Origin of the sequence: Methylophilus sp., assembly GCF_035460085.1 — a bacterium.
Classification (GTDB): domain Bacteria; phylum Pseudomonadota; class Gammaproteobacteria; order Burkholderiales; family Methylophilaceae; genus Methylophilus.
This window is the reverse complement of record NZ_DATHWZ010000012.1, coordinates 1-57,162: the sequence shown is the minus strand read 5'-3', so window position 1 is coordinate 57,162 and position 57,162 is coordinate 1. Positions and strand designations below refer to the sequence as shown.

Below are 57,162 nucleotides of genomic sequence, written 5' to 3'. Positions count from 1 at the left end.
CGAAGATGGTGAAATTATCGACTTGCGTGAAGTGTTGGATCTGAACATTATCCAATGCCTCAAACCTGAGCAGTTACCAACTATCCTGCAAAAAATGATGCGGCAGAAACAGCGTACCAGCTACTTCCTGGACAAAGTCACCAGCGTTTAGGTGAAAACCATTGCTTAAGTGCAAACCAGCGCTTGAGTGAAATATGAAAATGCCTCCTGTGAATACAAGAGGCATTGTTCATTATCCAGGCTACCCTTTGAGTAAGTCAGCCTCCTGGTTCTTGAGCAATCAATGATGCATATGCATGTGCGCATCTGAGTCAGACTCTGGAGGCGCCGTTGCGATAGCTTTGATTGATACTGTTGCCTTGTTGCCGCTTTCATCCTGCGTAACTAAACTGATAGCCACTGTTTCACCTTCTTTGATCTGGTGTTTTAACGCCATCAACATAATGTGATATCCACCAGGCTTTAACTCCACCGGCTTTCCGGCTTTAAGCGCTAAACGATCTACTCTTTTCATCCTCATGATATTGTCCGTCATTGACATCGAATGCAGCTCGGTTTTGCCTGCCACGGGTGAAGATAACGCCACGATTTCAACGTTTTTATCAGCCGTTAATTTCATATAGGCAGCGCCCACTGGCTGCCCGGGCACGGTCGGTTTCACCCATGCATCCGCTACCTTTAACTCTGCATGCGTTGCGATGGAGAAACAGGCCAGGCTAATAGCTACACTAAGATTTATGATCCAAGACTTCATTGTTGTTCCTTTGCGATGAAAAACTGCCACACGGTGTCGAAAATGAGCGCCAATACTATGGATACACCAAGTAAGGGGAATATAACACCCAGGGCCAAGGTGATGATGGCGACATTACGCGTTATTTTTCCTTCTTGCCGCCTGGGTGGCGGTGCAACAAGTTTGCCGGAGGGACGACGCTTGCACCACATCGTCACCGACGAAATGATCAGCAGTACCAGTGCAACACAGCCCACCAACATCATCAGCTGGCTGATCATGCCATATTGCTTGCCTTGATGCACTGAGGTTCCCCATTCTGTCACCCTGGCAACAGCGCCATATTCTGCATAACCGGTATCGATCAGCGTCTTTCCTGAATATTGATCAATATGAATCACCCTCTCCTGCGTCGCATCGGCGGGAAATTGTAAAGCGGTATATACGCCAGAAGGCCCCATCGGAAGGCGAATGGAATATCCCGGTTTTAACTTCGCCGATTCAAACATATGCTGTGCGGCATCCAAGCTGATAGGTGCAATAACACTATCCGATTTTTCATGGCTGGAGGTAGGCAACGTGGTTTTCTCCAGCGTCCAAGGCACATCGCCTTGCGAATCCAGGGGTATACTGGATTGCGGAATGGCTGCCCAGAGATAAGTCGGAAAACCCAATCCATAGGCAGTGCTAATTTTGCCCAGCTGCTGCCCCCAGAATGCAGACCATGGCATACCCGTCAGTGCCAGGAACAGGATAATACTACCGCCCATCAAGCCAGTCAGCGCATGTACATCTCGCCACCAGACCCGTTTTTTCGGTGATTCCCGCACGCTCATGATATTTGCAGTGTTGCCACGCGGCCACCAAAGATAGAGCCCTGTGATAACCAGCACCATCGCCCAACCCGCCACAACCTCCACCAGCCAGTTTGCCCAAGTACCGACCAAGGTCAGGGAATGCAGCTTTTTGACGATCAGCTCCCATTGCTGGCTTTCGGCGTGCGCACCCAGGATTTGACCGGTAAAAGGATTCAGCAGCACTTGCACGGTTTCACCATGTGGCTGTTTGATGAATACGCTGAGGCTGCGATCAATGGTTGCTGGCGTTTGCACCATTTTTACTTCGCCGGGATACTCGAGTAAAGCCTGTTGCGTCAGGCGTTGCAGTGATATGGCTGGTTGCGGGACAGGCATTACAAATCGTTCATTGTGATACACCCAGTCATTAATCTCGCCTCGAAAAAGGTAAAGACTTCCGGTAATCGCCAGGTTTAACAATATTGGCAGGCATAATAATCCGGCAAAAAAATGCCAACGCCACACCCTGGCATACAGCGCGGATTTGGTTTTTGATGCAGAGATAGGATTGGTCAGTTTAGATTGCATAGCATCACCACTTTTTTTATTTAAGAAAGCCCGGCGCATTCACCGGGCGATTTACTTAATAATTCCAGGTTACGCCAAGGTAAGCGGTACGGCCATCGCCTGGCAAAAACAATGCGCCATCTGCGCCACTCTGGTTTCTGGCGACGCCAGTGGTAGCCGCATATTTCTGGTTTGCGAGATTACGGCCTTCCACAAACCACGACCAGTGCTGATTGATTTTCTGACCGGCCTTCACGCCCCAGATAAAATAATTGTCGGCATACAAGGTTTCTGCAAAATCTACGTTGTAGCGTTGTGGTGACCACTCAATAGTCGGGCCGATGTAGAAATTCTCGAGGATATCACTACCACGGTAAACCAGTTCAGCGCGTAGTAATGAACGCTGAATACCTGGTAGGCGGTTGCTGCCATAGACAGGTTCATTATCCAGTTTGAAATCATTGATCAATAGGCTGGAACGCCATTGCAGACTGTAGGGTAGCCGTGCCGTCAGGCCAAACTCCAGTCCACGATGGATGGTTTTGCCGGCGTTGATCGTTTGGCTAGCGAAAGGCGAGCCAGCTGCGCTCACCTGAAGCAACTCATCTTGCAAGCGCGCCTGATAAAGCGCAATATCCCAGTCAACAAACTCACTGTTACCTCGTGATCCAATCTCAAACGTGGTTCCCTTTTGTGCACGCAAGCTGCTCACTACCAGGCTGTTCAACTCACCAAAACTTGGTGGTTCAAAACTGCGCGAGGCATTGGCAAACAATTGCACTTCCGGCTGCAATTGATACAGCACACCCAGTTTAGGGCTGGTCTGGCTGTAAGTTTTATCGACGCTCTGGTTACCGCTGGCGGTGATCAGTTGATCCTCAGAGTCGCGTTTGGATTTGGCATATTGCAACCCGGCAATCACTGTCCATTGTTCGTCAAGGCTTAACCTGTCTTCCAGGTAAGCTTCAAAGTTGGTTGCTTTCTGGTCAAAGTTATTCAACAAAGCCCCACGTTTGGCATTCACATTCAGGAAGTTTTTTGCATCTGTACGGCCACGGGTGGGTGAAAGCCCGGCTACGAATTCATTCTTAAGCCCGAATAATTCACCCATCTGTGACCAGCGCGCCGTCAGGCCTATATCGTTGGATGACTGGTCAATCACACCAGTGGTATCCCCAAAATTGCCTATCGGGTGATACAAGCTCTTGTGCGAGTAAAACGCGCCCAGTTCCAGTTTGCTCCCATCAAACAGGATAGTGGTTTTATTCGCCAGCCTGGTCACGTTGATATCGCGTTGATTGATGCCCTGCCCGGGAATCACACTGGCCTGCCTGGGGTCATCTTTCAATTGCGCTTTGGTCAGACTGCTGGAAAGCTGGGAATCGTTATTGACATAGCCAAAGTAAAAGCGGGTTTCAACCTGGTCATTGATTTTGATACCTACATTACCAGTCAGGCGATCAGCACTCTGCTGCGCATTATCACGGAAGCTGTCCGTGTGGTACTTGCTGGCGGTGACGAAATAGTCCACGTCACCTTTCACACCACCGGTACTGATTCCAAGGCGGGAGTAACCATAACTACCGCCTTCAGAGCGGATTTCCAACGGGGATGCCGTGTAGCCAGTACGGGAAATAAAGTTGATGCTGCCACCCAGATTGCTTGAGCCATATTGCAAGGCATTGGCGCCACGGTAGACTTCAATATAATCAGTAGCCATCGGATCGATGCCCGGAAAATCAAAGCCGCCATCAGCGAGGTTAATGGCGATGCCATCTTGCATTAATTTCAAACCCCGCCCGTGAAACGTGCGTTGCAAGCCGGAACCGCGTATCGATAGGCGGGTTTCTTCAGCACCAAAACGCGACTGGGCCAACACGCCGGTTGCCATGCCCAATGTATCCTGCATATTGCTGGTACGCCCTTCACGTACAGTCGCCATATCAACCACAGTAGTACCGCCTGCCGTTTTTGCCAGTTCCTTTTTTGCGGCTTCAATGTCTGGCTGTGTGAGTGATGTTTTCTGTTTCTCTGATACCACATTGACGGTATCCAGATGCTGGGTGCCCTCATGTTCAGCGTGAGCGAGATAAGGTAAAGCTGACAAAATAGCCAGACATATGTTTTTATGTTTCATTGCGAATTCTCCCTACATTTTTATATGCATCCACTTCGCTGACCAGCGAAGTGCGTTATTCAGGCGGCAAATACCTGCCTGGTAGATTCATCAGGTTGCCAGCGAATCAATGCGCCAATATCACAATGAAAATAAGTACAAAGCTTGTCCAGATGCTCGGTACACGCGTTATAAACAGGATTTTTAACCATGCGGTGCAAGGTCATGCGGCTGATGCCGGTAGATTCGGCAATTTCTTTGAGGGTGACGTGGCGTTTCCACTCCACCTGTTTGGCAAATATCATTGCCTGTAGGTTGATGACGATCATGAGATGACTCCTCTATGCCTGCAAAGCAGGCATGACTCAGAATCCGGCCGACATGCGGACGGTACTAGATTGAGTGTGGAGTCAGAGGTGGTGCGCGTGAGGGGTGCGCAGTGGGGTAAAAACTTGAAACAACAGGCGGTTGATAATTGCTTAGCGCAATCTGGGCCTGAGCTTGCTGAAACAGGAGGTAAGCTGGACTATGCGACGGTAAGGTCACCTCATCTAATGCCATATGACAGAACGGGCAATGATCAAGATGATGGCTGATGGAAACCGGTTTTTGTGAAGGCTTGAAATCTATCAGGGTTGAAAGCTGTTTTCCCTGAGTAGTCATCACCTGCACCAATAACTTGCTGCCCTGGGTTGAGCAGATTTGCCCGATGAAACTGTTGCCCTGCTGCATGGGGAAAGCGAGGCTCAAGGTAGGCACAAGGCTGACCAGCAGCATGGCCATAATGGCCAATCGTGCTATCCAGCGTTGAGTTTCCGAATTCTGCATCCTGCCATTCTAGCGGGATTCACGTAGAATAAGCAATCTTTGTAATTGACCAGGAATGTTTCATGGCCGCTTCCAGTTTGCTTGCCCTATTAGATGACATCACCACCATGCTGGATGACGTTTCGGTGATGAGCCAGGTGGCGGCTAAAAAAACCGCTGGCGTGCTGGGTGACGACCTGGCACTGAATGCGCAGCAGGTGACAGGGATTGCGGCCAAAAGAGAATTGCCGGTGGTGTGGGCAGTTGCGCGTGGGTCTTTTATTAACAAGCTGGTCCTGGTCCCTGCCGCCCTGCTGATCAGTGCTTTTATTCCTTGGCTGATCCTTCCGCTGTTAATGCTCGGTGGCGCGTTCTTATGTTACGAAGGGTTTGAAAAAATCTGGCATAAACTGCATAGCAAACAGGATACATTAGATAAAGCACCTGTGCATCAAGCCATGCAACAGTCAGAAACCGACCTGGTCGCACTGGAAAAAGAAAAGATAAAAGGGGCTGTGCGCACCGACTTTATCCTGTCGGCAGAGATCATTGTTATTTCCCTGGGCGTAGTGGCTGAAGCCGCATTGAGCCAACGCATTATGGTACTTTCCCTGATTGCCGTACTAATGACCATAGGTGTGTATGGCCTGGTAGCGCTGATCGTCAAGATGGATGATATCGGACTATGGCTGATGCAGCGTGAAGGGCAAAGCCTATTACCGCAAGCGACGCGTAAATTCGGCTGGGGTCTGGTCTGGGTGGTGCCCTATTTAATGCGGCTGCTGAGTATATTAGGCACAGCAGCGATGTTCCTGGTCGGTGGCGGTATTATTGCGCATGGCATTCATCCTCTGCACGCCTGGCTGGAGCAATTTCCGCAATGGTCTTTACTGCTGAATGCAGTCATCGGCATGGCGGTCGGCGCATTATGTTACGCCATCATTCACCCGTTGCTGTCATTTTTCAGGAAACACTAGTTTTTTTCTAACCCCTTGTTAGAATGCATAAACAAGGGGGCTGCATGATACTTTCGCGAAAAGTGTTAGTTGTTGCTGTATCGGTGTTAATCATCTGCATGGTGACTGCCATAAATGCACCGCCGGAAACAGCCTTGTGGCTGAACAATGTCCATTGGCTGCTAACCAATACCACCTGCCTGATATTGGCTGCTTTGGGTTATTTGCGCGCCAATCCAGCATACCGTCCCTGCAAACGCTGGTTTGTGATTGGTGCCCTCGCCTATTTTACCGGCGGATTATTATGGGTATTTGAAGTTCTCACCCGTCAACCCGACTTTCCCGCACAGTCAGACATTTTCTACCCTTTGATGGGTCCCTGCCTGATTATCGCTTTCATCCTTGCACTGCGCAGCCAGCTTTCACATTCCAAAAGCTGGGCTTTTATCATTGATGCCTTGTCATTCAGCGTTGCCATCCTTGGCTATATCCTGATCTCCTATTTGCCTAAATCGGCAGATGTGAATCCGTTGCAGCTGGCAGTGCTCACGGCTTATCCGGTCAGCATGCTAAGCGCAGCCTTAGTATCCTTTTTACTTATCCCCTATCTCAGGCCAGTGTGCATGCTCCCCTGGCTGCTGCTGAGTGCGGGGCTGACGCTGGACGGCGCCTGCTGGATGCAATGGAACCTGAATGCACTCAACCACAGCCCGCAAACCGATTTGTGGGTTAATTACGGTTTTTCTGTGGCCGACTTGCTGATAGGTACTGGCCTTTACGGTTGGCAAGTGCGCATTTCAAGGAATAGCAATTATCATCGGCACTGCCGCCGCCTGCGCAGCCTTGTGCCGGTCATTGCCGTGATATTCAGTATCAGCACCCTGATATTGATCTGGTGGCAAAGCGGCCCGCATCCTTATGCCTACCATATTGCTACCGGTTCGGTGATGTCTATTCTGGTGTTCTCTGCCGTCAGGCAAAGTATCCTGTTGCGTGAAAGTGAACGCTTGTTACGCGCAGAAAAGCGCCTCGCGGCAAAAGAGCTGGAATACCTCCAACTGTCGCGCAACGACCCGCTCACAAAACTACCTAACCGGCTAACTATGCTAAACCTGCTCGAGCATGCAGTGATCAGTGCTGCCAGTGAAAGTGGCATGGTGGCATTGCTGTTAATAGATTTAAAACATTTCCAGAGTATCAATGACAGTTTTGGCCACCGCACCGGCGATCTTTTTCTGCTGGAAGTGTCACGACGCTTACAGCTCATCACCCATGAACACGGAGAACTGGGCCGCGTGCATGGAGACAAATTTGCCCTGATCACCACACGCTACAAAACCGATACCGAACTGATGCACCTGGCACGTAACCTATGCAAAATCGTGCATAAACCGGTATTGATTGAAAACCATGAACTGATACTGGATGCATGTATTGGTATCAGCCTGTATCCGCGGGATGCCAGCAATGCCGACGAATTGGTGCGCAATGCCAATACCGCGCTCGCGCATGCCAAGCGCTCTACCCAGCACCAATTCTTATTTTATAGTGAAGACCAGACAAAACTTGCTCAAAACCGCTTCCGGCTTGATGTACAGTTACGCAAGGCAATCAAAAAAAAGGAATTCTTCTTGCAATTCCAGCCTATTTTCAAGCTGGATGACAACGCTCAGCTACACGTGGCAAATATTGAAGCCTTGATCCGCTGGCGTAGCCCCAATGGCCAGATTATCTCCCCGATTGAATTCATTCCCTACGCAGAACAATCCGGCCTGATCCTGCCATTGGGGGAATGGGTGATCGCCGAGGCATTCAGTCATTTGTCCGTACTCATGCAAAAGAATGGTCAGCCTGTCGGGCTATCAATCAACATTTCCCCACGCCAGTTCCGCGATCATCATTTGCCTACGCGCATTGCCAAGCACCTGAAGCAATACGCGATCCCGCCTGGACAGATCACGCTGGAGATCACTGAGAGTGCAGTGTTTGAACATGAAGAACAGGCGCTGGCGATACTGAATCAATTAAAGGCATTGGGCGTGCGGGTTTCACTCGATGACTTTGGGGTAGGTAATTCATCGCTGTTTAAACTCAAGCAACTACCGATAGATGAACTAAAGATAGACCGTGCCTTTATGGTCGATGTGCCTGAGAACAGTGCTGATAGCGAGATTGTCAGTACCATTATCAAGACCGCAGAAATTTTGGGCATTGCGGTGGTAGTTGAAGGCATAGAAACCCAAGCGCAGCTTGATTTTTTACGCCAGCTAGACTGCGATTACTTGCAAGGTTTTCTGCTTGGCAAACCCATGTCCATCGAAGATATTGACGCTTTATTGGCTGTCAGTCCAAACGGTTTCACCAGGCTAAAACAGAATATTTAGCATAACGGTAATCTCGCTGCCCACGACTACTTGCAGCTGTTTGCGGATATCAGCTTTCAGGAACAGCGCAAAACGCTTATCGTCAAAAGCAGGAAAGATGGATGTTTCCCATTGCGGGTGGTGCTCTTCTACAGCTGCCTGTGCAGTGTTTTTTGCAGTCACTTTTACTCTGACAGCACCCCAGCCACGGCGTCTGGTTTGATGATATTGCCTGAGCGTGTGAACTTCATCAGAGATGGTCGCGGGCAGGCTAACGTAATACCAGGTGCTTTTACTGCCCTGCCAGCGTTTGATCACATCGGTAAATGTATACGCCAAACCATCCATGCACACTCACTTTGCCCATTAAAAACACTAACCGGCTGGGTTTTTAAAACTATCCAGCACCAGCAAGCCAACGCCAACACAAATCGCACTGTCTGCAACGTTAAAAGCCGGCCATGCCCATTGCTCATAGTAAAAGAGCAGAAAATCCACCACATAACCCAATGTCAGGCGATCATATAAATTGCCCAACGCCCCACCTAACACTAGAGCGATACCAAAACAGAATAATGTTCTATGTGGATGCTTGACCAGCAGATACACCATCACTACCGAAGCCAGGGTAGACACGGCAGTGAAAAAGCCATGCTGCCAGCCGCCTGCATCCGCCAGGAAACTGAATGCCGCACCTGTGTTGTGATACCGCACCAGGTCAAAAAACCCTGTGATGGGCAGATGCTCACCATAGATAAAAGCCTGTTGCACTAGGTGCTTGGTATACAAATCGAGCGCGATTATTACTGCGCTCAATATCAACCAGGGGAATGCCGAGCGAATGTTAGGCATATTTGCGCGCTTCACCGTTGCCGAACAAGTTACTGACACAGCGCCCGCAAATACTTGGATGCGCCGCATCACTGCCTACATCGGCACGGTAATGCCAACAACGGTCGCATTTCTGGTAGCTACTAGGTTTCACCAGGATTTTCTGCGCACTCATATCGGCCACCTTGTAAGTCTTTGCCGCAGAAGTAATGGTGACAAAGCGTAAGTCATCTTGCAGACTGCTTAGCGCATCAAATGCCTCACCCGCCACATGGAACTCAAGCTCTGCCTGCAGCGATGACCCCACCTTGCCTTCACCACGGAGGATTTCGATCTCCTTGGCGGCCTGACCGCGTAAATCGATCATTGTTTGCCAGTGTGTTAACTGTGTTTCACTCAAACCATGTGCAGGTAATGCATACCACTCTTCCTCAAACACAGTGGCCTGAGTATCCATGCCTAATGTCTGCCAGATTTCATCCGCAGTAAAACTCAGAATCGGCGTCATCAAACGCATCAAGGCATGTGTGATGTGATACAACGCGCTTTGCGCAGCGCGACGCGCTGGCGAAGTTTCACCGCTGGTATACAGACGGTCTTTGAGAATATCCAGGTAGAATCCACCCAAGTCTTCTGAGCAGAAACCAACGAATTTCTGCACCGCCAGGTGGAATTCATATTTATCGTAATCCGCCAGAATACCTGTTTGCAGCTCTTGCGTTAAATGCAAGGCATAACGGTCTATTTCCAGCCATTCGTCCACCGGCAATAAATCTTTTTTCGCATCAAAATCTGCCAGGTTAGAAAGCAGGAAGCGCAAGGTGTTACGGATACGGCGATAGCCATCAGCCACGCGTTTGAGGATTTCATCACTGATGGTCAGTTCACCGGAATAATCAGTCGAAGCTACCCATAAGCGCAGAATGTCCGCACCGTAAGTGTCCATCACTTTTTGCGGTGCCACTACGTTGCCTTTGGATTTACTCATTTTATGCCCGGCACCATCCACCACAAAACCGTGTGTCAGCAAGGCGTTATATGGTGCATGCCCGTCAATCGCACAGCCGGTCAATAAACTGGACTGGAACCAGCCACGGTGCTGGTCAGAGCCTTCCAGATACAAATCTGCCACTGGTTTTCCTGCTGCTGCTCGCGTCTGTGCCTCTACCGCCAATGACGGATGTTGGGTAGAGCGGATGACTGCATAATGCGTCGCACCAGAGTCAAACCAGACATCCAGGGTATCGGTCACTTTTTTGTATTGCTCTGCGTTGGCTGGCGCATTCTGACTCAGGAAAGCTGCGCCATCCAGGCTAAACCAGGCTTCAACCCCCTGCTGTTCCACCTGTTTGCAGACAATTTCAAGCAGGTTCAACGTATCAGGATGCGGCGCGCCAGTTTCCTTATGCACAAAAAATGGCATAGGCACGCCCCAGTTACGTTGGCGCGATACACACCAGTCCGGGCGATTTTTAATCATTGCTTCCAGTCGGGCGCGTCCCCAGCTAGGGAAAAACGCTGTCGCATCCACTGCAGTGTTCGCTTGCTCACGCAAAGCTTTGCCGTCAGGGCCGACAGAGTTCATGCCGATAAACCACTGGTGCGTCGCCAGTTGCATCAATGGCGTTTTATGGCGCCAGCAATGCGGAAAGCTATGATTCAAACGCGCGGAGGCGAACAGCACGCCGTTTTCCTGCAGTTTTGCCAGTATGATTTTATTTGCTTCCTGACGGCTTAAGCCACGGATGTCAGCCAATTCCACCAACTCGCTGTTGAAGAATTTGCCATCTCCGCCAATCAATATCAGTGGCTTTTCATTAGGGAAGTTGGCGCGCATCACCAGCCAGTCATCATTACCGTGTGCAGCCGCGGTATGCACCAGCCCGGTACCAGCTTCGGTCGTGACGTGGTCGCCGGTTATCACCGGCACCTGGCGGTTATCAAATGGATGTTGCAGTAGCAAGCCACGTAAAGCCTCGCCTTTACAACTTGCCAACACAGAAGTATTTTCTTCGGTATATCTGGCCAGGGTTTTTTCTGCCAGCTCACGTGCCAGAATCAACAAACCTTTGCTGGTTTGGATCAGGTCATAATCCAGCTCGGCATTCACACTCACCGCCTGGTTAGCAGGCAGCGTCCATGGCGTAGTGGTCCAGATGACAGCATACGTATCACCATTTACCGTGGTGCCAAATGCCAGGCTCAATGCCGAGTTATCCACGACTTTAAAGCCAACATCAATTGCTGGTGAATTCACATCTTCGTATTCAACTTCAGCTTCAGCCAGTGCTGAGCCACAATCCACACACCAGTGGACCGGCTTGCTGCCTTGATACAGGTAACCGTTTTTGTAGATATCGCCCAACGCACGCATGATGTCAGCTTCGGTATCGAAAGCCATGGTCAGGTAGGGATGATCCCAATCACCAAATACGCCCAGGCGGATAAAGTCTTTCTTCTGCTTTTCAACCTGCTCGGCAGCATAGGCACGGCACAGTTCGCGGAACTTGGCTGGCGCTATATTTTTGCCGTGTGCTTTTTCAACGACCAGTTCAATTGGCAGGCCGTGGCAATCCCAGCCTGGCACATAGGGTGCATCAAAACCACTCATGGTTTTGGCCTTGATGATGATGTCTTTGAGGATTTTATTCACTGCGTGACCGATATGAATGTCACCGTTGGCATACGGCGGACCATCATGCAAAATGAATTTTTTGGCCCCCTGACGTTTGGTGCGGATGCGGTCATACACTTTGCGCTGCTGCCAGCTTGCTAGCCAGGCCGGTTCGCGCTTGGACAAATCGCCACGCATGGGGAAGCTGGTCTCAGGCAAATTCAGTTTGTATTTAGAATCTTTATTTTGGTCAGTCATTTAAAAATCTCAACATTGCATGCCCTGCATTTTCATAAGGCAGAGCACAATATTTCTTGTTAATTACTTCACGGCACCAGACTGGAAGTATTGTTTAGCGTGTAAGACGTCGGCTGCAATCTGTGCTGTCAATGCATCCAAGCCAGCAAATTTCATCTCATCCCGCAATTTGTGCAGAAATTCGACATGTACATGCTGGTCATATAAATCACCATTAAAATCAAACACATGTACTTCCAACTTGAGCTTGGGGATGCCTTCCAGGGTGGGCCGTACGCCCAAATTGGCAACTGCCGGTAAATTATTCAATTTTACCGCATAAACCCCGGTGAGTGCAGGCCGTTCGTGGCGCATATGCACGTTGGCGGTGGGGAAGCCAAGCTGCCTGCCTAACTTCGCTCCATGCACCACTTTGCCGCTGATACTGTAAGTGCGCCCTAGCAAAGTATGCGCTTTTGCAAAGTCGCCTGCCGCTAATGCGTTACGCAACAGGGTACTGGACACCCGTTCACCGTCAAACTGCACTTCCGGCAACGGAATGACGTTGAATCCATGTTCAATCAAAGTTTGTACAGTGCCCGCCCGTTTGGCACCAAAACAGAAATCTTCACCTACCATGACAACATTGGCATTGAGTCGCTGCTGCAATGTCTGCATGAACGTGGCCGGTGTCTGGGCAGCAAAAGCATGGCTAAAGCGTTGCACATAGACACGCTGCACACCAAATTCCGCAAAATACTCCAGTTTTTCGCGCATGGAAGCCAGCCTTGCAGGCGCATTTTGCGGCACAAAAAATTCACGTGGATGAGGCTCAAATGTCATCACCGCCGGCACAATTTTGTAGGTGTGGGCATAGGCAATTAACTGTCGCAGCAAGGCCTGATGGCCTAAATGGATGCCATCGAAATTGCCTATGGCAATGGCTTGTGGCGAAGAAGAAAACGGAATATGGCGGAAAATCTGCATTATTTGGCCACCCGCTTCATAAAGTCTCTGGGACGGAAACCCAACAATCCCAACATAGCAAAGTAAATCAGCATGCCCATCACCACCACACCAGCCAGATGAACCAATCTATCCAGGGGTGGCATTGCAAGCCAGTCGCCAGAGACGGTGGCTACCAGATGTAAAGCCACGGCCATGATCGTCACGGCCAGTAATAATTTAGCTAGAAACAAACCCCAGCCTTTATTCGGCACGAAAGCACCCGACTTTTGCAAACTCACCCAGAGTAAAGTTGCGTTTAAACAGGCGCCGAGCCCTACAGCCAATGCCAATCCGGCATGCCGCAATGGTGTGAAATACAGAAACAGGACATTCAATATCTGTGTCATTATCAATGTAAAAATAGCGATTTTCACTGGTGTTTTAACATTCTGTCGCGCGTAAAAACCGGGCGCCAACACTTTCACCATGATCAACCCCAACAAACTCAAGCTGTAGGCAATCAAAGCACGCTCGGTTTGTGCAACATCAATTGCGGTAAATTTACCGTAATAGAACAAGCTGGCGACCAGCGGCTTCGATAGCACCGCCATGGCCACTGCCGCGGGAATCGCCAGCATAAACGTCAAGCGCAGCCCCCAATCCAGTAACTGCGAAAATTCATATGCTGATTTATCCACGTGGGCTTTGGATAAGCTGGGCAATAGAATAGTACCTAGTGCAACGCCCAGCACGCCAGTGGGAAACTCCATCAAGCGATCAGCATAATAGAGCCACGAGACACTGCCGGTGGGCATAAATGAAGCGAATATGTTATTCAGCACAATCGAAATTTGCGCTACAGACACTCCAAAAATGGCTGGTCCCATCAATTTGAGAATACGTCGCACGCCTTCATCCTGCGTGTTCAGCGCATAGCGCGGCAACATGCCGATTTTCTGTAAGGAAGGTAATTGGTATAGCAACTGAATGATTCCGCCAGCAAACACTGCCCAGGCCAGCACGTAGACTGAATTATTAAAATGTGGCGCCACAAACAAAGCCGCCGTAATAAAGCTCAGGTTCAGCCACACCGGCGTAAAGGCAGGCACCTGGAATTTGCTGTGTGCATTGAGCACACCACCAGCCATTGACACTAGCGAGATAAACAAAATATAAGGGAAAGTAATACGCAGTAAATCGGTGGTCAGCACAAACTTGGCCGGGTCGCCGACAAAACCGGGCGAAGTCAGCCTTACAATCAACGGTGCTGCCAGCATACCTATAATAGTGATGCCGACCAGAAACAGTCCCAGCAAACTGGAGACATGGTTGATCAGAGCCTTGGTCGCTTCCGGCGTGCGCTGTTTGCGGTATTCGGAAAGAATAGGCACGAATGCCTGGCTGAATGCACCTTCGCCAGAAATGCGGCGTAAAAGATTGGGAATTTTAAACGCGACAAAAAAAGCATCGGTCGCCATACCTGCGCCAAAAATACGGGCAATCAGCGTATCACGCACGAACCCCAGCAGGCGCGAGATAAACGTCATGCCACCCACGGTGGCCAGGGCTTTGAGCAAGTTCATATGGGGTTCAGGGCTTCCGGCAGTTCGCTAAAAACACGTCAGGCGATAATATGTGCTTTATCTTTCCGCCCTCAGCTTTCCAACTTGTAAAACAATTCTTTTTAACTTCCAGAATAATTGTTTTAAAGTCGGGCGATTTTAACACGCGGCTATTTAGAAACAGTATCAGAATCAGCAGAAAAACGTTTTTCGCCTTGCAAAAACAAAGCAAAAACAGTATTATGCACGGTTTCGTATTACACCCCTTTGAAAGCTACAGGATAACCGAACATGGCAAATACCGCACAAGCACGCAAACGCGCGCGCCAGTCCGTAAAAGTAAATGCACACAACGCTGCGTTGCGTTCAACTTTGCGTACTGCGATTAAAAAAGTAATCAAGGCAATTCAAACTGGTGACAAAGCTGCTGCAGTTGCGTCATACCAGGAAAATGTGAGCGTGATCGACCGTATCGCTGACAAAAAAATCATTCACAAAAACAAAGCTGCTCGTCATAAGAGCCGTTTGACAGCTGCGATCAAAGCATTGTCAGGCGACGCACCTGCTACTTTGGCTTCTGTGAAAAAAGCTGTTGCTCCTAAAGCAGCTCCGAAAAAAGCTGCTGCTAAAGCCGAAGCCGCGCCAGCCAAAAAAGCTGCTGCCAAGCCTCGCGCGAAAAAAGCTGCTGAATAATTTCAGTAGGGGTGCTTACTAAAAAGGCCGGACGGATGTCCGGCTTTTTTTATGGCTTGTGCTTTTTATAGCTTTAAGTGCAAAACCTACAACGGCTTGATTTTGCACAATTCAGCCTAGCTGATACCATCCTTCCAGTGTTTTAGTTTCTCTCACTTAGAGACCCCCTTAACAAACGCATTCCTTTTGCCAGGGAGAATTCTTTGAGCTTTATCGATAAAAATTTGCTTTCCAATGAAGTTGTAATTTATCGCGCCAACTTACATTGGGCCATCTTCATCAATGCCTTCGTGTATTTGTTCTTAAGCGTTCTCACATGCGCATTTAATGTTTGGATTACTGAACCTAATCAGATTCTATGGACAATCAGCCTACTCGCGCTGGTGTTCGCACTCATTTCAGGAATCAGTAGCTATATCAGATTGAAAACTTCTGAATTCGCCATCACCAATAAACGTGTCCTGATCAAGGTTGGTTTTATCAGACGCCACTCTTTAGAGGTGCTGCTACATAAGGTCGAAGGCATAGGCGTGAATCAGAGCATTCTTGGCAGGATATTCGGTTTTGGCACAATTATTGTGACCGGCACAGGAGGCACCAAAGAAACATTTGACCAGATTGACTCGCCTCTGGAGTTCAGGAAACAAGTCCAAGCCCACTTGTCCTGAAAAGGAAACTGACCAGGTTTCAATAAAAATGCCCGGATTACACCCGGGCATTTTTTATACTGAATAAGGCGTTACTCGCCTATATGCAACTCACTGCGCGCTACCTTGGCAGCATTTAATACTGCCTGCGCATCTTCACCAATCACGGTGAAATGACCCATCTTGCGGCCTTTACGCGGCTCATGCTTGCCGTATAAATGCATCTTGAGGTTACCGTGTGCAAATGCTTTATTCCAAGCGGGTTCTTGCTGCTGTCCACTATAAAGCCAGCTATCGCCCAGAATATTCACCATTACGGCATTGCTGTGCAGGTTAGGATTACCCAATGTCTGGCCGGTAATCACGCGCACCTGTTGTTCAAACTGGTTGGTGATGCAGGCATCCAGGGTGTAATGGCCGGAGTTATGCGGCCGTGGCGCAATTTCGTTAATCAGCAACTGGTTGCCGACCACAAAAAATTCCACACCTAACACACCGACATAATTGAGCTTGGTTGCCAGTTTTTTGGCCAGCTCTTGCGCATTGGCTTTAATCACCTCAGAACACCGGGCCGGAGCGATGCTCACATCCAGGATGCCATTCAAATGGCTGTTTTCAGCAGTTGGGAACGCAGCAATATTGCCATGCACATCGCGCGCCAGCACGACAGAGACTTCCAGGTCGAGTGCGAGCATTTTTTCCAGCACACAGACTTCCTGCTTGAAACCCTGGAAGGCTGCCTTGGCTTCCGCCTGGTTGGCCACTCTTGCCTGGCCTTTGCCATCGTAGCCAAAACGCGCCACTTTAAGTACCGCAGGATACATGTCGCCATCTTCCGGCAGATCGCTTTCATGAGTGACTGCGACAAATGGGCCGATAGGCAAACCAGCTTCCTTGAAAAAAGTTTTTTCCTTAATTCTGTGCTGGGCAATCGCTACGGCGTCGGCGCTTGGATGGACAATGGTCGATTTAGCCAGCGTCGCCAATGTTTCGGCAGGCACGTTTTCAAATTCGGTCGAAATCGCCGCGCAGGTTTCTGCCATGGTTTTCAGCGCCGCTTCATCATCATAAGCTGCACATAAGTGCACATCCGCAATCATGCCTGCCGGGCTATTTTTGTCCGGGTCGAGCACGGTGACTTTGTAGCCCATTTCGTGCGCTGCAATCACAAAAAAACGACCAAGCTGGCCGCCGCCTAGCATGCCCAACATGGCGGCTGGCTGAATCACGCTGAATTCATTTGCATTATGTAAACTTTGATTTTGCATATCTGGTTGCGAAGTCATCAACAATCCCCATCACGCCCTGACAGAATTACCTTGTGCGGTTATTCTATTTTTTTGTAATTCTAAGCCAGGGTATGTTCTTGAATAAAAATTTAAGGCTGCTCAGGCAAGTCCATGGCATGCACTTTTTCAGCTTGTTTCTGGCGGAAATCTGCCAGTTTTTGCGCCAAAGCTGCATCGTGGTTGGCCAATACCGAAACTGCAAACAGACCGGCATTCGCCGCGCCTGCATCGCCAATCGCGAATGTAGCCACCGGGATACCTTTAGGCATCTGTACGATAGATAACAGCGAATCCTGACCTTGCAGGTGTTTGGATGGAACAGGCACACCCAGTACCGGCACTGTGGTTTTCGCTGCCACCATGCCCGGCAAATGCGCAGCCCCGCCGGCACCGGCGATGATCACCTGAAAACCATTTGTCGCGGCTGACTCGGCAAACTGGAACATCAGGTCCGGCGTCCGGTGTGCGGATACCACGCGCGCTTCATAAGCCACGCCAAAATCTGCCAGCATTTGCGCAGCATTTCTCATCACCGGCCAATCGCTGTCAGATCCCATAATAATGGCTACCAGAGGTTTACTCATATCACACAACCTTTTTAGTTAACTTTATTCAGTGCAAATCCAGTTTGATAATACTTAATTAAATCTTCATGCAAACGCATGAGTGACTTTTTTTATAACACCACCAGGTTATCCCTGTGGATCAATTCTTTTTCTTCTACATAGCCAAGTATGTTTTTAATCTCGCTACTCGGCTTGCGCATGATGCGGCGCACTTCGCTGGCATGGTAATTCACGATGCCGCGTGCCCATTCTTTGCCTTCGGCATCGACACAGGCCACTACATCGCCACGCTCAAACTGGCCGATCACCTCGACTACGCCTATCGGCAGCAGGCTTTTTCCATCTTTGCATAATACATTCACCGCGCCAGTATCGAGCACCAGCTTTCCACCCAGGCGTAAATGATCTGCCAGCCATTGTTTCTTGGCGATAATTTTCATTTTTCCGGCTTGCAGGTGGGTCCCGATCGCTTCGCCCTGACTTAAACGAACCAGCACTTGTGGCTCACGGCCAGATGCAATCACAGTATGCGCGCCACTATTGGCGGCACGTTTGGCAGCCAATATTTTGGTCAGCATACCACCGGTGCCGACTGCGCTGCCAGCACCTCCAGCCATGGCCTCCAACGCCGGGTTACCTGCCATTTCGGAATGTACAAATACCGCATTGGGGTCTTTACGCGGATCAGCAGAATAAAGACCTTGCTGGTCAGTGAGGATAATCAGTGCATCGGCTTCAATCAGGTTGGCGACCAGCGCACCCAGGGTGTCATTATCGCCAAAGCGGATTTCTTCAGTGACCACGGTATCATTTTCATTAATGATGGGAATCACATTCAAATCGAGCAAGGTGCGTAAGGTAGTGCGCGCATTGAGATAGCGCTTGCGGTCAGCGAGGTCGTCATGTGTCAGCAATAATTGGGCGGTGTGCAAGCCATGTTTTGCGAAACATTGCTCGTACATTTGTACCAGCCCCATCTGCCCTACTGCCGCAGCAGCTTGCAGCTCGTTGATTTCCACCGGGCGTTTTTTCCAGCCCAGGCGTTGCATGCCTTCAGCCACGGCTCCACTGGATACGAGAACCACATGTTTGCCCTGTTTGACCAGGGCACTGATTTGCTCGGCCCAGGCAGCGATAGCACTCTTATCCAAACCCTGGCCATTATTGGTGACCAGGCTGGAGCCAACCTTCACAATCAGGGTTTTACTATCTTGAATAAGGGAGACACCCATACTGATTTTTATTATCTGTTATTTATTCAATCACTTGCGGCGCTTGAGCCGATGGTGCTGCTTGCAGTTGGTCAGCTTCAGCATGGCGCTGCACGCGCGCCTGGTCAATATGGTCCATGATGGCATAAGTCAGCTCTTTGCAACCAATACCGCTAATCGCAGAAATAGCGAAAACGGGACCATCCCAGCCATAAGCTTTGACGAAGTCTGCGACTTTCTCAGCGCTGTCAGGCAGCATGTCGATTTTATTCAACACCAGCCAGCGAGGTTTGTCATATAACTCTTGATCGTATTTCTTTAACTCGTTAACGATTGCTTTTGCTTCTTTTACCGGATCGACCATTTCATCAAACGGTGCGATATCTACCAAGTGCAGCAATAACGAAGTGCGTTGCAAATGGCGTAAGAATTGGTGGCCTAATCCGGCACCTTCAGCCGCACCTTCAATCAGGCCTGGTACATCAGCGATCACGAAACTGCGGTTGCTATCGACACGCACAACCCCAAGATTGGGGTGCAACGTGGTAAACGGATAATCAGCGACTTTAGGCTTGGCCGCAGACACAGAGCGTATAAATGTAGATTTACCCGCATTTGGCATACCCAGTAAACCAACGTCTGCCAGCACTTTTAGCTCCAGGTAAAGCTCGAAAGCTTCGCCTGGATCGCCTTTGGTACATTGGCGAGGTGCGCGGTTGGTACTGGTTTTAAAGTGAATATTGCCCAAACCACCTTTACCGCCACTGGCGATCATCACCTGTTGGCCATCGACATTCAAGTCGACCATGGCATTGCCGGTCGCTTTGTCGCTGATAGTGGTGCCTACAGGGACACGCAGCACCATATCATCGCCACCCTTACCGTAGCAGTCTGACCCGCTACCGTTTTCGCCGCGCTGGGCTTTGAAAGTTCTGGTATAGCGATAATCCACCAGGGTATTGATATTGCGGTCTGCGAGCACGAATACCGAGCCGCCTTTGCCGCCATCGCCACCATTGGGGCCACCCATGGGTTCGTATTTTTCCCGGCGGAATGTGGCTACGCCATTACCGCCGTCACCGGCGTAGACCTTGATAGTTGCTTCGTCAATAAACTTCATATAAAAATTGCTTTACTCGTAATCTTGCATGTTTTTTGTGCTCGTTCCTTGCCGTACTATTGTACTGTCTGCGTCACTGCGCGCAAAAAACAAGCAAGCTAACGTCGTACGCTAATTTTTCTTTAATCGTGAACTATAAAGTAAAAAGCCCCGTCAAGCGACAGGGCTTTTTACATGAATCTGCGATTAAACCGCTTCGATGCTCACTGTGTGGCGCTTCAACGCGCCTTTGATAGCAAATTTAACTTTGCCTTCAACCAGCGCATACAGCGTGTGGTCTTTACCCATGCCTACGTTTTCGCCAGCATGCATTCTAGTACCACGTTGACGCACGATAATACTACCGGCGTTAACCACTGTTTCACCAAAGGCTTTTACGCCCAGGCGCTTGGCTTGTGAGTCGCGGCCGTTACGTGAACTACCGCCTGCTTTTTTGTGTGCCATGTTTGATTCCTTACTCTAGCAATCTGCCGATTAAGCAGAAATAGTATCGATTTGAATTTCAGTATAGCTCTGACGATGACCTTGAGTCTTGCGATAGTGCTTACGACGACGCATTTTAAAGATCATCACTTTGTCGCCACGGCCATGTGATACCACAGTGGCACTGACTTTAGCGCCGGCTACCAGAGGTGCACCAATCGTGGTTGATTCACCGTTTGCAATCAACAATACCTTGTCGATCACAACAGTAGAGCCCACGTCACCAATTAATTTTTCAACTTTTAATTTTTCACCAGCGGTAACTTTGTACTGTTTGCCACCTGTTTTGATCACTGCGTACATAAAAATGCCTTAAACGTCGCCTTTTAAAGAACCCGCAATTATACGCAATTTATTCAATAATGCAAATACATTTGCGTATATTCCTATGCTGATGCGGATCATGATTTTACTACCCTGAAACAGGCAGAGATCTGGAGACTACCCCTGCTCGCCAAGGCTTGATTATACCGTGTGTGTAGCAACCATACACACTTAATATGGTATTGAGCAAATCGTCGGCCAATAAAGAAAAAATACCGCTAGGTGCCTGATAGTCATTGATACGATAAAGCGGTGGCATTTCAATGTTATTCAAGGAGCTTAATGGCTGAAAATGGACCGAAGCCATTTCCTCGCCTGCCAGCATGACTTTGACATTGAACATATCCGTTACTGATAACGCCATCGATTGCCCGTCACTCAACCACAACAGGTAATGTTTTTTGTTTAACCGTTCGATATGGCTGATAATTAACTGGGGCATGATAAAGGTGTGATCGCAAAAAGGGATCATCGTAAATGGTACAGCGCTTGCCAAACAGCTTCAGTTTGGATTTAATTTACCATATCAGTTGTCCGTAACCATCATTTAAAACCTCACGTGAAAAAATACGAGATCATTGCCGAAGAAATTGCCAGCGCCATCCAGCAAGGCTTGCTTAAACTCGGCGATAAACTGCCTTCAATCCGCCAGATACAAGCCCTGAAGCAGGTTAATGCCTCTACCGTTTTCCAGGCTTATTATTTGCTGGAAGCGCGTGGTCTGCTGGTGACCCGGCCGCGCTCAGGCTATTACGTGGCGGGCCAGTTGCGCACCGAACGCGTGCTGGCATGCGCCAGCCATATCCACACAGGCCTGCCGACCACCTTACAAGTCAGTGACCTGGTATTCACCCTGCTGGATCGTATCAAAGATCCTCAACACGTGCCGTTCGGTTCGGCATTCCCCAGCCCATTGCATTTCCCCCTTTCAAAACTGGCGGGGCATATGATCGCATCTGTGCGGCGCATGCAACCGTCTGATACGGTCAGCGATATCGGGCAAGGCGATGTTGAACTGAGGCGCCAGATTGCATTGCGTTACCAGCTGGATGGCACGCAAACGGATGCGGCAGATATCGTCGTGACCAACGGTGCGCTTGAAGCGCTCAATCTGAGCCTGGCCGCCGTGACCCAGCCCGGTGATAGCGTCATTATCGAATCACCGAGTTTTTATGCCGCCTTGCAAGCGATTGAAAGAATGGGGCTAAAGGCGATTGAAGTACCTAGCCATCCTGAGCATGGTATCGATCTGATGGCGCTGGAACAGGCCATCATCCAGCACCAGCCAAAAGCCTGCTGGCTGATGACCAACTTTCAAAACCCCACCGGCAGCCTGATGCCGGAACATAAAAAGCAGGCACTGGTCGCGATGGTGACACGCCACCGCGTGCCGCTGATTGAAGATGACGTTTACCGCGAATTGTATTTTGGCAAGCAGCGTCCGCTACCGGCCAAGGCCTGGGATACAGAAGGCTGGGTGATGCATTGCAGTTCTTTTTCCAAATCGCTGGCACCGGGGTACCGCGTCGGTTGGGTCTCGGCGGGACGATATACTGACCAGATTACCCGTTTGAAAATCTCGACCACCCTGGCCACGTCCATCCCGGCCCAGCATGCGCTGGCGAGTTACCTGGCGAAAGGTGGTTATGATAAATACCTGCGCCAGCTCAGGCACCAGCTCATGTTGCAGCAACTGCAATGTTCACAGGCCATCCATCAGCACTTTCCCGAACAGGTACGCTTTAACCTGCCGCAGGGAGGCTATTTTTTCTGGATGCAACTGCCGGAGAAATGTGACAGCCTGCGCCTGTTCCAGCAAGCCATTACCCACAATATCAGCCTCGCTCCCGGGCATATGTTTTCGTCGCAACAACAATATGCCAACTTTATCCGCCTCAATTATGGGCATCCGCTGAATCCACACAGCTTGCAAGCGATACAGACCTTGGGCAAGCTCATTTCAAACACCTCAACCACAAACTGATATGGTTTTTTAATTAAAAACTGAATCTGTTTAAACTTCCTTAAACCGCCTATAGTGCACTCGTCTCCCGTCGTTTTCGAGTGTCATCATGCAAGCCTCTCGTAGCAAACCCGTCATTCCCATCGTGTCCGTCCCGGTCACGGAAAAAACTATTTCTTTGTATCAGAAGACTGCAAAGGTTTATCCGCGCACGGTCAACGGCTATTTCAAAAACTGGCGCTGGCTGATGATCTGGCTAACACAAATCGTTTTTTACGGTTTGCCCTGGCTGCAGTATGGTGAGCGCCAGGCTTTCTTGATGGATATCAACGCGCAGCGTTTTTACCTGTTTGGAATGGTGATTTTTCCGCAGGATCTGTTTTACCTGGCACTGCTATTAATCGTGTGCGCGCTGGGTTTGTTTTTGTTTACGGCTGTCGCCGGTCGTTTGTGGTGTGGCTTCTCCTGCCCGCAATCGGTGTATACAGAAATATTCTTATGGATGGAACGCCGCATTGAAGGTGACCGTATGGCGCGGCAGAAGCTGGATGCGCAGCCCTGGGGATTAAGAAAAACAGGTATTAAATTTAGCAAGCATGGTGTCTGGCTCGGTTTTGCTATGGTGACAGGGATATCGTTTGTCGGTTACTTCACGCCTATTCGCGAACTGACCCCGGCATTGCTGAATTTTCAGCTGAGTGGCTGGGAATGGTTCTGGTTTGGTTTTTACAGTGTTGCCACTTATGGCAATGCCGGCTTTCTGCGTGAGCAGGTGTGCAAACATATGTGTCCATATGCACGCTTCCAGAGCGCCATGTTTGATGACCATACCCTGATTGTGGCGTATGACAGCGAACGTGGCGAACCGCGTGGGGGCCGCAGCAAAGGCCAGGATTTTAAATCGCAAGGACTCGGCTCCTGCATAGACTGCAATATTTGCGTGCAGGTCTGCCCAGTCGGGATTGATATTCGCAACGGGCTTCAATATGAATGCATTAGTTGTGGCCTTTGCATTGATGCCTGCGATGAGGTGATGGATAAAATGCAATATCCACGTGGACTGATCCGTTTTTCAGCAGGTGGCAATACCAGCGAACATGGTTTATTAAGCCATATGTTACGCCCACGTGTATTGATGTATAGCGCACTATTTGCGCTGATATTTGGCTGGATGGCGTACAGCATGTTGCATAAACCAAATTTCAAAGTCGACATCATGCGGGACCGCAACATCATGTACAGGGAAACCAGCCAGGGAGTAGAAAACCTTTACCAGTTACACCTCATAAATGCAACGGAGCAAGCACAGCACTACCGTATTCGTGCCAAAGGCTTGCCAGAAATCAAGGTAGAAAGTGAACAGTCACTCACAGTGAACGCTACTGAGGAAACTTTAATCCCGCTCAGCCTGGCTATCCCTCATTCAGAAAAATCCGGAAGCCAGCGCATTACGATTGAAGTCACTGCGCAACCTTCTGGCGAGACGGTATCGACTGACAGCACCTTTTATATACCACGCTAATTTGACTACCCCTTCACCCGCACAAGCTGGACTACCGTGTTAAAACGGCAGATTCAGCACGCGGGTCTTTTTTTGGGCCAATACTTTGACTAGCAGTTTGTAAGTGTCCAGGTCAAATTTTAGCGTAGTGATTTGTGTGCTTAATGCTTGCAGGCTGTCATCGCTGTCAGCCACGCCCAGGTACACCCAATGCTCGAACACATGAATTTGCCGGATATCATTTTCCAGGCTGTATTCCTCAATGCCGATTTTGCCTACGAAAGGCCAAGCCTTGAGTTTGTGGGCGATCAATGCCTGTTGCAAACGCAAGCCATGAATCTCGGCTGATTCATGTCCGCAACAGACGCCTTTGCAGCGTTTCAACTGATATGCAAGACAAGCGCCGTCGCCGTCATTTTCCAGCCCTAATGTTTTCAGGCATAGCCGGTTTTTCTGCGCAATTTTGCGCATAGCTTCAGTTGCCTGGTGACGGTTTTTAAACGTGCCGAACATGCGATCCATCTGACTGGGGTCAATGTCATCCTCATCAACAAGCCTGACCATTGGTTGCGCGGACGGATCCAGCAACCAGCTGCAAAGTTGGCGCTCTCGTCGCATCTGGCGGTTGTAGACCGGCGCTCGCTCCCTGATCAGGCGCGACTCCAGTATCACCGCACTCAATTCCCCGGCGGTGGGTACCCATTCCAAACGCTTTATTTCCTGCACCAGGCGCTTATCCCTGCCGGTAGCACGCTCACTGCTAAAATGAGAGAGCACACGGGCACGCATATTCGACCCTTTGCCTATGTAAAGCGGCGAGTCGTTTTCACCATAAAACTGGTACACGCCTGGCGTTTCCGGTAACTCCCCAATCAGGTTTACATCAATATGCGGCGGCAATACTGGCGATGCCATCAGCTTTTGCGCAGCTGCTTCGATGACCGACTCACCCAATTGCCGCCTGGCATCAGCCAGCATTCTCAGTATGGCTTCGACGTCGCCCATCGCGCGGTGGCGCGCAAGGCCTTCGATGTTATGCCGGGCTACAATCGCATCAATGCCATGGCTGAAATGCGCCGGGTACAACAATCGCGATAACTTGACCGTGCATAACACTTTTGGCTGAAAATTGATGCCCATACGCTTGAATTCGGTTTTGAGGAAACCATAATCAAACCTCACATTGTGCGCCGCCAACACGGTGCCTTCCAGAAAAGCCAGCAGCTGGCTGGCCACTTCAGAAAACGCGGGCGCATGTTCAACCATGGCATTGTTGATACCGGTGAGTGACTGGATAAAAGGCGGAATCCCCATTTGCGGGTTGACCAATGTCTGCCAGCGGGCAGTTTCGACACCATCATCAAAACGCACCAGCGCAATTTCGGTAATGCGGTCTTTTAAAGGAGTTGCGCCTGTGGTTTCAAGATCAAGAAAAGTGATGGACGGCAGCATAATTTTGAAGAGTCAATTCATGGCACTAAAAGTAATGCGCATCCATATCGTTTATCTCGACTCATACAATTTGAAGGAGCGTGAAAACGATGCCTGATCCAGTGTGCAGGGCTTCTTTGCCGAGATTGGCAACAATTTAAGCATGCGGCCGGTAATTATACTCAATAACCTACATAACTACGCAAAACAACTATAGACACTGCAATCAATTGATGCTGTAATAATCGGATTCCATTGATGACAATTTAAAGCACCATTCATGTCGAATTTATACCTAGAAAATCAGCTGTGTTTTTCACTTTACTCCGCAACTCACGCCTTACTTCGTTCTTACAAGCCGGATCTTGATAAACTGAATCTCACCTACCCTCAATACCTGGTGCTGGTCGCACTCTGGCAATACAAGCAACTTTCAATTAAAGATATTGCTGAAAAATTACTGCTGGAACCCGCTACGATCACGCCTGTGGTTAAACGCCTGGAAGTCAAGAAACTGACTACCCGTACTCGCCAGAAAGATGATGAGCGTGTAGTGATTGTAAGCCTGACTGAAGAAGGCTTGAACTTACGCAGCAAATTGTCTGAGATTCAAAAGCGGGTGGCGTGTGATACCGGATTGACTGATGCCGCTTTCCATACACTCAATAAAACTTTGAGTGAATTAACAAGAAACGTCAGCTCGAAATCTGTTGACTGATGAATCGAACCCGGATTATTTCTGATTAAAAACAAAAGGCAGTGACTTGACCGTCACTGCCTTTTTTAATGCCAATTCAGACCTGCTGTCAGGCGTTTTTCAACTGACGCATAAACGCTTCAAATGACCCTTTGGTCGCTTGTAGCGCATGTAGCTTGCTTACCGATTCCGTTAAAGATTCACTCATCATTTCCAGTGCATCTTCATCCAGCCTCAAACTCATGGCGCCTATTTCCAGCTCAACCGTACGGTGCGTTTCACAGTAATGCACGCGGAAACCCGCCTGGCCTGATAACAAAATTTTCTTACACATAGAATGTTCGCTCATGGTTAGTTTCGTTCAATTAAGAGGTTGGTTATCTGCACTGGCCGGCTGAGCGTATATGTTGCGCTGATTGCTCATGCTCGTTCACCAGCAATGTCCACTGCACACACATGCGACGCGACACCCTGCAGATCAGCTCCGAATCCGCATATTCCGGCGCCGTGAGGGTTTCCGCCAAACGCAGCGCCTGCTTGGCCAATTCATAAGTTGGCTTTTTGATATACAGCGTGGCAATGTAAAGCAATGACGCCATGACGGACTCTGCGTCCGGCAGTGACGGATCAAAGCGCATTGTCTCTATTCCGATAGCCTGCATGACGATCCTTTCAAATACTCATTTCTATTTCGGTTTGCATCACGATTCTGGCGGCGGCCTTGCGCAGCATTTCGTTAATGACAATAAAACTATCCGCTTCGAACTTGAGTGTGGTGCCACCCACTTCGACTTCTACCATATCTGAAGATTTATGATAAAGCACTTTACAAGCCGTTTTTCCTGCCAGCATGGTCTTGCCCACTACAGTTTGACGCTTCATCATCTCTCTCCTTTTGCATAACCTGAAAGTAAATGATAATTATTATCATTTATGAAGTCAACATGTTTATTTCTTGGTTAGGTTTAAATCAGGATAAGTACTTGAAGAAACGTAGCCATATGCCAGCGTTTTATAAATGACATCCACCAACGATACTTGGCAATATCAGCTATCGATTTGCCATCAGGAAAGCGGTTGCATCCTGGCTGCTCATGGGTTTGCTTAAGTGATAGCCCTGCATTTCATCACAGCCATGCACCAGCAGGAATGCTTCCTGTTCGGCCGTTTCTACGCCCTCGGCGATGGTTTTCAATCCCAGGCTGCGCGCAAGTTGGATAATAGCAATCACAATCGCTTTATCTTCATCATCAGTAGAAATATCGCGTACGAACGACTGGTCTATTTTTAGCTTGTAGACTTTGAATTTCTTGAGGTAACTCAAAGACGAGTAACCAGTACCAAAATCATCAATCGACAAACGTATACCCAACAGGTCGAGCGCGCCCATCATATTGACGGCACCTTCCGGGTTCTCCAGCGCCACGCCTTCTGTCAACTCAAGCTCGAGTGCCTGAGGCATTACCTGGTAACGATGCAATATCTGTTGCACCAACGCTGGCAACTCGGGATCACGGAACTGGATACTGGATAAATTGACCGACACACAAATATCGTGAATACCTGCCTGCTGCCATTGCCGGATTTGTTGCACGGCCTGCTCAAGCACCCAGCTGCCGATGGAAATAATCAAGCCGCTGGTCTCTGCCAAAGGAATAAATTCTGCAGGTGATACCGCGCCCAATTGCGGGTGTTGCCAACGCAACAATGCCTCTACACCCACCAGTTTCTTGGTGGTGAGGTCCATTTGTGGTTGGTAATACACTTCCAATTGCCCCGAAGCAATTGCCTGCCGCAACGCATTGACCAGCTGCAAATGCCTGCTGGTCTGGATCTGCATCTGGTTACTGAAAAAACGGTAGCCGTTGCGGGTTTCCTTTTTAGTGCGGTACATCGCGACATCCGCATTGCGTTGCAGGCTTTCGATATCCAGCCCATCGTCAGGATAAATGGCAATCCCAACGGAAGCGGTGATGGTGAGCTGGTACTGGTCAATCACCAACGGTTGCTCAATCGCCGCAAGCAAGCGCTCCACGACTTCTTTAGCGACATCATGTCCTGAACCCGCCAATAAGAACACAAACTCATCCCCGCCCAGGCGGCAAATAGTATCTTGTGGACGGACCAGGTTTTGAAAGCGTTTGGTCAGCTCTATCAGCAGGCTATCCCCGTAACGGTGTCCCAGGCTGTCATTCACGTCCTTAAAATGGTCCAGGTCGAGGAACATCAAGGCAAACTGGCTATCATTCGCCCATGCCTGCTCAATTTCCTTGGTGACCCGCTCGTTCAGCAGGTTGCGGTTAGGCAAACTGGTCAGCGCATCATAATTAGCTAAAAATTTTATGCGCGCTTCGTAGTCTTTGCGCCGGGTTATGTCGCGCAGAAAAGCACTGTAATAACGTTCGCCACTACTGACAATTTCGATAATGGTCAATTCCACCGGGAATTCAGTGCCATTGCTACGCATCCCTGTAATTTCGATCGAACGGCCAAGCATCTTGGATTCACCAGAGTGTTGCAGCCGCTGCAAGCCTTTGTTATGCGCTTCCCGGTAGACTTCGGGGACAATCACTTCAGACAGGCTTCTTCCTACGGCGTCACTGCGCTTGTAGCCAAAAATACGCTCGGCGGCTTTATTCCACTCGATGATCAAACCACCGGTATCCATATTGATGATGGCATCCAGCGCATTCTCCATGACCTGGCGTGCACGCTGCTCGCTGGCCAGCAGGCTTTTCTGATATTGGGTACGCTCCTGCTGGACCGCAAAACGGTCAAGCGCGAAGTCGATATTCGCCACCATGTCCATCAACAGGCGCTGGATGACGGGATCAAATGCGTCTTCTTCGGAGGTATACAATGAAAGACAAGCGACCACCTTACCTTCGGTATGCAACGGCAAGAAGGCAGCAGCTTTCCATGAAAATTCTGATGCTGAAGCGTGCCATAAAGAGGCCACCGGGTTAGTCTGGAAATCCTGCAGCCAGTAAGGCTGGTCGGTGGAAATGGCCAGTCCGCACGGCCCTCTTCCATTTGGTTTTTCAGGGTCTGCCGAGATAGAAACCTTATTCAGGTATTCAAGACCGGTACCAAAAGCCGCCGCCACACTCACTTGCCTGGTTTCAGCAATGACCTCGCCAACCCAGGCCAGCTTAGCGTGACCAAAATCCACAATGATGCGGCAAATTTTCTCATACAGCATCTGCCGATCGTGGCTTTGCACAATCGCCTGGCTGCATTGACTCAGTGCGAGATACAACTGCGTCAATTGCTGATGATGCTTCACAGTTTGCGACGTGCTCATCACACCACTCCGCTACATATCCTTATTAAACACATACCCAGCATCTGAAAGAATCAGCCAGATGCCTTAACCCGCTAAGGACAAGCACTGCGCCGCTACTTTGATTTCCCGCTCAATATGATGATATTACATTCACAGGAATAAATAACATCTATTCCTGAAACTGCAATCTAATTTTGAAACTGTATGTGAAAGGATAAAAATCAAACCATGGAACAGGCAGATGAAAGCTCGGCACTTTAGCCTTCTGCCTGAAGAATTCAGCTTGTGCGCATCAAACTCTATTCAAACAGCAATGACTTAACGGAGGAACGACGCTTTCACGCAACCGTCAAGATGCCCAGTGTACTTTTCTGCAACCTAGTAATTTGGCTTGATACATGGCTTTATCAGCCACTGAAAGCAGTTGCTCTATGGTATCACCCTCTTTGCAGATGGCGAGCCCGATGGATGCGCCCAGCTGCCTTTCAGAGGCTTGAATCACGAACACCTGCTCGAACACCATCAGGCATTTGTTGGCCACCATGTCGACTGAAGACTTGGCATGCCCTTGCAGATCAGAAAGCACGATCACAAATTCATCGCCGCCCACCCTTGCAAGCGTGTCACTCCCGCGAATGACCTTGCCCAAACGGCGTGACACTTCTATCAGTGCCGTATCACCAGCCTCATGCCCAAGCTGGTCATTGATGGCCTTGAATCCATTCAAGTCCAGGTACAAGATCGCCGTGCTGGTTCTTTTCAATTTTGCAATTTCGATAGCCTGCTGGATGCGCACTGCCAGCAATTTTCGGTTAGGCAAGCCGGTTAAAATATCGTGGTGGGCAACATGGTTTAATTCCAGGTTTTGGGCAGATATTTTTTGATAGGCTTCCTTGAGTGACCCGATCAAATCCTCATTTTCAAAGCTGATGCGTTGCGCCTGCCGTAACGAGTGGTTAAAGCGGTAAGTGACGCCTATCATCAATAAATAGAAAATCACACTGAACACCGCCATCACGGCATTAGGCATGCTGTTGCCGCTCGCAAACATCACCACCGTCGGCAACATTGCTGGCAGGCTGAACGCAAAAAATGCAGGGATACAGGAAGCCATGGTCACTACGCCACCCATGACCATCGCCTGGATAGCCGTAATCACGATAATCACCGTCATCGGCGGCGCATCAGTAATGAGAAAACCCAACGCGCCCCAGACCAACCCTGATAACGCCAGTGTCAGGCAATATTGATAGGCCAACTTTCGATCAAACCCTTGCCTGGCAAGTTTGTTTTTAAAGCGATTGGTCAACCACCAGCGTACTGCGATCACCACATAAACCAGCAAAGCCCAGGCAAAAAATAAATCGCGGTTATCAGAATCCAGCTGTGAAATGGCAATCAGTAAGCCACCCAGTGCACTGCCTATTAACGGAATATGGGCGCTCGACATCAGCCGCTGAAACAACGCTTCGTCTACACGGCCCTCTAAACTCATCGAAATTTTTCACCCTTAATGCTTGTTAAACCTAAATATATAGCCATCTTATTCATGACTTATGCTAATACAAGCCTGTAAAAATAACCAGTTTACAATCAGGGTTTTTCATTTCATTACAATCAGGCATGGCTGCATTTCAGGCATAGTTGAATCAATGAGTCAAAACTCACTGAGTTAGTGAACGAATCACCATTAAACAATCAAACCCATTACATGCTAAATATTGAACAAACCACCAAATCCAAGTTATCTGTCCTTGATCTTTCCCCTATTGCTGAAGGCAGTAATGCAGGGCAATCTTTCAAGCACACACTGGAGCTCGCTCAGCATGCGGAGAAGTTGGGTTACCACCGTTATTGGTTAGCTGAGCATCATGGCATGCCTGGTATCGCGAGTGCCGCTACATCGATTTTAATAGGTCATGTCGCGTCGGGCACAACCAGTATCCGCGTCGGTGCTGGGGGCATCATGCTACCCAACCATTCACCTTTAGTCATTGCTGAACAATTTGGCACTTTAGAATCTTTATTCCCCAACCGGATCGATCTTGGCGTTGGGCGTGCGCCAGGTTCAGACCAATTGACCGCGCGCGCCCTGCGAAGAAATCTTGATTCGGATGCTGAAGCTTTTCCTCAAGACGTGATGGAGTTGCTGGATTACTTTTCAGCCGAACCCAAGCGTCCGGTAAAAGCGGTTCCTGGGACAGGGTTAGAAATACCAGTATGGATTCTTGGCTCCAGCTTATTTGGCGCACAGCTTGCCGCAGCCTTGGGCTTGCCTTTCGCATTCGCCTCTCACTTTGCGCCGGCTTACATGCTGCAAGCTATTGAAATTTACAGAGAGACATTCCGGCCGTCACAGTACCTAGAACAACCTTATCTGATGCTGGGATTTAATGTGTTTGCGGCAGACACTGAGGAAGAAGCAACTTTCTTGGCCTCATCAATGCAGCAGGCATTTGTCAATTTACGGAGTGGAAATCCCACCAGGTTACCGCCTCCCGTGTTTGACTTGTGGAATCAGCTCGGCGGTGCTGAGCGTGCGATTCTGAACCAAGTGTTATCTTGTTCGGCAATTGGTGACGGAGAAAAGGTACTGAGTGAAATACTGGCTTTTATCGCCAGGACTGGAGCCGATGAGTTAATGATCACTTCCCAGATTTTTAACCATCAGGCACGGCTCAAATCCTATGAGATCACTGCGAATGCTTACCAAAATATATTAGCCGGATAGAAACATGGTCAATTTTAATAAATATTGTGATAATATTTATCACGGCAACAAGTAATTCTTTTGCCAATCTATATCTAGATTTATTTTTCCCTTTATCGACCCACTCTTCGGAGTGGTTTTTTTTTGCTTGGCATTAACAGGCAGATCGTCGAACGGAACTAAGCCATGACTAAAAAGCCATATATATAGTCTGACAGACAAAATGCGGCTATCACGGTAATATCATGCCTGAAAAATATAACGCCTGAATGTATACGCAAGCATTTGTTTTTATTGCATAAATACATTTATATCCATTAATAATAAGTATAAGCCCTAACAAAAAATTATGAGCAAACATCCTGAAAAGCCTTCCCATTCACAAGGCTCAACAATAGAAGTCACCGAGTACCACCATGAAGCGATTGCCGAGCATAAAGATGATATCTTTTTCGCTGCGATTGAAAGTACGCGCATGCCGATGCTGGTGACAGACCCCAGGCAGCCCGATAATCCCATCGTATTTGCCAACAAGGCATTTATTTCGATGAGCGGTTACAGCACGGAAGAAATTGTGGGCCATAACTGTCGTTTTTTGCAGGGACCGGATACCGACCCTCATACCGTTGATTCGATTCGCGAAGCGATCGCGTCGCGCACCGAAATCACTACTGAAATCCTTAATTACCGCAAGGATGGCTCTTCGTTCTGGAATGCCCTGTTCATCTCACCGGTGTATAACAAGAAAAAAGAGCTGGTGTATTACTTTGCTTCACAGCTAGACGTCAGCAGACGCCGTGATGCTGAAGATGCATTAACACAAGCGCAAAAAATGGAAGCGCTGGGTCAGCTCACCGGCGGCATTTCACATGACTTTAATAACTTCTTGCAAGTGATGTCTGGTCATGTCGATATCCTTAAACTGAAGATAGACCGGCAACAGGCTGATGACGCCTCTGTCCTGCGCGGGCTGGAAAGCATTCGCACTGCGGTCACTAAAGCCTCGGCGCTGACACAGCAGTTACTGGCGTTCGCCCGCAAGCAACGCCTGGAGGGCCGTATCGTCAACCTCAATAACGTCGCACAAGGTATCAGTGACCTCGTTCTTAAAACGCTGGGCCATGAAATATCGCTACAGCGTGTGCTTGAACCAGACTTGCACAACTGCCAGCTGGACCCCACCCAGCTGGAAGCCTGCCTGATCAATGTGCTGGTCAATGCACGTGATGCGATGCCTAAAGGTGGCAAGGTCACACTGGTGACGGAAAATGTAACTGTTTCACCGGATGATGTCAGTGCTTATGCAGGCTTGCCGCCTGGCCGCTACGTATCGATTGCGATCACCGATACGGGTACCGGTATTCCACCGGAAATTCTGAATCGTGTGATGGATCCTTTTTTCACCACCAAAGAAGAAGGCAAAGGCACAGGTCTTGGGCTTTCGATGGTCTATGGCTTTGCCAAACAATCGGGTGGTACGGCCACCATTTATTCAGAAGTGAATGTTGGCACTACCGTGCGCATATATTTCAGGGCCACTGACCAGACACGTCATGCTGACCTGATTGCCGGTAAAGCTCAGGTAGATCGCGGCGGTAAAGAAACCGTCCTGGTTGTGGATGACAGGCCTGAAGTTTCTGAATTAGCGATGGAAATGCTGCTGACACTAGGTTATGAAGTCATCGTTTCCAACAGTGCAGTCGAAGCCATCAATACGACTAAAAAACTGATTGAAAAGCAGCAACCGCCACAATTGCTGTTTTCTGACATCATCATGCCTGGTGGTATCAACGGCATCATGCTGGCACGGGAGATGCGTAAACTGATCCCTAACCTGCCAGTGTTGCTCACCACCGGATATGCAGGATCACCCGATAAAGAACAGGATCAGGGTGTCGAGTTTGAGGTACTGACCAAGCCATACAAAATGGCAGATCTGGCTAAAAAAGTCAGGTCAGTATTCGAAGGCCCGACAGTGTTACAGAATCGCGGAAAATAATACCGACCTGAGTTTTAAATCTAAGCGAATAATGGGTGAGAGATGGTGAGCATATCTTTGACCGTTGTTCGCTTTACGCTCCTTTGATCAGGGCATCCACTACCGCATAGTCATGTGGGTGCATATGGTTTCACGTTTTGTCACACCTTTATCATCCAGGCAATTTCACAAACCAAACCCCAGTCGTGAATTTCATCGCATTTAGCTAGTAGATGCCGATATAAATGAGCGTAAATATATTGTATGATTTATGCTGTTTAAGCATTGCGCAGTTTGACTCCAGCGCCAGTTGAAAAAGCCGTTGCCATCCTTGCAGGAAACATGATGCGTCATGAGGAAATAATCACCTTTACCATATGTTGCATTCATTAACCCAGACAAGCGCTGTTAGATCATTTTGTCACTCAATCGATGACTATAGGATTCACTCATTAATTCGTCCGGATGTATTGATTTAAACCATCAGTTAAAAGAATCAGTAATCCTGATAAAAAATTTAAGGGATAATGCCATGAAAATATTCAATAAAACCTGGATCACATTGTGCCAGGTAGCACTTTTCTCTCTACTGATGAATCCTTTGTTTAGTCACGCCTCTAGCGACGGGGCGAAAGTAATATGCACTTCACCACAAACAGGGTTGAATAAAGCGGGTGTGATCGCGCTGATGAGCATGGACGAGGTGCTGCCTGACTGCACGCAGCATGTAACCCAGGCAAAAATTAAAAATGTTGCCTATAGCGAAAGTGGTATTTCATTACAAAGCGTGAATTTCAAGTGGCATGAAGTTGATACCATTGTGATGACCAACATTGGTGAAAATGCAGCGCTAACGATTGATGAAATCAAAAGCGCAAGCCAGTTTATCCAGGTTGGCAAAAGTTATCTCATGCACTTCCAGTTGTGTGAAGGAACATCGCCGAGCCTGATCAGTATGTACGTGTTGAATAATCCAGGTCGGAATATCAAAAAGAATAAATTGAAGATAACGAGTAAATCATAAACACTGTGTTGTTTCCCGGTGGCTGAGTAAATACTGATCAGCAATTCAGCAGCCGCCTGATTACTATCCTCTGGAAGCTATAGAGCTGTCTAAATCCCTGTATCCGGATTACTTTATAGTACTGTTCGGTCTCGTATGCCCGAGTCTATCTCTTCAACAATCACGTCATCTGTGGCGGGCAAATCAACATCAGGCTCAACCGGGTCCAGAATTTCCGGATCCAGTACCAAGCCATCTTCAGTGGCTTCATCCTCTTCCGGTTCCAAATCCGGTGCATTAATCAATTCAGGATCAATGGTATCAGGATCAGCCGGATCAGCCTCGTAATCAGCTGAGGTTTCCTCAGGCTGTTGCTCGGGTGTTTCCACTACATTAGTCGCCGATGGATCCAGACTGCTTTTGAGGGAAAGATCAGCACTGCCTACTTCTGATTTAAGGTCCATTTTAATCTCCACTTTATTCAACGCCATACATGGCAATTAACGCTAACAAGCTGGAGTATAGATGGAGTGATCAGCAAGCAGTAAGTGAGATAGCACTGATTATGATGTAGGCATACTATTACTGAAATTGCATATAGCCACCCCAAAATAAAAAGACCCAAAGTATTCACTTTGAGTCTCAACCGGTTTTAATTCCCGCCTTTTAATTCCTCTTCGGAGGCTATCTCGCCATCACCGATTGAATCAATGTTTTATTTTCTGGCGGCACTTCAAGAAACTCCAGGTTTGTTCTGAAACCTTTCAGACCGCACAATGATGAGAAAACAACCCGGCAATTAAATTTGTAATGACGCAGTGATGATCCGACAAACACCGGGACATCCACCTTGCATAGTTGCCCTGCCTTATATTGCCTGTCAGCAAAAAGACTCATGCCGGTAAGAGAAATATCGTGGGTGAATACAATATATTCGCCGCCCAACCCATCTACGAGTTGAGACTTTTTTTGCCACGAACGACGGTTTGACTCTATGGAAGTGCTGCGCAAACTACTGGGGGACATGGATTACTATTGCTTTCTTTACTACCTGACATTATATGCCGGATGAGCACTGATCTGAATAAATAAGCGCCCGGTTTGCAGGGGTTTACAGTTGCAGCGCTTTATTAAAAGATTATTTCTAGAATGCTGGACTTATCTTGAAGAACCTCAGCCACTCATCGACATCACAGTAGTGCGTCATTTTGCAAATGCCTGATAGAGAAAATGGTGTAGATATGCTGGAAACTTTGGAGACTACAGGGCAGATCACCCACCGTAACACAATGACTGTTAAAACGGTAAACTGAAATAGAAAATGTTGATTGCATGAGTCAATCTATTGATATACAAATACTATTGATATACAAATACTATTGATATTCGATGAATTTAACGTGAGTGGGTGCACAGGTGTCAAAGCCTGACTCAGGCATGTTCGAGTTGGTTTGCGAACCCGTGGTTAACATCCCTATGTTTGGTTTCGTCTTCTCTTACCACTAGCACCACATCGCGCAAGCGGGCTTCTTTTGGCAGATCCCAATATTCAATAGCGATATCCGGCGCGGGTACATTTTCACATTTTCCAGCGTCTATTTCTGCGAGATACTCACCATAGCTATAGATCGCTTCCTCTTCCAGATAGCCCACGATTCGATGCGCCACTTTGGAAGAGAGCATATACAAAAGGAAATATACGTTATAAAAAATCCCCTGGGCGATGATGACCAGCACACGTTCCAGCAGACTGGGCCTTGCAATCTGCACAAAGGTGAGCAGGTGCATGCGTTCATTCTCGGCTTCATCCAATAAAACTTTGATCCAGCCATCATCATTTTCCATCCGTCGCAACGACCGCAGATGTTGTAAAGCACCACCCACCATCCCCGGTACGGCAGCAATCGTTTCAAGTACAACCGCACGATGCCCGTAACGCCCTGAAAAAAATGCATCTGCAAAAAACCGCATGAATTTGACTACGGCCAAGGCAATGCGGTCAGAGACACTCTTTGGTTCATGGTATGGCGCAGCAGCTTTATTTTTAATCATGTTGTCCGTATATTTTAAGTAAGTCGGCATCGGCTTTTTTGACAGTCATCTCGCACGCGGCTGTCATGGCAACCTTCTGAAAAAAGCGAATAAGTCTAATTTTTTGGCTTTGGCCGTGCAAAATCCGCACAGTAAAAAGCTTTGAAGTTGCTTTGGGCCTTAAGTGCCTTATCGACCCTTAATACGCTTGCCAAAATGCAAAAAAGACCTCCCCGACAGCAACCCCAACCCTATGCAACACAAGTTGGTGCTATTAAGTCAGGTTTGCTCACACCTCTTCCAAAGCGTTTACTTCTGCCATCGGGCAACCATTGAATTGCTTGCGGAATGTACTGGAACTTTCATAAACCTGGCGTCTTGCACGCATGACTGAGCCCAATGGCCGGTGATCCTGAATTCCATTCCAGGGGCTGAATGTCAACCTGTCTTCGATCTGTGGAGAGGTAGCATCATCCCAGGATACTTGTGGCGCAGCCTCTACAGTGGCCACAGCAACATACGGGCTCTCATCCTCCGGCCAGACTACGGAAGCATCTTCTATCGGCATGGTTTCAATATCCGTACATAGCTGTACCCGCAGTTCCCATTTCGCAGTATGGGCTTTGAAGAACGCTGAAACCGCCTCCCTGATTGCATTTTCCCGACCATCTTCCAGGGGGGCATCTTTCAAGGAGGTCAATTCGGTGGCAATAGGCACTAAAGAAAACTTCGCCATGTATTTCCCATACAATAAAGGGACCTGTGTAAAGAAAGTTTCACCAAGAATATTGGTTTCAGGATGTCCACCCATACTTTTTATGGTTGGGCTTTCACCCCCCACACTTTCAATAATTCTTTCGGCACCGCGAAGGGCTGCAGATAAGATTCGTTTCAACCCCTCAGCCTTATCTGTTGTTTTCGCAAGTAATTTCAGGCCAGATACAAAACTTTTAGCATCAGGTTTGAGAAAGGCCGGGCCATTCACCATTAGAAAATCTTGCGTTCTGCTTGTTGGCTCGCCTGTCAAACGTTCGCCCGCCACACCCATTAATTTAATGGCTATTCCACGCGGAGTGGAGACACTGTCGGACATGATATCGCCTGGGCTGGTAGAAAAGCGCATAACAACAGGATAAGTGCCCTCAGAAGCAAATACGCCCTGCTTCAAAAAATCAGGCAGATCACTATGAATAGTTAATTTTCCACGAATCAAGCCGTGAGGTTTGGCATGAACACTGCGTACAGCTCGCCCATAATCCTTTGAAGTGATGTCCGCAATTTCTTGCAGGGTATCTACCAGTTCTTTGATAGTTTCACCTTCGTCATCCTGGACTTTTTCAAAATCAGGTGTGTAGATAAGTGGATTCAAGGGGAAAGTAGCATTCATAAAATCCTCATGCGCTTTGATTCATATAGGTGAAAAAAAGGGATTGCTTCAAGCAATCCCTTTCTTATTACTTGGTCGCAGCGCCAGGTGCCGGCTCTGCATCCGTAGGCTGCAATGGATTCTCTTCAGCGCTATTGGCTTTAGAGTGATTATGCTTTGCTTTGCTCTGGGTATGGTTACGCTTTTTGCTATGTTTGTTTGTAGTTGTGGTTTTATTGCTGTTCTTGCTTTGATCTTGGGCTTGTGGAGTTTCCTGGGTACCCAATTCAGCACCCTCTGTTTGGTTGTCAGTATCGGCTGCAAATGTTGTCATTGCAAATGCCGAAAATAGTAATGCGATCAATAATTTACTCATATCAATATCCCTATAAATGGAAAATTCATTACTGGTTTTATCTTTTTAGACTGCCCAGCCATTAGATAACTTATCTGATGAATGGCCTATCCGTAACATTCTCATTTACACGTAGGAGGTGACTTACTGTCGATTATATTCCAGCCAAAGGATCACAATTGCGCCAATTATTGTTCTGAACCAGATTTGATCGTTGGCTGAGCAAAATTCTGAGGCTCACGGTCGTTGATAGGCAGGGGATTTGCTGTTTCAGCTTCAGATATGGATTCGACCGCTTTGCTCAAAGGCTCAGATGCTGGAGGTATGTCGGATCCATTCCAACTGATTAACATCAGACCGACAACGACCGCACCAATCACATAAAAAACAATCGTTGCAATACGATTGAATGTTTTATTCGTCATATGAGGATTCCAAATTCAATCATGTTGAAATAAAACAAAAAACCCTAAATACCAGCATCCGGATTACTGATATCGTTCGGAAACTTCTTGTTTCTATCATCGATATTTTGCTTATTTAAAGCCTTATCTGTCCTGCCAGTGTTCGAATCATTTTTCTCATATCCACGAGAATCATCAGCCGGATCTGTATTGGCAGGGTCGATAGAATTTGGATTTAATGGGTCAAGGCGACTTTCATCGATATGATGAACGCTATGCACATTAGTGTCTTTGTTCAGGGCCATATTTATCTCCAAGCTATCTTAAGTTACATGCATTGAATAATGGCCTGAATGTGGTTTCTGCTACATACCTATAAAGCTGAAATTAGTGTAGGAGAAATCGTACTGCCATAGATTGCCAGTGAATCTCTATAAATCATTATCTGGGTGATATTTATCACACAAACAAATAGTTGGTGATCAATGTTACACACTGCCAGCTTAGCAGCCCGCCATACTGGGCACATGTGACAGGCCAGCAGACATTTGGATCTGTATGGTCACCACATGTATCGTCCAATTAAACTCAGGAGAAGATAATGAAAACACTATCATTGATTACATTACTTGCACTCACCAGCTTGAGCTTGTCTGCCAATGCAGGCGAATTCGGCAACCGTTGCACCACAGGCCTTACCAAAGGCGAGGTGGTTAACTCCGATTGCGCTATCAACGAGATGTTCAAAGGAAACACCTTCTGCTTTGGCAATGCAGAAGCAAAACAGGCATTCCTCGACAGCAAGGATAAACAACAATTCGTGGGCAAGGCTGCTGCCTTTTATCCAAAGGTACTGAACGGCAGTGCTAAATAAATTCGGCAAAAGCGCCTCATGACGAGGCGCTTTTTTTGTAGGTGATTCCCCCAATTTTTATCAATGCTGGCAACTCTATGAGTAATAGCCGGAACTCATCCTTCAAATTGTTCAAACCAGCTCGACTTCAACCAGGTTATCGCTAAAAGTATTGGAATGCCCCATGTCTCCATACTCAGCCGAACTGATACAGTTAACGGTACCATTATTGAGTTGGCGCCAATAGCCTAACGTAGCGACGACTATCCCAGGGTTTACATCGGTAGTGACGCGTGCCAGGCCTTCAAAGGCACCTCTGTCATTGAATACCCTTACCACCACCCCATCCTGCACGTCCCTTGCTATGGCATCAATTGGGTTGATCATCAGGTATTGCTCTCCCTGCACGCGGATTTTGGATTCCATATTCGCGTATGAGGAATTGATGAAGCCATGGCTTTTAGGAGAAATGATGCTCAAAGGGAACCTGGCTGCCAGTGCTGCATTTGTATCTGCCGACTCTCGACTTGCGATATATGCCGGTAATGGATCCAGATCTTCCCCAGGTTGAAAATCCTCGTACATCTGCCTGAAAGGTCCTGCGACGAAATTCTTCGCCCCTTCGACCATGAACATGCATTTACCAGTCGGGGTAGGGAAATTACCTTGGCGATGCGGTGCGCGGTCGTCTTTGGTCCCTACATTCAACCTTGCAAACCCATGCTCGCGCATATAGTCAAGATCAATGCCCTTACATGCAGGTGAGCTCCAATCGACATAATGCTGAAGGCATTCGCTGTCGCTCCATTTGAAATTGTCTTCTTCGAATCCCAGGCGTTTGGCTAACCGGCGGAATATTTCATTGTTTGGTAACGCCTCTCCGGGCGGTTCGATACATTTTGTGTTGTACGTGAGATATAAATGGCCCCAGGATAAGATCATGTCTTCCTGTTCAGCACCCATGGCTGCCGGCAAGACAATATCTGCATAAGAGGCAGTATCTGAAATGAAATGATCCGCAACGATGGTGAAGAGGTCTTCCCGCTTCAAACCTTCGATCACCTTGTCGGTTTCAGGTGATTGGGTGACGGGATTCGTATTCCACACCATGACAGATTTAATCGGGACTTCCAAAGGCGTTTCGCCAAGCAACGCTCTTCCCAACTGCAAGATGTTGACGACTGGCGTCCCTTCAGGAATCAGGTCCGGCCTGCAAATCACGTCAAATCTGTAAGGATGCTCCCAGACCGGGAATTGCAGCGCCCCTCCGCCAACGTGACGCCAGGCACCGATAAGCGCAGGTAAACAGGTGACTGCGCGAATCGCCTGGCTTCCGCCATAACTGCGTTCCAACGCCACGCCTATACGTATGGCTGCCGGGGGACTCGTGGCATATTCGCGGGCGAACAACCGAATCTCGTCTGCGGGTATCCCTGTTATTTCAGAAGCCCATTCCGGCGTACACGTTTTTGCTCTTTCTGATAGCTCCGTATACCCCACCGTATATCTTTCGACATAATCATGATCGACTAAATCTTCTTCAATGATCACGTGCATCATCGCCATCGCCAAAGCGCCATCGGTGCCCGGCTTGGGTGCAATATGCCAATCCGCTTCTTTCGCAGTTTTGGACGCGAAAGAATCAACCACCACGATCTTCGCGCCTCTTTTTTGCGCTTCCTTGATGATATGCCAGTGATGAAGATTGGTTGAGACAGAGTTACACGCCCAGATCACAATGAAATTTGCATGTATGAAACTTTCGGGATCTACACCAGCGGTAGGCCCCACCGTGAGTAGCCAGGCGGTACAAGAGCCTTCACCACAAAAGGTCCTTTCGCAAACGGTAGCGCCGAGTCGGTTGAAAAAAGCATCCCCGCCGTTGAGGCCATGCACCAGCCCCTGATTGCCTAAATAACTCACCGGGAGTATCGCGCGGGGACCATCGTCTTTAATCAGGGCTTGCCATCGATCAACAATAGTATCCAGCGCTTCATCCCATGTGATCTGCTCAAACTGATTACTTCCTTTTGGCCCTACCCGCTTCATGGGATACAAAAGACGGTTTGGATGGTAATGCCGCTTTTCGTAATCCTTTAACTTTACGCATAAACCCCCACGCGTCATCGGATGATCGGGATTGCCTGAAACCGATATCAGCTCCCCGTTTTTCACATGGAACTGCATTGAACAGGTATCGGGGCAATCATGAGGACAACCACCATGAAAGGTTTCGATTACATCTGCAACATCATTCATCTTCCACTCCTTGATAAAGTGATCAACTGATAACGGTTAACACAAGCAGACTAAAACAATACGCCAAGCAACCTTTAAAGCATACTAATTTCCAATTGGCGTTTTATATGGGTTTAATTTATAAATAGTAACACCCCAAAACAAAAAATACCGAATTGACACTCTTGAATAAATAAGTTTTCGCAGCTCAATGTTACTCATTATCATTGGTCATTGTTGCCATACAAAAGTCAATAAATTGCCTTACGCGGGCTGGTATCTTTGTGCGTTCTGAGTAATACATGTATATGCCCAGTCTTGGCACCCTCCCGTCAGGAAGTATTTGTATCAACTCCCCATTTTCTAATTCATTTTTAATTAGATATTCACTGAGTTGCCCAATACCGATCCCACGTTTAACTGCTTCAATCTCGGCGTCTATATTGTTGAATCGCGCTACTGAAGGCACATGGATATAACTGACTTCGCCATTTACATTGATTTCCCACGGCAGCTCTTTGCCTGTTTGGGGATGCAAGAAGCCAGTACACCGGTGTCCTTGAAGGTCGTTCAAATCCAGAGGCAACCCATGTTTTTCTACATATTCAGGTGATGCACAGATCACAGAAACAATGTCACCCAGTTTCCGCGAAATCACATTTTTATCGGGTGACTTTCCAGTTCTAAAGCCGATATCAATCCTAAGCGTGACGATGTCCACAAACGCATCACTCAGCATGAGATCAAAATGCACATCAGGATGAAGCGAGTGAAACGCGTCGATGACTGGTAATAGAATCCGATTGCCAAAAGCTAATGGGGCAGCCAACCTGATTACCCCATCCATTCCCTGCTTACTTTCTTCAAGGCCAACGATTGCATCCGTTAAAAGCTGCATTCCTTGATTAGCATTTTGAAATAGCTGCTCACCGTCCTCGGTTAGACTCAGGTGTCGAGTCGTTCGGTGGAGCAACTTCAAACCCAGATGCGTTTCAAGTTGCTTAACGGCTTTACTGACGGCTTGCGGAGATACTCCCTGGTCAATGGCCGCCTTTCTGAAACTCATGGCATTAGCCACAGCAAGAAACATGGTTAAAGGTCTGATCATCTGCATTTAAACAACCCCAGGTTGATAATTAAACAATTATATTGAATATTTTTTTACTTTTGAATAGTCATTAAGATGATCTCCATGTTCTGCATGTCGCGGTTCATTCACTCAAAGGAGATTGTTATGAGCAACAAATCAAGAGTCTGGTTTATCACTGGCGCTTCAAGAGGGTTTGGCGCATTAATCGCAAAAGATGCGTTGGCGCGTGGTGATAAAGTCATTGCTACTGCACGTCATCCGAAGACAATTATTGACGCGTTGGGGAATCACCCGAATTTGCTTGCCTTGAAACTGGATGTCACAGATGAGGCGGCATCCATTCAAGTTGCCAAGGACGGAATCGACCACTTTTCACACATTGATATTCTGGTCAATAACGCTGGATATGGTTTGCTGGGAGCTGTTGAAGAGTCTGGTGATCAAGAAGTTAAAGATTTATTCAATACCAATGTATTTGGGTTGCTCAACGTGATTCGCGCTGTAGTACCTTATATGCGTAAACAGAACAGCGGTCACATCATCAACATTTCATCAATTGGTGGTTATGCCTCTTACCCTGGCTGGGGAGCCTATTGCGCTACCAAGTTTGCAGTGGAGGCTTTGACCGAGTCGCTGGCCTATGAACTTGAGCCATTTGGGGTCAAGGCCACAACAGTTGAGCCAGGCTTTTTCCGTACAGACTTTCTCGACAGTACTTCGCTTGTTTCAACTGAGAAATCTTTCCCGGAATATGCTGCAACAGTTGGCGCCATGCGTGATTTTGCCGCGTCAGCCAACCATGCGCAACCTGGAGATCCAACCAAGTTATCCAAGGCAATCTTGGAATTGGTCGATAGTGAGGAGCCGCCCCTGAGACTGCCATTAGGCTCAGACACTGTGCATAAGATCACTGAAAAGAATCAATTCGTACAGAAAGAATTAGATGCATGGAAGCACCTGGCCGTTTCTACTGACTATGCTTAATCGGTATCTCCAGCACCAGATTGCTGGAGATCACTTTCAACCCGGCAATTCACAAACCCTGCACATCATTATGAAAGGATAAATCATGAAAAAGAAACTTAGTCTGGTTGCATTTATATATGCGAAACCTGGATACCAAGATGAGGTGGCTACAACACTTAAATCTCTCATTGAGCTTAGTAGATCAGAGGCAGGATGTATAAATTATGATCTTCACCAGTCTTCGGATGATCCTACCGTATTCGTCATGTACGAAAACTGGCATGATCGTAGCGATCTGGATCATCATTTCAACATGCCATATATGCAGGAAATAATGAAAAGCTTGCCTGAAATGTTACGTGCGCCTGTAGAAATGCATTACCTTGACATGTTATCTCATCCCAATCGCCAGCAGCTGACAGAAGGCTGAATCCTAACGCCTACCCTAAGCCAGCATAACGGCTAAAGATTGCGACTTGGATTACCATCTTATCTGCCAGCCTGATTGCTTGGCCAGGCTCAAGAAGTCGAATTCAAAAGGTGGTCAAGCAAAGACCTTAGCTTCACAGGGTAAATTAGCGGCAATTTGTGTCGATAATAAAGTGAGAGAGTTTAATGTGCTGAAATAATGAGGATGAAACTCTGCTTCCAACAATGGATTTTAATGACCTATCATTCGTCACATCAGGATAATTTATGACAAGTATTAACACTGGAAGCATGGGCGTAGGCAACACAACGCCTTCAAGAACATCTGGCGGTACGAGTGCTGCATCTAAAGTGGCTGTACTCATGAAGAAAATTACTGAATTACAAAAACAGGCTTCTGAACTAAAAGGCTCACCAGAAGAGGTTTCAAAGCAATCAAAACTGATCCAGGATCAGATTCAGTTGATTCAAATGCAAATTCAGCAAATCATGGCTCAAGAGGCCCAAAAAAACCAAGAAGCACAAAATAAATCAACACTTGCAGAAGGTAAGAATACCGCCAACCCTAATGTATATAAATTCGGGCATGGCCATATTGTAGATGTGATGGCTTAGGAAGACGCTCCCCAGCAGCCATACAGCGCATCGATTGGCGAAGAGTCGTCGAGTGTGTCGGGTAGAACTAAAAGTTGACGGTGTTGATATAAGACTCATAATCACGCACTACAAAACAAGAAAATACCAAGTATGAAACTCGCCGACAAAATAAAGACTCATCACTTAGCTATCATTAAAGTGGTTGAAGCAAACAACACGCTTTATCCACGAGTTATCAGAGATAGTTTTAATGGGTATGAACTCGATGATTCATATTTGAATATCGTGGTGGATCGGACTTCAGAATTTACGCCATCCGACATTAGAAATATTCAACGGCAATTAGAAGCATTGTTAGAAGTCTCAGTTGATGTGATCACACCCAATTTATTACCTGACAATCTACGAGAAAAAATATTGGCTGAAGCAACAGTTATCTAATATATACCCTCCATAGCTTTATAAATTCCAATTCTCATGCCAAGCCAACATAGGCCAATCATCTATACAAAGATAGTCGTATCAGGCAACCTCTGATTGTTTGGCTATGGCGCGAGGTTTGTAAGTATGGGCAACTGAGTCTTTAACTAACTAGATTCTCTAGCTAACTTCTGCGCTTCATCAATCAGCGTGATCTGTGCTCCACTCAGTGCGGCGGCATTAGTAATTTCCAAGAGTTCTTTAGCGGGAAGACTATTGACGTTTAAAGTAAACCCCAACCCGGCATTCGCCATCATAAGTAACTCTGCAGTGGTTTTATCCTCTAGGCTATTCGTCATATTTTGTATTCCAAACCGTGAACAACAACACAAAATAATCACATGAATGGAATTTCTGTTAAATAGATATTAGACTGAAATCAATGTAGGAAAATATTAGGGGTGAAATGCTAATTATTTTATTGCTAAGCCAATGACTAAGTCTTCCCAGACGGATTGAATCAGACTTTCCATACCAAGCAAACATAACGGCCAATTATTCCACTTGGATATCGTACAACCGGTCCCTGATTGTTTGGCTAGGGCTCAAGAGGTACGACTATGGCTAGCTTTATAACTGCGATGTAGGTAAGTTTCAGGCTGTCTAAAAGGCCGGAATTTTGAAAAACCACAAAAACTGCATTTACTTGAAATAATAGTGAACAACTGAAATCTGAAATTCTAAGTAGCCGTTCGGCATTGAGAAAAGAAAAACGGCTCACATTTCTGCAAGCCGTCTTTATATTTTGGTAGGGTGTGCGGGGATCGAACCCACGACAAACGGATTAAAAGTACACAAAGTTGGATTTTTGTGAAGTCGAAACTACATGAAAATTAACTACTTTTTCAGATGACCCCACTACCTCAGCCCAATACCGAACCTAATGCCGAACTGATGCTTTCTGTCTGACTCAATTTCACCTTTTGTTTTTGATGCGGTTCAACGAGTTAGGCGGATTCGATCACCGAAACTTGACCGAAAGGAAAATTTTGCGACACAGCTGCATACCAAATCACGTATGACTCAACGCATGTCATGCCTCAAAATCTAAAGCAAGACAAACCACTGAATCAAAATTACTTGAAATACAGATGTAAATCTATGGATTACATGTGGGAATTTCAGCAGTCAATCGGGGTATGATCAGAGGAATGTAATGAATACTTAAAACACTTCCATGATCACTTAAACTTAAGTCTTTTGCCGAGGACTTAGCATATCCAATAGCAAATGCGTTTGTCACTTTCTTTGATACGGCTGCGGCTTGGACTGCAATTTGCTCATCCGTGATTGGGTTGGCAGATGTTGCTGTTTCGTCAGGGTTATTGCTCACTTTTTTTGCCTGATAGAATGCAGTTACCGTCTCAGTAACAGTAGCTTTCAGCTGCTGGCAAATATCAGTTGGATCGATATTAGAATCAACACTCCCAATGTCTGCGCCAAGAGTAGAACATACTTTCGCACTTCCACTTGTACGCAAAATTGAAACCCCTGTTATAAATCCATAAATCCTCTTTTTATCTACAGAAACAGGGTCCTCCATCCTGTTTACGATAGAAATCGCTAATTTTTCAGCAATTTGACTCTCATCTGCAAGCTTAATTGCATCCGACTCTATGTGATTTAGAGCATCACCAACATATACAGCAGATGAAGTTTGTGCGATTGGTTCAAAGCTTTCACTCTTTAAACAACTAAGCAGATTCTTATTTGTACCTCTAATGTGTATCAATTCATTCTTACTAAGATTCTCTATAATTTTATCCAGAAACTCAGTTTCAAGCTGCACATACTCAAATACCCCGTTTCCAAGCGATTTGCTGGATGACTTGTAAGAAAATCCAGCTACAATCTCTAATAAATCAGCCTTGAGTTTTGCAGGAAGTTCAAAAGGTAAGGTAGTGCCGGTTAAGGATTGTGCAACGATATCTGACACATTCACAGAAAATTTAGCTTGTATCTGCTTTTCTTCAATTCCCTTGACTTTAGTATGTACGAGCCTTTCTGTCGGAACCTTCTCAACTAGAGCGGTATCAAGACGTGGGTAAGTTATGTTGCCAAATTTGGGGACTAATATATCTTTCCCGTCAGTATCAGCAGCAAATATACGACCCAGATATGAAGGGATCAGATTCGAATTGAAAGCTCTAGGATGATCTACACTCACTGTGATGCCAGATGCAGTCTCTCCAGCTGAATTTGGGTAAACTTCCGTAACTACATTTTCAGCTAAAGATAATGTATCCAAATTTTTTATATCACGCGCTGATAATAATGGCCGACTTTGTATGAGATTAAACCTTTGGATGTCTTCATAACGCGCCTGAGGTAGACAGTCACTTTTAGAATACTCTTTGGAGCATAATTCCTCGTTTGAGAACTTGATATTACCGATATATGTTGATGGGCAACCTGTCAAAGTTCCCAAGCTAAGCATAGTTATCCCTGCGATTTGAAAGCGCTTCATGTAATTCCCCTTACGATTTGATTGTAAAATAAAATCTAATGCCACTGCTCTAATTGTGTGACTTGAATCCCAAGTATTTTCTTAGGTGTTCATACGAGAAATTTACTGCGCTCCCTATTGATTAAAGTATATTCTTTAATCAATTTATATCAATATTGGCATCAAGGCTTGGCAAAGAAAAACGAGAAAAAATCATTAATGAATCTAGTAACGACTAGAACGTGGCGAACATAATGTCACGGTGATTAATCTGCTGAAGATTGCAGATGCTTTAGAATTTAGACTGAGTAAGATTTGAACCCCTTTCTAATTTGTAATGGATCTTGTTCTTATGGGCACCATTTGGATACCCCCTAACAAACTTGTTACATTTTTCGAAGAGAAAGTTGGGTATAAATCGGGATTGGCTCTCACTAGGGAAGAGATGGTGAAGCATATCGCAGAATCTAACTCAATTACCGAAGCACTTATTACACAGTCTGATGAACCAATTAGAGTTCGTGCAGACGCTATAGAAGATGCTTTTCAAATTTTGCTTTATAAGCTAGGTTTTCTTAAGCAGCCCTTTGTTGGACACGGACCAACTATCCTCGACTTGAAATATCGAACTGATGCGACAAAGCATCAATTATTCGAAAAAGTACTTTTTCAACTTGGCTCCTATCATTTCGACAAAGGAAAGCATGCGCTGAGTGATGGTTTCAACAAAGTAGAATTCTATAAAATCATTCAGACATCTCTTCCATCTGACGCAATGGAAATAGCGACAGAATTAATAGATCTTATAGAGTTAAGTGAGCTAGCAAGTCCTTGGGATTGGCACCCTGCTAGACAGGTCGATTGGCAAAATACGTTGGCATTACTCGATTTATTTGAGAGTGAATCGCTCGATACCATGTATGGGACATTTTTTGATCAACGCTTTATAGATTATTTATCATCAAACTTTGAGAGTCTTGGAGAAATTCACTGGAGAAAATTTGAAGCCCTCACCGCTGAATTTTTCTTGCGCAATGGTTTTGATGTGGATATAGGCCCAGGCAGAAACGATGGCGGAATAGATATTCGTATCTGGAAAAACAGGTTAACAGAGGCTGACCCACCTACAATCCTTGTTCAATGTAAAAGGCAAAAGCAAAAAGTGGGCAAAGTAATTGTGAAGGCTTTATGGGCAGATATTCTAGATGAATCTGCGCATTCAGGCCTAATCGTGACATCATCCGCATTATCTCCAGGAGCAGATACAATCCGTAGAGCACGCTCCTACCCTATCAACGTGGCTGACAGAGAAACATTACGCAAGTGGCTCATCCAATTGCGAAGTCCTGGTAATAGCGTATTTCTTGGCTGGTAATTTTAATTCACCATGATTGTACTAAATAGTGTACTCAACTTGCTATTGCAGAGAGTTTGATTTGCATAGCGTAACCGCTTGACCAGCTGTCAGGCCGAGGCCGCCATTTTTAGGGTGTCCCCAAGCCTCCAAAAAGCACAAAACCACCTTTGAGGCATTTGTTGCACCGCTACAAAGCGTAACAGCCTGCCCAGCATTTAAGCCCAAGCCGGCCTTATTCTTTTCATTGCTACCCCAAACGGCTTCATAACATTTGGTGGGTTCACTTGTCATTTCTATCGTTTCAGTGACCTCAGCCTCTACTGCTAAAAGTGGAAGGGACAGATTAAGCACAATCACTATCATAAGCCGTTTCATTTTGCAGATGATACCCATCATGTATTCCTTTGGCTAACGTTGGAAGTAAGGGTTTGCCTAGAGTTGCCACTTCAGAAGGCTGTCTCTCAATTAAGTTTCATAATCAATCATTGCTTGCCACCCATCAGCTTCCAAGCTTGATAAACCTCCCGCATTTGCGTTTGTTGTTTCTGCGAAAGCGTAAAGTCTTTGTAATATTGATTTCCCTCTAATCTTACAATTACGCGTTTAGCGCTCATCCAACGATTAATCATATCGAAATCTTTGACTGGCAAATCCACCCATTCCCAGACTGAGCCTGAACCGTTATCCCGCTCAAAATCCAGCCGACCTAATTCATATACCTTGTCGTCAGCTTTCACTGTTACTGACTCAACAAAAAGCCAATCATCACCGTAGTAATGAATTTTCATCCTTAAAGGATAATCAGCTACGTTATTTTTATTGGTCCCAAAATAGAGAGAAATATAGTTTGCTAGAATTGGTTTATTCCGGTGACTGATCCACGTGATACCTTTAATTTCGTCAGTATCTTTTCTCATATTGACGGTTATCCGCTCGAGAGCTTTGCGTTCCTCTTGCAGCTTTTGCTCTTTCGCTAACTGTGTTTGCTTTTCAGTATCTGCAATACGAGCGTCAACCTTAGCTAGCAAACTCTTCGCATCCGCAATCTCTGGAGAGGTTGGATGTCGGTTCAATAATTCAGTGAGTAACTTATTAGCTTCACCATCTTTGTTTGAATCATAAGCAACCTTAGCCTCAGTGAGCAGTTGATTAGCCCCAAACTTTATATCATTGAGTTCAGATTTTAGAGCTTTAACTTGGGACTCAAGCTCTAAAGTTTTATTTCTAGCTTGATCCAATTCTGATTGTGATGGGCCACAACCTGCTAGAGATAAAAGAAACACAGCTAGGATCACTTTTTTCATTATTATTTTCCCTGAATGCTCAACAAGTATTTTGTCTTGAGTTAGTTTATATCAATACTCAAAACAAAAAAGACCCAGGGCGTTAATCTTGAGTCTCATCATGAACTGCCCACCGAAGATTTGAATCTGACTATCAACGTTAATCTACTTCGCCTGATTCAATTCCAACTCCCACGCCAAGCCAACATAGCGGCAAACGATTGCCAACGGGATTACCGTCGTATCAGCGAGCCCCTGTTACCTTGGCTATGGCTCAAGGCGAGCGACTATGGGTAGGTTTTGGGGCTGCAGCGGGTGAGTTTGGGGTCAGGGTGAGGGAGAGAAGTTGAAAAACCGGAAAAGTAGCGGAATGCTGAAAAACTGAAATCTGAAAAGCTGCGTCCTAATCATTGAATACCGAGGATTGGAGTTGTATTCTTAGGGGCTTCTTACATTGGAAGTGGTTACACTCTAGAATCACCGCACCAAGCCAAGGAAAAAGTGAATGGCAATATACGAACAGCCTGTACGAGAATTGATTAAAAATATGATTGGTGAGCTCGCCCCAAACTTGGGTGAGGCATTTACTCGAGAGGATGCACTGAATTGGTTTTCTAAACGATATCCAAAAATTAAAGCCGGTACCATCTCTGCTCATCTAATTCGGTTTAGCATTAATGCTCCGAGCCGCCTACACCATAACCCAAGAGGTGATGAGGATAGACTTTATCAAGTTGATAGTAGCAGATTCAGACTTTTCAATCCTGAGACTGATGGGCCGCCTCTTCATTCTTCTGCCGACCTTTCTAATATTAGAGAAAAAGATAAAGTCGTAACTATCGAAGAGTCTTTAAATCCACATACAAGCACCTTTGCATATGAGAAAGATTTACAGAGCTTCCTAGCAAAAAATTTAATGCTGCTTGAGCCGGGCTTAAAGTTATACATCGAGGAAGGAATTACAGGATTGGAGTTTCCTGTAGATGGAAGATTCATTGATATCTTAGCAATAGACAAAGATAAGAACTTGGTTGTAGTTGAATTAAAAGTCTCAAAAGGGCACGAAAGAGTTGTGGGTCAAATAATGCGGTACATGGCTTGGATTGAAAAGAATCTGGCCGAGGCAGGACAAAAAGTGAGGGGCGTAATTGTTGCTCGTGAAATATCGGAAGACATAAAATTAGCTTGTATGTATCTCCCTCAAGTCAATGTGTTCGAATATGAACTATCGGTAAGTTTGAAGCCGATTGGAATTGATTATTTTAATTAAACAATTGAATTTTAAGCCCTACTTTTCAATTACCCCAAAATAACCACTGATTTCATAAGGAATTCTAATGAATACCGAGGCACAGTCAAAAGATAAGCCATCATGTTTTGTAGTTATGCCATTTGGACGAGATTCAGAAGAGCAAAAGTGGTTTAAAGGATGGTATGAGGTTGTGCTATCACCAGCAATACATGCCTCAGGATATTTACCTGTACTATCTGCAGGAGAAGAACAGCCCGGAGCAATTAATGACGAAATTCGAGCCCATCTAGCATATGATCCAATGGTGTTAGTAGATCTAGGTGGCTTTGAACGAGAGGATGATCCCAATCCAAATGTTATGTACGAACTAGGTATTCGACATGCGCTGGGTCTACCGTTGGTTATTATGGCTTGGGAGGGCCAAAGATTACCTTTCGACGTGTCAAATCAGAGAGTCATTATGCATGATAGAGATTTCATGGATATAGAAATTAATAAGAAGAAAATTGTCGCATTCATTCAAGCAGCTGCTGAAGGCAAGTTTTATAGACCAATGGACGCAGTCGGGCGAATGGCTGCAATTGCAGCTGCATCTGAAAACCTTGGTGAAGACTCAATCTTAGCTGCTTTAATTCAAGAGGTAAAAGAGCTGAAAGGTTCAGTCAACTCAGTAGTACACTCTCCAAGAGCTAAAATTGAGTGGGAAACAACTTTATCTATAAAAACTCTTTTACGCGAAAAAGATCTTCGCAAAACGCTATACGTGTACTTTGTAGATTTGGGAGGAACAAGCGCAGGATGGGGGAAAATTATTAGAAAGCGCATATCAGTAGATTTCGCACAGACTGCTTATACATGGCAAGAGGACGAGTGGAAAAAATATATTGCTGAACGCTTTGCCGAGTTACCCCCTCCTAAGCCTCCAAAAGATGCTACAGCCCTGATCGAAGCTACTATTAACACAAAAAATATTGTCGATGAGTCACTTATTGAAAAGGTACTTGCCACCTTACCGCCGCAGCCTTGGCCGTCAGGTACGCACAGAACAGTTATGTCAACACTTGGGATAACAAGTAACCAGTACAAACGTGCAGTAGTTGAATTAACTAAGCGTGGACTTGTGAAAGAGCAAATCGATGGTGTTTTGATCAATATTGATTTATAAAATATGAACTAAGACAACAGCTGCTAACGACACATGTGAACAGTCCATGCAGGTTCACAGTCGCTTTATTTTGCTTTGGATTTGGCATAAACCGCTTTGATATTACTCATTCTATTTTCCATATCCAAAGGGTAATTTTCCAAGATTATGTTCTTTGCATTTATTGTAAATTTATGAAGCGGATTTTTCCCATGGTGTCCTAAATAGTGATGCTCAGCAGTAAGCAAATTTAACTTTTCAAGAATTGGCATAATATAGTTGTTAGAAATCCCTACCGCCTCACACAACCCTGTCTTTGTTAACACATAGGTCATTGCGGGATCAACAGGTATTTCTATTTCAACACCCTTACTTAATGTTACTTCTTTAGTAACATAATAAGCACTCTCACCATCGGCTTGATTCTCAATAAACTTCCCTTTTTTAATCCAATTGATTTTTTTAGCAGTTTCATTTGTTAAATAAATAGAGCTAGTCTTACCATCTCCTGAAAAATCATAAGCATTAACTATTGCAGCCTTATCTAATCCAACTTTATTGATTAAAGTGATATTGTTCACTAGAGATTTAAAAAATCCTTGCAACTTATCATCAAGCAAGACTTTCAGTTCAGCATATTTAATTTCTTCGCTGGCTGAATTGTATCTGTAATAAATTGCCCCCTCTCGTAGAAGCTCTTTATCCGAAGATCCAGGTTTATCTGCTTTTTGGATTTTCCGCTTTCTACAAATGACAGGTTTATTTTGGGAAGGCTCAACTCGAATGTATAGGATTTTTTTTCCAAGTAACTCGATACTATCTAATTCAATACTTACTACTGGTTCAAAATATTCTTTCAAAAAATTTGCTACCACTAGCCCTTCTGGCTCATCTCCTATATGTCCAATCAAAGCTCTAGGTTTATCAGCGATCCCAAAGAAAATTGCACCACCATCTCTATTTGCAAAAGACACTACTGTTTTTGCATATTTCCAAATTGAGTCTGTATCGAATTGACGTTTAAATTCACGATGTTCGCATTCTCTGTTTTTCACAAGTAGCTTCTCTTTATCAACTTGGAGTTCTAGAAGATGTTTAATCATTCGCTCAGCCATCCGCAGGTTAAATTTAGAAAATAATGTAGTATAAATCAGTAGTGACTTCGAAAAGGGGCGAATTAAATGTCAAACTTTTTACATGATCCAGCCTATTAGCAAATGATGTGTGCCGGGAGGAGGTGCTAAGTTTGGTAGCACAAAGTAGTGTTGCATTCTGAAATACTGGAAAACTGAAACACTGTTCAGTATCGAGAAAAGAAAAAACGGCTCACATTTCTGCAAGCCGTCTTTTGTATTTTGGTAGGGTGTGCGGGGATCGAACCCACGACAAACGGATTAAAAGTCCGCTGCTCTACCAGCTGAGCTAACACCCCTCATTTCGCTGTCTGCCGCTTTGTTTGCGTCAAATTTGAAAGAACGCGATTATGGGGGATTTACGGGAATTGGTCAATGCTGTTTTTGCTTTTTTGTATAAAAAGTTTATTTTTCATACATCCCGTAATTTTGGTCTTTACATTCCCGGGAATTTACCACCCATCATGCCACCCATGCCACGCATCATCTTGGCCATACCGCCTTTGCTGAACATCTTCATCATTTTTTGTGTTTCTTCAAACTGGTTCAGCAGACGGTTCACATCCTGAACCTGCACGCCGCTACCGGCAGCGATACGTTTTTTGCGGGTGGCTTTGATGAGTTCTGGTTTGCTGCGTTCGTCCGGGGTCATGCTATTGATAATGCCTTCAATGCGACGCAGGGATTTATCAACATCATCAGTATTGATTTTTTGAGCCATGCCGGCGATTTGTGAGGGCATTTTATCCATCAGTGATGCCATGCCGCCCATTTTGCGCATTTGCAGCATTTGTGATTTGAAGTCGTTGAGGTCGAACTTGGCGCCTGACTTGATTTTGTCGGCGACTTTTTTGGCTTCGTCCAGATCGACTTTTTTATGTGCTTCTTCAATCAGGCTCAGTACATCACCCATGCCGAGGATACGGCCTGCCATGCGGTCAGGATGGAAAGGCTCCAGGCCATCGACTTTTTCACTGACGCCGATAAACTTGATCGGCTGGCCGGTGACATGCCGCACAGATAAGGCTGCACCGCCACGCGCATCACCGTCTAGCTTGGTGACGATGACGCCTGTGAGTGGCAATGTCTCGCCAAAGGCTTTGGCGGTATTCACGGCATCCTGGCCTTGCATGGCGTCAACCACAAACAGGGTTTCAGTTGGCTTTAATAATGCGTGCAAGTCTTTGATTTCGGCCATCATGGCTTCATCAATCGCCAGGCGGCCAGCCGTATCGAAAATCACCACATCGTAGTAATTCTTTTTCGCTTGCTCCATGACTTGTGCAGCGATTTCCAGCGGTTTTTGTTGCGGATTACTATCAAAGCAATCAATGTCCAGTTGTTTCGCCAGGGTTTGCAGTTGGGTAATCGCAGCTGGTCTGTAAACGTCGGCACTGGCCAGCAATACTTTTTTCTTTTGCTCTTTAAGCAGTTTGGCTAGTTTGCCGGAAGTGGTGGTTTTACCCGCACCTTGCAAACCGGCCATCAGGATCACCACCGGCGGCACTGCTGCCAGGTTGAGGCCAACATTGGCTTTACCCATCAACTCGGTCAATTCGTCATTGACGACTTCAATCACGGCTTGCCCTGGTGTCAGGCTTTGCAGCACTTCCCGGCCATTGGCGCGCTCTTTGACGCGGGCGATAAACTCTTTCACCACCGGCAAGGCCACATCGGCTTCGAGCAGCGCCATCCGCACTTCTCGCATGGCATCGGCAATGTTGTCTTCAGTTAAACGTGCTTGGCCTCGCAGGTTTTTAATCACGCCCTGCAAGCGGCCGGTCAGGTTTTCCAGCATGGGTAAACTCTCTTTAAAACAGGTCTTTGAATAAGTGGGGGATTTTACATCATGCTAGGCGAATACGCCGAGTTTTGCCATAATGCAGTCCATGATTCAGCATCTTATTCCCTATCTGGTCGTCGCGTTTATCTATATGGCAGTGGCAATGGATTACTGGCGTATTGCCAGGCAAAACAAGCCTGCCAGTGAAACGCAGGCATCGTTCCAGCTTCATAGTGCCATGGTGGCATTAGGTGTGATTTTGCATGGCTGGCTGCTTTACCGCGACATGTTTGCAGTGGGGGGATTCAACCTTGGCGTCTACTTCGCCCTTTCCGCCATCCTCTGGCTGACGGTGCTGATTTACTGGATAGCTGACCTGAAGCACGCACTCCACAGCCTGCAGGCTTTTGTATTACCCCCAGCCGCCTTGTTTGTGCTGATGCCAGCGTTTGCCATCAAAGATTACTACGTGAATACCGCAGGCCTGTCACTGTTTAGCCTGCATATCGTTATCGCCATCTT

57 protein-coding genes, 1 tRNA gene and 1 pseudogene (1 of these 59 only partly in view) are annotated in these 57,162 nt (G+C 46.8%); 20 read left to right on the top strand and 39 right to left on the bottom strand.

The genetic code is table 11. From position 1 onward, the window contains the following. A protein-coding gene (locus tag VK958_RS02000; protein WP_325238613.1) for a cyclic di-GMP phosphodiesterase crosses the window boundary here: on the top strand, positions 1–151 show its 3' portion. The gene continues 1,130 nt to the left of window position 1, outside the view; only the last 151 of its 1,281 coding nucleotides appear in the window; the start codon falls outside the window, past its left edge; the stop codon is at positions 149–151. Between the two features lie 129 nt (positions 152–280). Here VK958_RS02000 and VK958_RS01995 read toward each other — a convergent pair whose 3' ends face one another. From VK958_RS01995 to VK958_RS01975, 5 genes are all read right to left on the bottom strand, one after another. Then, positions 281–754 carry a copper chaperone PCu(A)C gene (locus VK958_RS01995; RefSeq protein WP_325238611.1) on the bottom strand — a complete coding sequence of 158 codons (474 nt, stop codon included), beginning with the start codon at positions 752–754 and terminating at the stop codon, positions 281–283. Beyond that, positions 751–2,118 (bottom strand): PepSY-associated TM helix domain-containing protein, encoded by a 1,368-nt coding sequence (locus VK958_RS01990; RefSeq protein ID WP_325238610.1) that lies wholly within the window; start codon positions 2,116–2,118, stop codon positions 751–753. The genes VK958_RS01995 and VK958_RS01990 overlap by 4 nt, the downstream gene beginning before the upstream one ends. A 55-nt stretch (positions 2,119–2,173) precedes the next feature. After that, a complete protein-coding gene (locus tag VK958_RS01985) occupies positions 2,174–4,234 on the bottom strand; it encodes a TonB-dependent receptor family protein (protein ID WP_325238609.1) in 2,061 nt (686 codons plus the stop codon). Positions 4,235–4,293: 59 nt separating this feature from the next. Next, complete coding sequence (locus tag VK958_RS01980; protein ID WP_325238608.1) at positions 4,294–4,542, bottom strand: helix-turn-helix domain-containing protein; 249 nt, start codon at positions 4,540–4,542, stop codon at positions 4,294–4,296. A 64-nt stretch (positions 4,543–4,606) separates the two neighbouring features. Continuing rightward, positions 4,607–5,041, bottom strand: a complete 435-nt coding sequence (locus VK958_RS01975; RefSeq protein WP_325238606.1) for a DUF2946 domain-containing protein — start codon at positions 5,039–5,041, stop codon at positions 4,607–4,609. A gap of 62 nt (positions 5,042–5,103) precedes the next feature. Here VK958_RS01975 and VK958_RS01970 point away from each other — a divergent pair, with 62 nt between their 5' ends. Then, the gene (locus tag VK958_RS01970; protein ID WP_325238605.1) at positions 5,104–5,997 is read left to right on the top strand and encodes a DUF808 domain-containing protein; all 894 of its coding nucleotides are present in this window, start codon (positions 5,104–5,106) and stop codon (positions 5,995–5,997) included. 44 nt (positions 5,998–6,041) lie between these two features. Beyond that, positions 6,042–8,360: a putative bifunctional diguanylate cyclase/phosphodiesterase gene (locus VK958_RS01965; RefSeq protein ID WP_325238603.1), complete on the top strand. Its 2,319-nt coding sequence runs from the start codon at positions 6,042–6,044 to the stop codon at positions 8,358–8,360. Here VK958_RS01965 and VK958_RS01960 read toward each other — a convergent pair. The 5 genes from VK958_RS01960 to murJ all read right to left on the bottom strand — a co-directional run bounded on the left by VK958_RS01960 (position 8,343) and on the right by murJ (position 14,552). Then, positions 8,343–8,687 carry a DUF1905 domain-containing protein gene (locus VK958_RS01960; RefSeq protein WP_325238602.1) on the bottom strand — a complete coding sequence of 115 codons (345 nt, stop codon included), beginning with the start codon at positions 8,685–8,687 and terminating at the stop codon, positions 8,343–8,345. The genes VK958_RS01965 and VK958_RS01960 overlap by 18 nt on opposite strands. A 27-nt stretch (positions 8,688–8,714) precedes the next feature. Beyond that, complete coding sequence (lspA, locus tag VK958_RS01955) at positions 8,715–9,191, bottom strand: signal peptidase II (protein WP_325238600.1); 477 nt, start codon at positions 9,189–9,191, stop codon at positions 8,715–8,717. Beyond that, entirely contained in the window at positions 9,184–12,042 is a 2,859-nt protein-coding gene (gene ileS, locus VK958_RS01950; RefSeq protein ID WP_325238599.1) for an isoleucine--tRNA ligase, read from the bottom strand. Before ileS ends, lspA begins: the two co-directional genes overlap by 8 nt. 63 nt (positions 12,043–12,105) lie before the next feature. After that, on the bottom strand, positions 12,106–13,008 hold the full coding sequence (locus VK958_RS01945; protein ID WP_325238597.1) for a bifunctional riboflavin kinase/FAD synthetase: 903 nt from the start codon (positions 13,006–13,008) through the stop codon (positions 12,106–12,108). Beyond that, on the bottom strand, positions 13,008–14,552 hold the full coding sequence (murJ, locus tag VK958_RS01940; protein WP_325238596.1) for a murein biosynthesis integral membrane protein MurJ: 1,545 nt from the start codon (positions 14,550–14,552) through the stop codon (positions 13,008–13,010). The genes VK958_RS01945 and murJ overlap by 1 nt, the downstream gene beginning before the upstream one ends. A gap of 270 nt (positions 14,553–14,822) precedes the next feature. On the opposite strand from murJ, the gene rpsT reads away from it, so the two are divergent. Next, positions 14,823–15,224, top strand: a complete 402-nt coding sequence (gene rpsT, locus VK958_RS01935) for a 30S ribosomal protein S20 (protein WP_325238595.1) — start codon at positions 14,823–14,825, stop codon at positions 15,222–15,224. A 203-nt stretch (positions 15,225–15,427) separates the two neighbouring features. After that, entirely contained in the window at positions 15,428–15,892 is a 465-nt protein-coding gene (locus VK958_RS01930) for a PH domain-containing protein (RefSeq protein WP_325238593.1), read from the top strand. A 71-nt stretch (positions 15,893–15,963) separates the two neighbouring features. On the opposite strand, the gene VK958_RS01925 is transcribed toward VK958_RS01930, so the two are convergent. The 7 genes from VK958_RS01925 to VK958_RS01895 form a co-directional block, all read right to left on the bottom strand. Further along, positions 15,964–17,157 carry a 5-(carboxyamino)imidazole ribonucleotide synthase gene (locus VK958_RS01925; protein ID WP_325238591.1) on the bottom strand — a complete coding sequence of 398 codons (1,194 nt, stop codon included), beginning with the start codon at positions 17,155–17,157 and terminating at the stop codon, positions 15,964–15,966. Positions 17,158–17,249: 92 nt separating this feature from the next. Next, the gene (gene purE, locus VK958_RS01920; RefSeq protein ID WP_325238589.1) at positions 17,250–17,744 is read right to left on the bottom strand and encodes a 5-(carboxyamino)imidazole ribonucleotide mutase; all 495 of its coding nucleotides are present in this window, start codon (positions 17,742–17,744) and stop codon (positions 17,250–17,252) included. A 92-nt stretch (positions 17,745–17,836) separates the two neighbouring features. Further along, the gene (gene proB / locus VK958_RS01915; RefSeq protein WP_325238587.1) at positions 17,837–18,958 is read right to left on the bottom strand and encodes a glutamate 5-kinase; all 1,122 of its coding nucleotides are present in this window, start codon (positions 18,956–18,958) and stop codon (positions 17,837–17,839) included. 22 nt (positions 18,959–18,980) lie between these two features. After that, positions 18,981–20,057 carry an Obg family GTPase CgtA gene (gene cgtA / locus VK958_RS01910; RefSeq protein ID WP_325238585.1) on the bottom strand — a complete coding sequence of 359 codons (1,077 nt, stop codon included), beginning with the start codon at positions 20,055–20,057 and terminating at the stop codon, positions 18,981–18,983. 186 nt (positions 20,058–20,243) lie between these two features. Further along, entirely contained in the window at positions 20,244–20,501 is a 258-nt protein-coding gene (gene rpmA, locus VK958_RS01905) for a 50S ribosomal protein L27 (protein ID WP_019881453.1), read from the bottom strand. Between the two features lie 30 nt (positions 20,502–20,531). After that, positions 20,532–20,843, bottom strand: coding sequence for a 50S ribosomal protein L21 (gene rplU / locus VK958_RS01900; RefSeq protein ID WP_325238581.1), 312 nt, complete (start codon positions 20,841–20,843; stop codon positions 20,532–20,534). Between the two features lie 109 nt (positions 20,844–20,952). Next, positions 20,953–21,306: a hypothetical protein gene (locus VK958_RS01895; RefSeq protein WP_325238580.1), complete on the bottom strand. Its 354-nt coding sequence runs from the start codon at positions 21,304–21,306 to the stop codon at positions 20,953–20,955. A gap of 117 nt (positions 21,307–21,423) precedes the next feature. Here VK958_RS01895 and VK958_RS01890 point away from each other — a divergent pair, with 117 nt between their 5' ends. Both VK958_RS01890 and ccoG read left to right on the top strand, forming a co-directional pair. After that, positions 21,424–22,848, top strand: coding sequence for an aminotransferase-like domain-containing protein (locus tag VK958_RS01890; protein ID WP_325238578.1), 1,425 nt, complete (start codon positions 21,424–21,426; stop codon positions 22,846–22,848). Between the two features lie 88 nt (positions 22,849–22,936). Continuing rightward, a complete protein-coding gene (ccoG, locus tag VK958_RS01885; RefSeq protein WP_325238575.1) occupies positions 22,937–24,349 on the top strand; it encodes a cytochrome c oxidase accessory protein CcoG in 1,413 nt (470 codons plus the stop codon). A 39-nt stretch (positions 24,350–24,388) separates the two neighbouring features. Here the strand turns inward: ccoG and VK958_RS01880 are convergent, their stop codons facing one another. After that, positions 24,389–25,780 carry an exonuclease domain-containing protein gene (locus VK958_RS01880; protein WP_325238573.1) on the bottom strand — a complete coding sequence of 464 codons (1,392 nt, stop codon included), beginning with the start codon at positions 25,778–25,780 and terminating at the stop codon, positions 24,389–24,391. Between the two features lie 259 nt (positions 25,781–26,039). Here VK958_RS01880 and VK958_RS01875 point away from each other — a divergent pair, with 259 nt between their 5' ends. After that, the gene (locus VK958_RS01875) at positions 26,040–26,477 is read left to right on the top strand and encodes a MarR family winged helix-turn-helix transcriptional regulator (protein ID WP_325238572.1); all 438 of its coding nucleotides are present in this window, start codon (positions 26,040–26,042) and stop codon (positions 26,475–26,477) included. A gap of 88 nt (positions 26,478–26,565) precedes the next feature. On the opposite strand, the gene VK958_RS01870 is transcribed toward VK958_RS01875, so the two are convergent. From VK958_RS01870 to VK958_RS01850, 5 genes are all read right to left on the bottom strand, one after another. Next, complete coding sequence (locus VK958_RS01870) at positions 26,566–26,805, bottom strand: hypothetical protein (RefSeq protein ID WP_055826703.1); 240 nt, start codon at positions 26,803–26,805, stop codon at positions 26,566–26,568. A gap of 28 nt (positions 26,806–26,833) precedes the next feature. Next, positions 26,834–27,118, bottom strand: coding sequence for a hypothetical protein (locus VK958_RS01865; RefSeq protein WP_325238570.1), 285 nt, complete (start codon positions 27,116–27,118; stop codon positions 26,834–26,836). Positions 27,119–27,128: 10 nt separating this feature from the next. Further along, complete coding sequence (locus VK958_RS01860; protein WP_325238568.1) at positions 27,129–27,338, bottom strand: hypothetical protein; 210 nt, start codon at positions 27,336–27,338, stop codon at positions 27,129–27,131. A gap of 169 nt (positions 27,339–27,507) precedes the next feature. Then, complete coding sequence (locus VK958_RS01855; protein WP_325238567.1) at positions 27,508–29,760, bottom strand: putative bifunctional diguanylate cyclase/phosphodiesterase; 2,253 nt, start codon at positions 29,758–29,760, stop codon at positions 27,508–27,510. 331 nt (positions 29,761–30,091) lie between these two features. Next, positions 30,092–31,237: a diguanylate cyclase domain-containing protein gene (locus VK958_RS01850; protein ID WP_325238565.1), complete on the bottom strand. Its 1,146-nt coding sequence runs from the start codon at positions 31,235–31,237 to the stop codon at positions 30,092–30,094. A gap of 216 nt (positions 31,238–31,453) precedes the next feature. Between VK958_RS01850 and VK958_RS01845 the strand changes: the two genes are divergently transcribed. The 3 genes from VK958_RS01845 to VK958_RS01835 all read left to right on the top strand — a co-directional run bounded on the left by VK958_RS01845 (position 31,454) and on the right by VK958_RS01835 (position 35,454). After that, complete coding sequence (locus VK958_RS01845) at positions 31,454–32,473, top strand: LLM class flavin-dependent oxidoreductase (RefSeq protein WP_325238564.1); 1,020 nt, start codon at positions 31,454–31,456, stop codon at positions 32,471–32,473. Positions 32,474–32,801: 328 nt separating this feature from the next. Next, complete coding sequence (locus tag VK958_RS01840) at positions 32,802–34,451, top strand: histidine kinase famiy protein (RefSeq protein WP_325238563.1); 1,650 nt, start codon at positions 32,802–32,804, stop codon at positions 34,449–34,451. 511 nt (positions 34,452–34,962) lie between these two features. Next, positions 34,963–35,454 (top strand): hypothetical protein, encoded by a 492-nt coding sequence (locus tag VK958_RS01835; RefSeq protein ID WP_325238562.1) that lies wholly within the window; start codon positions 34,963–34,965, stop codon positions 35,452–35,454. A gap of 113 nt (positions 35,455–35,567) precedes the next feature. On the opposite strand, the gene VK958_RS01830 is transcribed toward VK958_RS01835, so the two are convergent. The 7 genes from VK958_RS01830 to VK958_RS01800 form a co-directional block, all read right to left on the bottom strand. Continuing rightward, positions 35,568–35,897: a hypothetical protein gene (locus tag VK958_RS01830; RefSeq protein WP_325238561.1), complete on the bottom strand. Its 330-nt coding sequence runs from the start codon at positions 35,895–35,897 to the stop codon at positions 35,568–35,570. Positions 35,898–36,117: 220 nt separating this feature from the next. Next, on the bottom strand, positions 36,118–36,459 hold the full coding sequence (locus VK958_RS01825) for a PilZ domain-containing protein (RefSeq protein ID WP_325238560.1): 342 nt from the start codon (positions 36,457–36,459) through the stop codon (positions 36,118–36,120). 405 nt (positions 36,460–36,864) lie between these two features. Then, entirely contained in the window at positions 36,865–37,485 is a 621-nt protein-coding gene (locus VK958_RS01820) for an alternative oxidase (RefSeq protein ID WP_325238559.1), read from the bottom strand. Positions 37,486–37,753: 268 nt separating this feature from the next. Then, positions 37,754–38,851 carry a catalase family protein gene (locus tag VK958_RS01815; protein ID WP_325238557.1) on the bottom strand — a complete coding sequence of 366 codons (1,098 nt, stop codon included), beginning with the start codon at positions 38,849–38,851 and terminating at the stop codon, positions 37,754–37,756. 67 nt (positions 38,852–38,918) lie between these two features. Next, a complete protein-coding gene (locus VK958_RS01810) occupies positions 38,919–39,206 on the bottom strand; it encodes a hypothetical protein (protein ID WP_325238555.1) in 288 nt (95 codons plus the stop codon). Between the two features lie 167 nt (positions 39,207–39,373). Next, on the bottom strand, positions 39,374–39,610 hold the full coding sequence (locus VK958_RS01805; protein ID WP_325238554.1) for a hypothetical protein: 237 nt from the start codon (positions 39,608–39,610) through the stop codon (positions 39,374–39,376). Positions 39,611–39,654: 44 nt separating this feature from the next. Then, complete coding sequence (locus VK958_RS01800; RefSeq protein WP_325238552.1) at positions 39,655–39,894, bottom strand: hypothetical protein; 240 nt, start codon at positions 39,892–39,894, stop codon at positions 39,655–39,657. A gap of 296 nt (positions 39,895–40,190) precedes the next feature. On the opposite strand from VK958_RS01800, the gene VK958_RS01795 reads away from it, so the two are divergent. Then, positions 40,191–40,463 carry a hypothetical protein gene (locus VK958_RS01795; protein WP_325238551.1) on the top strand — a complete coding sequence of 91 codons (273 nt, stop codon included), beginning with the start codon at positions 40,191–40,193 and terminating at the stop codon, positions 40,461–40,463. A gap of 111 nt (positions 40,464–40,574) precedes the next feature. On the opposite strand, the gene VK958_RS01790 is transcribed toward VK958_RS01795, so the two are convergent. Together VK958_RS01790 and VK958_RS01785 are read right to left on the bottom strand one after the other, a co-directional pair. Further along, complete coding sequence (locus tag VK958_RS01790) at positions 40,575–42,701, bottom strand: molybdopterin-containing oxidoreductase family protein (RefSeq protein WP_325238549.1); 2,127 nt, start codon at positions 42,699–42,701, stop codon at positions 40,575–40,577. A 193-nt stretch (positions 42,702–42,894) separates the two neighbouring features. After that, positions 42,895–43,794: a LysR family transcriptional regulator gene (locus VK958_RS01785; protein ID WP_325238548.1), complete on the bottom strand. Its 900-nt coding sequence runs from the start codon at positions 43,792–43,794 to the stop codon at positions 42,895–42,897. A gap of 120 nt (positions 43,795–43,914) precedes the next feature. Between VK958_RS01785 and VK958_RS01780 the strand changes: the two genes are divergently transcribed. The 4 genes from VK958_RS01780 (at position 43,915) to VK958_RS01765 (ending at position 46,203) form a co-directional block, all read left to right on the top strand. Continuing rightward, positions 43,915–44,754: an oxidoreductase gene (locus VK958_RS01780; RefSeq protein ID WP_325238547.1), complete on the top strand. Its 840-nt coding sequence runs from the start codon at positions 43,915–43,917 to the stop codon at positions 44,752–44,754. A gap of 85 nt (positions 44,755–44,839) precedes the next feature. After that, positions 44,840–45,166, top strand: a complete 327-nt coding sequence (locus VK958_RS01775) for a putative quinol monooxygenase (protein WP_325238546.1) — start codon at positions 44,840–44,842, stop codon at positions 45,164–45,166. Positions 45,167–45,432: 266 nt separating this feature from the next. After that, complete coding sequence (locus VK958_RS01770; protein ID WP_325238544.1) at positions 45,433–45,780, top strand: FlxA-like family protein; 348 nt, start codon at positions 45,433–45,435, stop codon at positions 45,778–45,780. Positions 45,781–45,912: 132 nt separating this feature from the next. Further along, on the top strand, positions 45,913–46,203 hold the full coding sequence (locus tag VK958_RS01765; RefSeq protein ID WP_325238543.1) for a nucleotidyltransferase: 291 nt from the start codon (positions 45,913–45,915) through the stop codon (positions 46,201–46,203). A 146-nt stretch (positions 46,204–46,349) separates the two neighbouring features. On the opposite strand, the gene VK958_RS01760 is transcribed toward VK958_RS01765, so the two are convergent. Continuing rightward, positions 46,350–46,541, bottom strand: coding sequence for a hypothetical protein (locus tag VK958_RS01760; RefSeq protein WP_325238542.1), 192 nt, complete (start codon positions 46,539–46,541; stop codon positions 46,350–46,352). An 800-nt stretch (positions 46,542–47,341) separates the two neighbouring features. Continuing rightward, on the bottom strand, positions 47,342–48,709 hold the full coding sequence (locus tag VK958_RS01755; RefSeq protein ID WP_325238541.1) for a hypothetical protein: 1,368 nt from the start codon (positions 48,707–48,709) through the stop codon (positions 47,342–47,344). A 331-nt stretch (positions 48,710–49,040) separates the two neighbouring features. Here VK958_RS01755 and VK958_RS01750 point away from each other — a divergent pair, with 331 nt between their 5' ends. After that, entirely contained in the window at positions 49,041–50,063 is a 1,023-nt protein-coding gene (locus tag VK958_RS01750; RefSeq protein ID WP_325238540.1) for a restriction endonuclease, read from the top strand. A 42-nt stretch (positions 50,064–50,105) separates the two neighbouring features. On the opposite strand, the gene VK958_RS01745 is transcribed toward VK958_RS01750, so the two are convergent. Both VK958_RS01745 and VK958_RS01740 read right to left on the bottom strand, forming a co-directional pair. Then, on the bottom strand, positions 50,106–50,441 hold the full coding sequence (locus tag VK958_RS01745; RefSeq protein ID WP_325238538.1) for a hypothetical protein: 336 nt from the start codon (positions 50,439–50,441) through the stop codon (positions 50,106–50,108). 86 nt (positions 50,442–50,527) lie between these two features. Further along, positions 50,528–51,349, bottom strand: coding sequence for an outer membrane protein assembly factor BamD (locus VK958_RS01740; protein ID WP_325238537.1), 822 nt, complete (start codon positions 51,347–51,349; stop codon positions 50,528–50,530). 484 nt (positions 51,350–51,833) lie between these two features. On the opposite strand from VK958_RS01740, the gene VK958_RS01735 reads away from it, so the two are divergent. Then, on the top strand, positions 51,834–52,598 hold the full coding sequence (locus VK958_RS01735) for an endonuclease NucS domain-containing protein (RefSeq protein ID WP_325238536.1): 765 nt from the start codon (positions 51,834–51,836) through the stop codon (positions 52,596–52,598). 67 nt (positions 52,599–52,665) lie between these two features. Then, positions 52,666–53,745 carry a hypothetical protein gene (locus VK958_RS01730; RefSeq protein WP_325238535.1) on the top strand — a complete coding sequence of 360 codons (1,080 nt, stop codon included), beginning with the start codon at positions 52,666–52,668 and terminating at the stop codon, positions 53,743–53,745. 65 nt (positions 53,746–53,810) lie between these two features. Here VK958_RS01730 and VK958_RS01725 read toward each other — a convergent pair whose 3' ends face one another. The 3 genes from VK958_RS01725 to ffh all read right to left on the bottom strand — a co-directional run bounded on the left by VK958_RS01725 (position 53,811) and on the right by ffh (position 56,655). Beyond that, on the bottom strand, positions 53,811–54,827 hold the full coding sequence (locus VK958_RS01725; RefSeq protein WP_325238533.1) for an AlbA family DNA-binding domain-containing protein: 1,017 nt from the start codon (positions 54,825–54,827) through the stop codon (positions 53,811–53,813). A gap of 253 nt (positions 54,828–55,080) precedes the next feature. Further along, positions 55,081–55,156, bottom strand: a tRNA-Lys gene (locus tag VK958_RS01720). A gap of 137 nt (positions 55,157–55,293) precedes the next feature. Next, on the bottom strand, positions 55,294–56,655 hold the full coding sequence (ffh, locus tag VK958_RS01715) for a signal recognition particle protein (protein ID WP_325238531.1): 1,362 nt from the start codon (positions 56,653–56,655) through the stop codon (positions 55,294–55,296). 91 nt (positions 56,656–56,746) lie between these two features. Here ffh and VK958_RS01710 point away from each other — a divergent pair. After that, a pseudogene (locus tag VK958_RS01710) lies at positions 56,747–57,162 on the top strand (cytochrome C biogenesis protein); the annotation flags it as partial.

What these genes read in the sequence shown, in the direction of transcription:
- VK958_RS01815 (WP_325238557.1), bottom strand. Translation starts at nt 38,851, where the DNA reads ATGAATGCTACTTTCCCCTTGAATCCACTTATCTACACACCTGATTTT.
- VK958_RS01790 (WP_325238549.1), bottom strand. Translation starts at nt 42,701, where the DNA reads ATGAATGATGTTGCAGATGTAATCGAAACCTTTCATGGTGGTTGTCCT.
- VK958_RS01960 (WP_325238602.1), bottom strand. Translation starts at nt 8,687, where the DNA reads ATGGATGGTTTGGCGTATACATTTACCGATGTGATCAAACGCTGGCAG.
- VK958_RS01995 (WP_325238611.1), bottom strand. Translation starts at nt 754, where the DNA reads ATGAAGTCTTGGATCATAAATCTTAGTGTAGCTATTAGCCTGGCCTGT.
- VK958_RS01765 (WP_325238543.1), top strand. Translation starts at nt 45,913, where the DNA reads ATGAAACTCGCCGACAAAATAAAGACTCATCACTTAGCTATCATTAAA.
- VK958_RS01760 (WP_325238542.1), bottom strand. Translation starts at nt 46,541, where the DNA reads ATGACGAATAGCCTAGAGGATAAAACCACTGCAGAGTTACTTATGATG.
- ffh (WP_325238531.1), bottom strand. Translation starts at nt 56,655, where the DNA reads ATGCTGGAAAACCTGACCGGCCGCTTGCAGGGCGTGATTAAAAACCTG.
- VK958_RS01735 (WP_325238536.1), top strand. Translation starts at nt 51,834, where the DNA reads ATGGCAATATACGAACAGCCTGTACGAGAATTGATTAAAAATATGATT.
- VK958_RS01895 (WP_325238580.1), bottom strand. Translation starts at nt 21,306, where the DNA reads ATGCCCCAGTTAATTATCAGCCATATCGAACGGTTAAACAAAAAACAT.
- VK958_RS01835 (WP_325238562.1), top strand. Translation starts at nt 34,963, where the DNA reads ATGAAAATATTCAATAAAACCTGGATCACATTGTGCCAGGTAGCACTT.
- VK958_RS01980 (WP_325238608.1), bottom strand. Translation starts at nt 4,542, where the DNA reads ATGATCGTCATCAACCTACAGGCAATGATATTTGCCAAACAGGTGGAG.
- VK958_RS01975 (WP_325238606.1), bottom strand. Translation starts at nt 5,041, where the DNA reads ATGCAGAATTCGGAAACTCAACGCTGGATAGCACGATTGGCCATTATG.
- VK958_RS01725 (WP_325238533.1), bottom strand. Translation starts at nt 54,827, where the DNA reads ATGATTAAACATCTTCTAGAACTCCAAGTTGATAAAGAGAAGCTACTT.
- VK958_RS01880 (WP_325238573.1), bottom strand. Translation starts at nt 25,780, where the DNA reads ATGCTGCCGTCCATCACTTTTCTTGATCTTGAAACCACAGGCGCAACT.
- VK958_RS01840 (WP_325238563.1), top strand. Translation starts at nt 32,802, where the DNA reads ATGAGCAAACATCCTGAAAAGCCTTCCCATTCACAAGGCTCAACAATA.
- VK958_RS01820 (WP_325238559.1), bottom strand. Translation starts at nt 37,485, where the DNA reads ATGATTAAAAATAAAGCTGCTGCGCCATACCATGAACCAAAGAGTGTC.
- VK958_RS01750 (WP_325238540.1), top strand. Translation starts at nt 49,041, where the DNA reads ATGGGCACCATTTGGATACCCCCTAACAAACTTGTTACATTTTTCGAA.
- VK958_RS01985 (WP_325238609.1), bottom strand. Translation starts at nt 4,234, where the DNA reads ATGAAACATAAAAACATATGTCTGGCTATTTTGTCAGCTTTACCTTAT.
- murJ (WP_325238596.1), bottom strand. Translation starts at nt 14,552, where the DNA reads ATGAACTTGCTCAAAGCCCTGGCCACCGTGGGTGGCATGACGTTTATC.
- VK958_RS01780 (WP_325238547.1), top strand. Translation starts at nt 43,915, where the DNA reads ATGAGCAACAAATCAAGAGTCTGGTTTATCACTGGCGCTTCAAGAGGG.
- ileS (WP_325238599.1), bottom strand. Translation starts at nt 12,042, where the DNA reads ATGACTGACCAAAATAAAGATTCTAAATACAAACTGAATTTGCCTGAG.
- VK958_RS01795 (WP_325238551.1), top strand. Translation starts at nt 40,191, where the DNA reads ATGAAAACACTATCATTGATTACATTACTTGCACTCACCAGCTTGAGC.
- VK958_RS01810 (WP_325238555.1), bottom strand. Translation starts at nt 39,206, where the DNA reads ATGAGTAAATTATTGATCGCATTACTATTTTCGGCATTTGCAATGACA.
- VK958_RS01775 (WP_325238546.1), top strand. Translation starts at nt 44,840, where the DNA reads ATGAAAAAGAAACTTAGTCTGGTTGCATTTATATATGCGAAACCTGGA.
- rplU (WP_325238581.1), bottom strand. Translation starts at nt 20,843, where the DNA reads ATGTACGCAGTGATCAAAACAGGTGGCAAACAGTACAAAGTTACCGCT.
- VK958_RS01945 (WP_325238597.1), bottom strand. Translation starts at nt 13,008, where the DNA reads ATGCAGATTTTCCGCCATATTCCGTTTTCTTCTTCGCCACAAGCCATT.
- VK958_RS01990 (WP_325238610.1), bottom strand. Translation starts at nt 2,118, where the DNA reads ATGCAATCTAAACTGACCAATCCTATCTCTGCATCAAAAACCAAATCC.
- VK958_RS01745 (WP_325238538.1), bottom strand. Translation starts at nt 50,441, where the DNA reads ATGATGGGTATCATCTGCAAAATGAAACGGCTTATGATAGTGATTGTG.
- VK958_RS01740 (WP_325238537.1), bottom strand. Translation starts at nt 51,349, where the DNA reads ATGAAAAAAGTGATCCTAGCTGTGTTTCTTTTATCTCTAGCAGGTTGT.
- purE (WP_325238589.1), bottom strand. Translation starts at nt 17,744, where the DNA reads ATGAGTAAACCTCTGGTAGCCATTATTATGGGATCTGACAGCGATTGG.
- VK958_RS01970 (WP_325238605.1), top strand. Translation starts at nt 5,104, where the DNA reads ATGGCCGCTTCCAGTTTGCTTGCCCTATTAGATGACATCACCACCATG.
- VK958_RS01870 (WP_055826703.1), bottom strand. Translation starts at nt 26,805, where the DNA reads ATGAGCGAACATTCTATGTGTAAGAAAATTTTGTTATCAGGCCAGGCG.
- VK958_RS01825 (WP_325238560.1), bottom strand. Translation starts at nt 36,459, where the DNA reads ATGTCCCCCAGTAGTTTGCGCAGCACTTCCATAGAGTCAAACCGTCGT.
- VK958_RS01800 (WP_325238552.1), bottom strand. Translation starts at nt 39,894, where the DNA reads ATGGCCCTGAACAAAGACACTAATGTGCATAGCGTTCATCATATCGAT.
- VK958_RS01860 (WP_325238568.1), bottom strand. Translation starts at nt 27,338, where the DNA reads ATGAAGCGTCAAACTGTAGTGGGCAAGACCATGCTGGCAGGAAAAACG.
- VK958_RS01850 (WP_325238565.1), bottom strand. Translation starts at nt 31,237, where the DNA reads ATGAGTTTAGAGGGCCGTGTAGACGAAGCGTTGTTTCAGCGGCTGATG.
- proB (WP_325238587.1), bottom strand. Translation starts at nt 18,958, where the DNA reads ATGGGTGTCTCCCTTATTCAAGATAGTAAAACCCTGATTGTGAAGGTT.
- cgtA (WP_325238585.1), bottom strand. Translation starts at nt 20,057, where the DNA reads ATGAAGTTTATTGACGAAGCAACTATCAAGGTCTACGCCGGTGACGGC.
- rpmA (WP_019881453.1), bottom strand. Translation starts at nt 20,501, where the DNA reads ATGGCACACAAAAAAGCAGGCGGTAGTTCACGTAACGGCCGCGACTCA.
- VK958_RS01875 (WP_325238572.1), top strand. Translation starts at nt 26,040, where the DNA reads ATGTCGAATTTATACCTAGAAAATCAGCTGTGTTTTTCACTTTACTCC.
- lspA (WP_325238600.1), bottom strand. Translation starts at nt 9,191, where the DNA reads ATGCCTAACATTCGCTCGGCATTCCCCTGGTTGATATTGAGCGCAGTA.
- VK958_RS01770 (WP_325238544.1), top strand. Translation starts at nt 45,433, where the DNA reads ATGACAAGTATTAACACTGGAAGCATGGGCGTAGGCAACACAACGCCT.
- VK958_RS01805 (WP_325238554.1), bottom strand. Translation starts at nt 39,610, where the DNA reads ATGACGAATAAAACATTCAATCGTATTGCAACGATTGTTTTTTATGTG.
- VK958_RS01730 (WP_325238535.1), top strand. Translation starts at nt 52,666, where the DNA reads ATGAATACCGAGGCACAGTCAAAAGATAAGCCATCATGTTTTGTAGTT.
- VK958_RS01830 (WP_325238561.1), bottom strand. Translation starts at nt 35,897, where the DNA reads ATGGACCTTAAATCAGAAGTAGGCAGTGCTGATCTTTCCCTCAAAAGC.
- VK958_RS01845 (WP_325238564.1), top strand. Translation starts at nt 31,454, where the DNA reads ATGCTAAATATTGAACAAACCACCAAATCCAAGTTATCTGTCCTTGAT.
- VK958_RS01865 (WP_325238570.1), bottom strand. Translation starts at nt 27,118, where the DNA reads ATGCAGGCTATCGGAATAGAGACAATGCGCTTTGATCCGTCACTGCCG.
- VK958_RS01785 (WP_325238548.1), bottom strand. Translation starts at nt 43,794, where the DNA reads ATGCAGATGATCAGACCTTTAACCATGTTTCTTGCTGTGGCTAATGCC.
- VK958_RS01855 (WP_325238567.1), bottom strand. Translation starts at nt 29,760, where the DNA reads ATGAGCACGTCGCAAACTGTGAAGCATCATCAGCAATTGACGCAGTTG.
- rpsT (WP_325238595.1), top strand. Translation starts at nt 14,823, where the DNA reads ATGGCAAATACCGCACAAGCACGCAAACGCGCGCGCCAGTCCGTAAAA.
- ccoG (WP_325238575.1), top strand. Translation starts at nt 22,937, where the DNA reads ATGCAAGCCTCTCGTAGCAAACCCGTCATTCCCATCGTGTCCGTCCCG.
- VK958_RS01965 (WP_325238603.1), top strand. Translation starts at nt 6,042, where the DNA reads ATGATACTTTCGCGAAAAGTGTTAGTTGTTGCTGTATCGGTGTTAATC.
- VK958_RS01925 (WP_325238591.1), bottom strand. Translation starts at nt 17,157, where the DNA reads ATGACTTCGCAACCAGATATGCAAAATCAAAGTTTACATAATGCAAAT.
- VK958_RS01755 (WP_325238541.1), bottom strand. Translation starts at nt 48,709, where the DNA reads ATGAAGCGCTTTCAAATCGCAGGGATAACTATGCTTAGCTTGGGAACT.